Source organism: Jeotgalibacillus terrae, from assembly GCF_016908195.1.
GTDB classification, from domain to species: Bacteria; Bacillota; Bacilli; order Bacillales; family Jeotgalibacillaceae; genus Jeotgalibacillus; species Jeotgalibacillus terrae.
This window is the reverse complement of record NZ_JAFBDK010000001.1, coordinates 230686-288356: the sequence shown is the minus strand read 5'-3', so window position 1 is coordinate 288356 and position 57671 is coordinate 230686. Positions and strand designations below refer to the sequence as shown.

The following is a 57671-nucleotide window of genomic DNA, read 5'->3' as shown; positions in this document are numbered from 1 at the left end:
GTAAGATTGAATGAGAATATCTTGCTTAACAGCAGTCATTTAAAGCAGTCGAGGACATTTTCTAATGGTTTAAAGGAGATCGGTTATAAAGTGATCCTGATACCTTCTGGCGATATGCAGCAGTTTTATATCATAGACGTGGAGGTGTGACATGCTTCCGAAAATCACAGAGCTGGTATTCAATGAAACGATTACCCAAACTGAGCAACCTGTTGTTCCGGGAAAATCATTTCTTTTTGATTTTGAGACAGGAGAATTTGTATTTAGCAATGGAAAGATGATAGAGATCACTGGCAAGGAAGCACTTAAACAGTGGATTCACAAAACTATATTGACGGCCCGACAAAGATTTGTTGTCTATATGGATAATCCCGATCATGGTATTAGAGCTGAAGATTTGATCGGAACAAACTATCCTGCAGACTTTATAAACAAATCAATGGAGAACGAATTAAAAGGTGCGCTATTGGTGAATCAAGAGATTAACTCTTTAACCAATTTCAGTGCTGTTAAAAGTGAAGGTAAATTATCTGTATCATTCACTGTAAATTCAATTTACGACACGTTTCCGGAGGAGGTGACGATTAGTGGATAGACAAGAGATTCACGACAATATGCTGAGTGAGATCAGTGATCAGTATGACAAGCGTGTAGGTACCTTTACGTTCGATATGACAAAGCCCGTTTCAATAGAGCTTGAAAAAGCATATCAGGAGAATGAAGCTGTCTCTGAAAAACTGGATATTGAAAACTTGTCCGGTGAAGAGCTTGCTGCACGAATTAAAGAGCGCACAGGAGTTGAAAGACGAACTGCTACTTTTGCGATCGGTATAGTCGAAGCCACTGGCAACGGAACGATCAATGAAGGCGATCTCTTTGAAACGGATGCTGGCATTCAGTTTGAAGCGACTGAGACAGTTACAGTAGCCGGCACAGCTGATGTTCCAGTCAGAGCACTTGTAGCTGGTGAGAATGGAGTCGTGCCTGCGGATCAGATCACATCTATGCCGGTAACACTCGATAATATCAACAGCGTCACAAATCCGGAACCAACGTATGATGGTTTTGAAGCAGAGTCAGATGCTGATATCCTGCAACGTTATTATGACCGGATCAGAACACCTGCTACTTCCGGAAACAGGTACCATTACATGAACTGGGCCAAAGAAGTGCAGGGTGTGGGTGATGCAAGGGTGTTTCCCTTGTGGAATGGGGATAACACGGTGAAGGTAGTCATTATTGATAGCAACCGGGTACCTGCAAGTGTTGCGATTGTAGAAGATGTCCAAGAATACATTGATCCAGGCATTACTGGTTTAGGTGATGGTGCTGCCCCGATTGGAGCCTTTGCCACAGTCGTCAGCGCTACCGGTGTTGATATTGACCTATCCTTCACACTGACAACAAACGAAGGCTTTACAGAGCAGCAGGCACTGGATGAGATCACAGACAACGTGACAGCTCATTTGCGTGATATTGCTTTTCAACAGGACTTTGTTTCTTATGCTCAGATTGGGTCCATCATTATCAACTCAAACGCAGTGGCTGACTACACAGGGCTTACAGTGAACAGCGGCACAGTAAATATTGATGTTGCTGAAGATGAAGTCGCAGTGATGGGAGTGATTAGTCTTGTCTGACATGATTAAAACACTCCCTCTTTTCATGCGTAAAAGCCAGTATATCAATGAGGTGTTTGACGCTGAAGGAAATCAAATTGCAGCACTAAAAGCTGACCTTGATGATATCAGGTTACAGATGGACGTTGATACGGCGACATGGGGACTGGACATCTTTGAAAGAGAGTTGCAGATCCCGACGAATCACCAGAAGCCATATGAAGAACGACGCGGTGTGATTAAGTCGAAGATGCGCGGCTCAGGTAAGGTGGATGCGGTGCTGCTTAAAGTAGTCGCTGATTCATACACGAATGGTGATGTGGTCGTTGATTTTAACGGCACGATTGTTATTACCTTTACATCTCAGATCGGCAGACCGCCAAACCTTGATGCACTGAAGGAAGCGATTGAGAACACGAAGCCTGCTCATTTGCCCGTTACCTATGAATTCAGGTTCCTGACGATTGGTGAGGTTAGCTCTATGACAATCGGTGAAGTGAATGAGCTGCTGCTTGAAAATATGGGAGGAGGGGTCAACTGATGGTAAAAGAATATTCACCTGAATTGGATTTATATTTGCCGAATCCAGTTACTGAAGGAACTGACAACTTTAACCTGGATACGATCTTAAATGATAACTGGCAGAAGATTGATGCGTTTGCCCAGGCTCAAAAAACAATGAATGAAGATGTTGCTGAAGATATTACTCAGATTGGAAATAGCATTGGAAATCTTGCTACATTGACCACTGATGATAAGACAAATTTAGTCTTGGCCATGAATGAGGTACTGCAGAAGCTTACGACGCATTCGGCGGAAGGGACGACTGGTGCACATGTGATCGGAAATATCACTGGATTACAAAGTGCGCTTAACGGAAAAGAATCTACACTGAACCCAGATCAGAAGCGTAAGATCACGTTTGGCACAACAGAACCGACGGGCGGAAGCGACGGAGACGTCTACTTCCAGTATGAGTAGGTGTTTGCATGGCTAAAAAAACGTGGATTAATATATCCGGTACATGGACTGAAGTTAAGAATGTATGGCAGAACGTGGGAGGTGTATGGAAAGAAAAGGTGTTGCCGAAGGGTAATATCTCAGGTGTATGGAAAGAGTTCATGCAGTATCTTGTCCAAATCTATAAAGAAGGTATCGAATACATTCCCATGGTTCAAGCGCGACTAGGAGGTACAGGTTCTTTTGTAGAAAAAAGAGCTTCAGATATACGTATAAGAAGCGGGGGTCAATTTAATAATGAGAACACTTCGGTAGCAACTGACATACCTATTGATCTTACAAACCTATCAACACTCTATGTAGATTGGGCTGCGTCAGGACCAGGAGACTTTTCGGTTGCTATATCACCAGTTAAAAACAGTTACTTTCAAAGTTATACTGCCCGTATCAGGAACGGCTCTAATTTTTCAAGGAGAGTTCAGAGCTTAGATATTAGTAGCTTGAGTGGAGAATACTACATCATTGTACACTGTGTTTCAGGTAATCTAAATTTTGCGGACGTTTATCTATATGAGTTACGGATAGAATAGGAGGGTTTAAGTTGGTTTATTTAGAGTATGAAATCAATACAAAACAAGTAGTTGAAATCCACGAATCAGAACCTACTCTGTTAACTGGTTACGACTACGCTATCAGTGAGCAGTATGCACTTGGGGATGAATTTGAGAAAACAATCTGGATTAATAGTGTGGATGAAAATAAAAATCTTATATCAGATTCAGCGATCCGTAACAATCCACAAGCCAGACGATTACTTGAAGAAAACGAGCAGTTAAAAGCTAAGATACAAATGCAAGACGCAACAATGGAAGAACTAATGTTTATCATCATACCTGAACTAAATGGAGGAGGAATTTAATGATGGCAATGTATATCGCAACAAAAATTATGGACGGTAGTCAGCAGTATTCATACGTATTCAGCATCAGTCTTTACAAACGTTACCAGGCGGACGTAGACGCAATTTTAATCGGAGAAGGCAAGCAGGATCTAATCGTCACTGCTGAATGATCGGAATCTTATGCGTCGTAGAGAGCACCTGAATAAGGTGTATTTTTTCGTAGAAAATAAAGGAATAGCCTCATCACTTGTTGAATTATGGTATTAGTAAAAAACTCATAAAAAATTTAGAAATGATAATTATTAAAAGGAAAGGAGCTTTTATGTTAACTAATGAAGAAACAGCGACCTGGATTTATAAAATGCATAAGTATATTTTCGAAGAGCAGTCTATTTTGACTATAGTTTTAAAAGGACATTTGATAATGGAAAATCATCTTGAAAACTTACTAGATACAATTTTGGTAGATCCTTCAGTTTTAAACTATGAAAAAATGTACTTAATGCAAAAGATCAATTTACTTGCTGCTATGGGAGTCTTTACAAAGAAAGATATAAAAGCATATCAAAGGTTCAATAAGATTAGAAATAATTTTGCTCATGACATAGATTATGAAATAACTTCTTCAGATCTAGATGCGATCATAAACTCATTTACCCCTAAACTGGTGCTAATTAGAGAAGAAATGACCTCTTATGGTAGTGAATCAGTCAGTAAATTACAGAGTATTATTTTTTCGCTAATAGTGCTTTTGATTCTTCAGAACTCAGAGGATAAGGAAAGTGGGAAAAAGCCTCATCATTTAATAGAGGTTTCTGACATTGAAAGGTTAATCCAATATGGAAAAGATGCACAGCGATAATCTTAGAACTATGGATAAAAAAAGAGGTCTGGGATGAAAGCATTTAAACTGATCAAGGGTATAACAGATGACACGATCTTTGTTAAAAATTTTGATTTAAGTTTCGGTGTTCTCACAGGTTCTTACACCAAAACTGGTGAAGAAGTTATATTCAATTTACACGGAGAAGAAATAGAAAGATTCATAAATGGTATTACAAGTATGGCGAATAAATAAAGCACGGGAGCATCTCACTTGAGGTGCTCTTTTTATATTTCTTATTAGGGGGTCCATTTCATCACGAGAGGAAGAGGACAACATGACGAATAGCCAAATTAAGAGGAGGCCAATCATGCAGCATAGTACAGATACAGCATATTCATTCTTTTGGGGAGGGGGCTTTTCAGTCGTCTCTTATTTAATTGGAGGGTGGGATAACTTAATTGTTGCCCTATCCATTTTTATGATCGTGGACTACATCACGGGAATCATGATCGGCATCAATGACCGAAAACTTAACAGTAAAATCGCATTTAAGGGCATCATGAAAAAGGCAACTATGTTCCTGGCGATTATCGTTGCTGTTCAGTTGGATGCTATCACCGGTGATGGTGAAGGGTATTTCATCCGATACACATTAATCATGTTCTTAATCGGTATGGAGGGGATCTCTATTGTTGAAAATATGGGGCACCTCGGCATTAAGCTGCCAGCGATCATCAGTGAGCGGTTCTCTCAGCTTCGTGAAGATCGACCACAAGATCAGAACAGAAAGGACGATGCTTCTTGATCACCTTAGAACACGGTTCAAAAATCGGTAACGCAACAGTGATCGTGGATATAATTCAGAAAGGCAATCCTGAAGTACGTCCCGGAAATAAAATGGTTCCAAAATATACGACTGATCACGACACTGGAAACCCGGGCCGCAATGCAAATGCTGAAATGCACAACCGGCTCATTCATAACCTTTCAAGTTATCATCCGAAGGACACCAGTCATGTATCGTGGCACTTATCAGTAGACGAGCATTTCATCATTCAGCACATTCCGTTTGATGAGAATGCCTGGCATTGTGGAGATGGTACAGGTCCAGGGAACATGAGCTCCATTGGAGTAGAGAAATGTATGCACGCAGGGTGCGATCGTGAAGCGATTGAGTATAATGCAATTGCCCTTCATGCATATCTTATGCACGCTTTCAAACTGCCGATTGATCATGTACGCCCTCACCAAGCGTGGAGCGGCAAATACTGCCCTCAGTTGATTCTAAATAAGTATGGATCATTTAAACCGTTCAGAGACAAAATCGAAGCTGCTTATAAATCAGGAGTCAAGACGGCAGCAGCTGATAAACTTAAAATTGTGAAAGAGGTGGATTTAGTGAAAGGTATTGGGACAGCGCAAGTAAAAGTAGATGGATTGAGCCTTAGAGATCAACCGAATGTTAAAGGTAAACTGATTCGAAAATTGGATAAAGGATCTGCATTCACAGTGTATGCTGAAAAAGATGGTTGGCTTGCCCTGGGAGGCGGTGCGTGGGCTTCTAACGTAGATGGCAAGTATATGGACTATGAAAAGCACTCTAATTATGAGATGGAGCTTGCAGCGGCTGTGAAGTGGGCACAGGAGGAAAAGGTCAGTGATGGCACAAAGTTAGGTGAACCAATTACAAGAGCACAAGCAATTCTGATGCACTACAGAGCAAGTCAAAAGTAATAAAATGTGATTTTAAAGAGACTCTGTTTGTATAGGGTCGCTTTTTTATTTGTTTACAAAAAGAACGTTTGTTCGTATAATCAGACAAAAGGGAGGGAATAATGATGAAGGAAAAGCTATTGCAGTACCAACAACAGGGCTACACCTTGAAAATGATTTATATGGATAAGAACGATCAATGTTCGGAACGTAAAATCAAGATACGGAATATTAGTGAGACCTCATTCACTGCATTCTGTTTGAAGCGTGGAGCGGTACGTAATTTTCAATATAATAGCGTTCTTTCAATTGTTCCTATTATTAAGCGTGAAAGGATGGTGATCTGAGTGGATGATCAAAATAGAGACCGCGGTACAATCAAGTGGACCAGTATGATGTTGCCTGAACATGTAGGTCAGCTGCGTGACTTCTTTGAGTATGAGTACAATGCAGTAAAACAGCCGATCATGGATGATCAGATGATGGAGCTGATCTTTATGACGATTCAGGAATCAATGGAATTTGATCAGGTTGTAGAGATAAAGATTTTTAATGGTCACAAGAGAGAGTTATTGACTGGAAAAGTAAAATTGATCGAATATCAAAAGCGTTACATATTAATACAAGATGCTTCTGGTGAGATTAAAGTAAAGTTTGATGAAGTGGTAGGGGTAAATCATGCATAATAAAACCCCTGCTTTTGCCGGCAGGGGCTCTTTAAATTGTACTGCTATTCTAAATTACTTACAGCATATTCAGCTTCTTCAGCAGTAAATTTTTCACCGTATTCAGATGTTAATTGCTCACGGATTGCTTCAACTGACATAGCCATATCTGTTTGATAAGATTTTGCTTTTTGAAGTGCATTTTCATTCCAGTCAGCTTCAACATTATCAATTGCATATTGAGCTTCTTCAGGTAAGAACTTTTCACCTGCATCTGAAGTCAACTGATCATATACACCAGCTTTAGACATATACATGTCATTCGCATAAGAGTCAGCTTTTTTCAAAGCGTTCTCGTTCCAATCAGCTTCAACATTCTCCATTGCATACTGTGCAGCGTCTTCAGGGAACTGCTCACCATATTCAGCTGTTAATTGACCATACAAGCCTTCCTTTGAAAAGTACATAGTATCTGAGTACATTTGTGCTTTAGTTAATGCTGATTTAAACTCAGCTGGCACATCATCTTCAACAGCCTCTTCTTCTGCAGGTTCGTCCTCAACAGCTTCTTCAGTGGTATCTTCTGTAGCTTCAGCTTCAGTTTCAGATGCGGTAGCTTCTTCTGTAGCGGCAGTTTCAGTAGCGTCATCCGCAACCTCTTCAGTGCCACCCAGGTTTCCAATCACACCAATTACAACTATTACTGCAAGCGCGATAAACCACCAACGCTTATAAATTGGCTTCTTTACTTTTCTTTCTTTCGACATATCAAATCCCCCTATTTTGTATAATTTTGTTTCATTTTCAATTCTACATGAAGATTTTCAGATTAAAAGACTTTATTCCTAAAAAATTTCCATTATTTTATCGTAATTAAACTTCCTGCCCTCTGTCTTGTTGTTCGCGTTCTCTGAGGTCCTTCATTCTTTTGATAATAATTTTCATCATTCTTTCATCTTCTCCACCTTCTATATGACCTAGCAAGTAATATAGAAGAGCTGCTTCCTCGTTTGAATTCAATTTTTCCGTTAACGATAAAAATTCTTCTTTGATTTTTCCTTCCATTAGAAATCCCTCCATAAAATAAGTTTTCCACCGTAGTGCCACCGTTTTGATAAAATACACTGAGATAAACAAAAATATAATAAATGATGATAAGATACTAAATGAACAGATACACCCTTGATCTGTCTTGATTGCTAAATACAATAGAATACATTAAGATACACTCCGTACCAACATCACCATAAGAAGCCTTTATGGCTGTCCTTCAGATGGATGAAGGAGATAAATAATTTTACTGAAACAGAAAGGGAACGGGTTCTGCCATCAGCAGAATACGTCCCTTTTTCTGTGTGAAAGGAATGGATGAAATCATGACATCAGCTGCTTATATACACATTCCGTTTTGTCATCATATTTGTCACTATTGCGATTTTAATAAAGTATTTATGAAAAATCAGCCGGTCGATCGGTATATTGAGATGCTGATCAGAGAAATGGAGTCTGCTCATAAAGAATCAGAACCGATGAAAAGTATTTTTGTCGGCGGCGGAACACCGACTGCGCTGGATGCCGAGCAGCTAGCAAAGCTCTGTGAGGGTATCAGCCGTGTATTTAATATTAATGAATCTACTGAATACACTTTTGAAGCCAATCCGGGCGATTTAAGTAAAGAGAAAATAAACGTCTTAAAAGCTCACGGTGTGAACAGACTCAGCTTCGGCGTTCAATCCTTTAATGATAGACTGCTTGAAAAAATAGGCCGTAACCACCGGACAGAAGACGTATACCGCTCGATCAGGGAAGCGCGGGAAGAAGGATTCAGCAATATCAGTATCGATCTGATCTATGCATTGCCTGAGCAGACACTGGAAGATTTTGAAGATACAGTGGACCGTGCACTTGACCTTGACCTGCCGCACTATTCAGGATACTCACTGATCGTAGAGCCGAAAACGGTGTTTTATAATCTGATGAGAAAAGGACGTCTGCCATTGCCCGGAGAAGACACAGAAGCTGCAATGTACGATTTGCTGATGGAAAAAATGGCTTCTAAAGGCATCCATCAATATGAGATCAGTAACTTTTCAAAGCATGGCTACGAAAGCCTGCATAACCTGACTTACTGGAACAATGAATCCTATTACGGCTTTGGGGCCGGGGCACATGGTTATGTAAATGGTATCAGGTATTCAAATATCGGTCCGGTATCAAAATACATTCAGGCAGTTGAAGAAGGGAAGCGGCCTGTATTTCACGAGGCAGAAGTAACCCGCTTTGAAAGTATGGAAGAAGAGATGTTTCTTGGTCTCAGGAAAACTGAAGGTGTAGCTCTCCCAACTTTTAAAGAAAAATTTCACGAAGAACTTGATCATGTCTTTCGTGAGCCATTGAAGGATATGACTACAAGAGGGCTGCTGGAGCTTCATCATAACCGTGTAAGGTTAACGAAAGAAGGCAGATTTTTAGGAAATGAAGTGTTTCAATCTTTTCTTGGATTAAATTAATGCATTCCCGTTGACAGTAAAATCATCATTTGATAACTTATAAATTAGATTTAGCACTCGTGATTAGTGAGTGCTAACAGGGGTGATGAATGATGTTAACTGATCGGCAATTGCTTATTCTTCAAGTAATTATTGATGATTTTATTCGCTCTGCCCAGCCGGTAGGCTCGAGAAGCTTATCGAAGAAGGAAAACATTCCATTCAGTTCTGCAACGATCAGAAATGAGATGTACGACCTTGAAGAAATGGGGCTGTTAGAGAAGACCCATACTTCTTCCGGACGCGTTCCTTCAGAAAAAGGATACAGATTCTATGTAGACCATCTGCTCTCACCGCAGGCACTGAAGAAAAAAGATATGTCTCAGATCCAGTCCATTTTTGCGGACAGAATTTTAGAGATCGAAAACGTTGTTCAGCGTTCTGCTGAAATTCTTTCACAAATGACAAATTATACGTCTATAGTGCTTGGACCTGACCATCATGAAAATAAAGTGAAAAGCGTCCAGATTATTCCATTGAACCTCGAGAGTGCCATTGCAATCATTGTCACTGACACAGGACATGTGGAGAATAAACGTTTTACAATCCCGCCCGGCCTGAACCCGGAGGATATAGAACGTATGGTTAAGATCCTGAATGACAAACTGACGGGAACACCACTGGTTGAGCTTCAGGATAAAATGTACAAAGAAGTTGCACTATTTTTAAAGCGGCATATTGCTAACTATGATCTGATGATCGAAGCATTTGCGCAGATTATGAATATACCTGTTCATGATAAATTATTCTTTGGCGGCAAGATGAACATGATGAATCAACCGGAGTTTAATGATATTGATAAGCTTAGAATGCTGATGGATGTCATTGACAGTGAAGATTATCTGTACCCGCTGATAAAAGAAACGAGCGGATCAGGCATTCAGATCCGGATTGGTAAAGAAAATAATAATGAAGCATTAAAAGATGTATCACTGATTACTGCATCTTTTCCGGTGATTGGCGGTCAGAGTGGATCACTTGCTATATTAGGGCCGACCAGAATGGAATACTCACGGGTTATCAGCCTTTTGAATGTGATCAGCATGGATTTATCAAAAGCGCTCTCGACCTTCTATGACCGGGATGATAAATAAAATACCTGCATGGTCAATCATGCCGTGCAGTGTATTTTACTGTCATCAGACATGATAAATGATCTGTCAATACAGCGTTTATCAGTTTTTAAATAGGGTAATCATTTCAAGGAGGTGAAAGATCGTGTCAGAAAAAGAAGTACAGCAGGAAACAACTGAAGAACTAAAGCAGGATGCGGCTGTTGAGTCAGAGGAAACGGCTGAAACAGAAGAAATAGCAGCTGAAGAAAACTGGCAGCAAAAAGCAGAAGAAGCTGAAGATAAATACTTGAGGCTTCGTGCTGAGTTCGATAACTATAGACGCCGTATTCAAAAAGAGAACGAAACATTGCAGAAGTATCGTGCTCAAAATGTTGTGACAGGTATTTTACCTGCTCTTGACAATTTTGAACGTGCGCTAAATATAGAAACGACAAATGATGAATCTGCTTCACTGTTAAAAGGGATGCAAATGGTTCATTCAAGCCTTCTTGAAGCATTGAAAGCTGAAGGTGTCGAAGTAATTGAATCAGTGGGTCAGCAGTTTGACCCGAACCTTCATCAGGCGGTTATGCAGGTATCTGAAGAAGGTACTGAATCAAATACAGTCATTGAAGAATTACAAAAAGGCTATAAGCTGAAGGACCGCGTAATCCGTCCTTCAATGGTAAAAGTAAACGAATAATTGTATTTGGGAGGATGATGTTAAGATGAGTAAAATTATTGGAATTGACTTAGGTACCACAAATTCATGTGTCGCTGTACTTGAAGGCGGAGAAGCAAAAGTAATTGCTAATCCTGAAGGTAACCGCACATCACCATCAGTTGTATCTTTTAAAAATGGTGAAAAGCAGGTTGGGGAAGTAGCAAAGCGTCAGGCTATTACAAACCCTAATACCATCATGTCTGTTAAAAGACATATGGGTACAGATCACAAAGTAGAAGCTGAAGGAAAAGAATATTCTCCTCAGGAAATTTCTGCTATGATTCTTCAATACTTAAAAGGATACGCTGAAAGCTATCTTGGCGAAGAAGTAACAAAAGCTGTTGTTACTGTCCCTGCATACTTTAACGATGCTGAACGTCAGGCTACTAAAGACGCAGGTAAGATTGCTGGTCTTGAAGTAGAGCGTATTATTAACGAGCCGACTGCAGCAGCACTTGCATATGGTCTTGATAAAATGGAAGAAGATCAGACAATCCTTGTCTATGACCTTGGCGGCGGTACATTCGACGTATCCATTCTTGAACTTGGCGATGGCGTCTTTGAAGTACGTTCAACAGCTGGTGATAACCGTCTTGGCGGTGACGACTTTGACCAGGTAATCATTGACCACTTAGTATCAGAATTCAAAAAAGAAAATGGCATTGACCTGTCAAAAGATAAAATGGCACTTCAGCGCCTGAAGGATGCAGCGGAAAAAGCGAAGAAAGACCTTTCAGGTGTGACTTCAACTCAAATTTCACTGCCATTCATCACTGCAGGAGAAGCTGGCCCGCTTCACCTTGAAATGAACCTATCACGTGCAAAGTTTGAAGATCTTGCATCTTCTCTGATCGAACGCACAATGGGACCAACGCGCCAGGCAATTAAAGATGCAGGTATGTCTGCTTCTGAAATTGATAAAGTCATTCTTGTTGGTGGTTCTACACGTATTCCGGCAGTACAGGAGGCGATTAAGAAAGAAACTGGTAAAGAGCCATCTCAGGGCGTTAACCCTGATGAAGTTGTTGCAATGGGTGCAGCAATCCAGGGTGGTGTACTGACAGGGGACGTGAAAGACGTCGTTCTTTTAGATGTAACACCACTATCACTTGGTATTGAAACAATGGGCGGCGTATCTACCGTTCTGATTGAACGTAATACAACGATCCCAACTTCAAAATCACAGACTTTCTCTACTGCAGCAGATAATCAGAATGCAGTTGATATCCATGTCCTTCAGGGTGAGCGTCCTATGGCAGCGGATAATAAAACACTCGGCCGTTTCCAGCTTGGTGATATCCCGCCGGCACCACGCGGCGTACCTCAGATCGAAGTGACATTCGATATCGATAAGAACGGTATTGTAAATGTAAGCGCGAAAGATCTTGGTACTGGGAAAGAGCAGAAGATTACAATCAAATCGACTACTTCTTTATCAGATGAAGATATCGACCGTATGGTAAAAGAAGCAGAAGAAAATGCAGAAGCGGATAAGAAGCGTAAAGAAGAAGCAGAAGTCCGTAACGAAGCAGACCAGCTTGTATTCCAGACAGATAAAACATTATCTGACCTTGGAGAGAACGCTGATGAAGAAGAAAAGAAAAAAGCTGAAGCAGCGCGTGACGAGCTGAAAGAAGCGATTGAGAAAAATGATCTTGAAGAAATCAAGACGAAGAAAGATGCCCTTCAGGAAATCCTTCAGGCACTTTCAATGAAGCTTTATGAAGAAGCTGCAAAGAAAGCTGAAGCGGAACAGCAGGCAGAAGGCGCTAAGCCTGAAGATGATGTGGTCGATGCAGACTTTGAAGAAGTAGACGACGACAAGAAATAATTTCAGATGCAGGGAAAAGTCAAAGTCACGGTGCTTTGGCTTTTTCTTTGCCGTTGCAAGCACAGTCCGAAAAGTGATAAAATAACCTTTATGCAAAAGGACCGGGGAGTGGAAATATGAGTAAACGGGATTACTATGAAGTGCTTGGACTTTCAGAAGGTGCTTCTAAAGAAGAAATTAAAAAAGCTTATCGTAAGCTGTCAAAAAAGTATCATCCTGATATTAATAAAGATGAGGATGCCGGTGACAAATTTAAGGAAGTAAAAGAAGCCTATGAAGTATTAAGTGACGATCAAAAGCGCGCTCACTACGATCAGTTCGGTCACACAGACCCTAATCAGGGCTTTGGCGGCGGAGCAGGTTTTGACGGCTTTGGCGGATTTGAAGATATTTTCAGTTCGTTCTTTGGCGGCGGGGGCAGAAGACGTGACCCGAATGCGCCAAGACAGGGAAATGATCTGCAGTACACGATGACAATTAAATTTGAAGAAGCTGTTTTTGGTAAAGAAACAGATATTGAAATTCCAAAAGAAGAGCAGTGTGAAACGTGTGGCGGTGACGGAGCTAAGCCAGGTACGAAACCTGAAACCTGTCACCATTGTAATGGTTCAGGCCAGCTGAATGTAGAGCAGCAGACGCCATTTGGACGTATCGTAAACCGCAGAGTCTGTCACCATTGTGAAGGGTCAGGCAAACTTGTAAAAGATAAGTGTACAACGTGCGGCGGAAACGGAAAAGTGAAGAAACGTAAGAAGATTCATGTGAAAATTCCGGCAGGCGTTGATGATGGTCAGCAGATGAGAGTAGCAGGCCAGGGTGAACCGGGAGCTAACGGAGGACCTCCGGGAGATCTGTATGTTGTATTCCGTGTCAGACCTCATGAAATCTTTGAGCGTGACGGGGATGATGTATTTCTTGATATGCCAATTACATTTGTTCAGGCAGCCCTTGGTGATGAGCTTGAAGTACCAACAGTTCACGGTAAAGTAAAGTGGAAGCTTCCTGCAGGAACACAGTCAGGGACTGCATTCCGTCTGAAAGGCAAGGGTGTTAAAAATGTGCACGGATACGGCCAGGGTGACCAGCATATCCGGGTGAAGGTAATTACACCGAAGAAGCTGACAGACAGACAGAAAACACTGCTGCGTGAATTCGCTGAAATCAGCGGTGAAGTCCCTGATGAGCAGCATGATAATTTCTTTGATAAGGTTAAGCGTGCGTTCAAAGGTGACTAATAAAAACTAAATTGTCAGGGCTCTGTGCCCTGACAACCTGAAGTGAAATGGAGCTGGTCTGATGAAGTGGTCAGAAATAAGTATTCATACAACAAACGAAGCAATTGAACCGATCTCCAATATCCTGCATGAAGCAGGTGCCAGTGGTGTTGTGATTGAAGATCCTGGAGAGCTGCTAAAAGATAGAGAAGACCAATTTGGAGAAATCTATGAACTGAACCCTGAAGATTATCCTGATACAGGCGTCATGGTGAAAGCCTATTTACCGGTCAACAGCTTTCTCGCTGAAACGGTAGACGGGATCAAACAGGAAGTCAGTAACCTAGTATCATTTAATATTGATATAGGTAAAAACAAAGTGGAAGTCAGTGAAGTAAATGAAGAAGACTGGGCCACTGCGTGGAAAAAATACTATAATCCGGTTAAAATTTCATCAACTTTCACAATTGTGCCAACATGGGAAGATTATGAAAGAGTATCAAGTGACGAGCTGATTATTGAACTTGATCCGGGAATGGCATTTGGAACAGGGACTCACCCGACGACAGTCATGTGTATTCAGGCATTAGAGCGCACAGTTGTCAAAGGGGATACGGTGATTGATGTAGGGACAGGTTCAGGTGTATTAAGTATTGCTGCGGCATTACTTGAAGCGGCATCAGTACATGCGCTTGATCTTGATGAAGTAGCCGTGAAATCGGCTGAGGAAAATATTCAGCTGAATCATGTTCAAAATATTGTAACTGTCTCAGAGGGAAATCTTTTAAGCGGGACATCAGAGCCTGCAGATGTGATCGTCGCTAACATTCTTGCAGAAGTCATTCTTACCTTTACAGATGATGCTTATTCACTGACAAAACCAGGCGGCACATTTATTACTTCAGGAATTATAAAACAGAAAAAAGATCTGGTTAAAGATGCACTAAGAGCTTCAGGGTTTGACATCGATGAAGTGATGACAATGGAAGACTGGGTAGCCATTATTGCTACAAGACCGGAAGAGTGATTTCATATGCAGCGATATTTTACAGAGCAGAAGCCGGATGAAAACGGCTGTTTTGATATCAGCGGAGATGACTATAAACATATTGTCCGTGTGATGAGAATGAATGAAGGCGACAGGATCATTACAGTAACAGGTCCTGAGCAGGTTTTTGAATCAGAAATTATCAGTATTGACGACTTATCTCTGCAGGTGAAAGTGCAAAAACAGCTGACTGAAACGTCTGAGCTTCCGGTACATGTCACTATTGCACATGGACTTCCTAAAGGTGATAAGCTTGAGTATGTCATTCAAAAGGCGACAGAGCTTGGTATGGTCAGTCTGAAACCCTTCAGTGCTGAACGGTCGATTGTTAAATGGGACCAGAAAAAAGGTAAAAAGAAGGCTGAGCGCTGGAATAAAATTGCAAAGGAAGCAGCTGAACAATCACACCGGTCTGTCATTCCAGTTATATCAGAACCAATATCCACAAAGCAGCTGGGGTCGTCTTTTCGTGAATATGATGCTATCATGATGGCATATGAAGAAGATGCCAAAACGGGTGAAACATCAAACTTTGCTGCATTTCTTAACGGGTTGACACCGGGCAGTAAGATCCTTGCTGTCATTGGCCCTGAAGGCGGATTTTCTCAACAGGAAGCAGGGCAGCTGCTTGAAGCAGGCGCAGTCAGCTGTGGACTTGGACCAAGAATTTTAAGAACTGAAACCGCACCATTATACATATTGGCTGCGATTTCCTATCATTTTGAATTAATGAGGTGAAAAAATGGGAACAGTCGCATTTCACACGTTGGGATGTAAAGTAAACCATTATGAAACAGAAGCAATCTGGCAGCTGTTTAAAGCAGGCGGATACGACAGAGTCGAATATGAACAGTCTTCTGACGTCTATGTGATCAATACATGTACAGTGACGAATACAGGAGACAAAAAAAGCAGACAGGTCATCAGACGGGCAATCCGTAAAAATCCTGATGCTGTGATTTGTGTAACAGGCTGTTATGCACAGACTTCTCCTGCAGAAATTATGGCGATTCCTGGTGTTGATATCGTTGTCGGTACACAGGACCGTACAAAAATGCTCGGCTATATTGAGCAGTACAGACAGGAAAGACAGCCGATCAATGGCGTAACAAATATTATGAAAAACCGTGTCTATGAGGAATTGGATGTTCCGGCATTCACAGACCGTACGAGAGCTTCACTGAAAATACAGGAAGGGTGCAATAATTTCTGCACGTTCTGTATTATTCCGTGGGCGCGTGGACTGATGCGTTCTAGAGATCCTGAGGAAGTGATCAGACAGGCTCAGCAGCTTGTTGAAGCAGGATACAAGGAAATCGTACTGACTGGTATTCATACGGGTGGATACGGTGAGGATATGAAAGATTATAACCTAGCGATGCTGCTGACAGACCTTGAAAGTAAAGTGAAGGGTCTGAAGCGGATCCGTATCTCATCAATTGAAGCAAGTCAGCTGACAGATGAAGTCATTGATGTCATTGACAGATCTAAAATGGTTGTCAATCACCTTCATATCCCGCTTCAGTCAGGATCAAATACTGTCCTGAAACGTATGAGAAGAAAATATACGATGGAATTCTTTGCAGAGAGACTTGAGAAGCTTAAAAAAGCACTCCCTGGTCTTGCTGTTACTTCAGATGTGATTGTAGGTTTCCCTGGTGAGACCGAAGAAGAATTCATGGAAACATACAATTTCATTCTTGATCAGAAGTTCTCTGAGCTTCATGTTTTCCCGTATTCAAAGCGTACTGGTACGCCTGCTGCAAGAATGGATGACCAGGTTGATGAAGAAGTGAAAAACGAACGCGTGCATAGACTGATCTCACTGTCTGATCAGCTCGCAAAAGAATATGCTTCCCGTCACCAGGATGAAGTGCTTGAAGTCATTCCTGAGGAACGTTTTAAAGAGGACGAAACCGGATCTTTATATGTCGGCTACACTGACAACTATCTGAAAGTCGTATTCCCGGCATCAGAAGAAATGGTTGGAAAACTTGTTAAAGTAAAAATCACAGAATCAGGTTACCCTTACAATAAAGGTGAATTTGTAAGAGTGCTTGAAGATGAAGAATTAACGGTCTAACTCTGCTTTTGCAGAGTTTTTCTTTATTTTATTAGGATATCCGGAGACTTAATGTTAAAATAGGTACGTACATCTAATCGAAAAGGAGAACTTATTATGACTTCTATTGCAAAAATGATCGATCATACACTATTAAAACCTGAAGCTACAAAAGACCAGGTCACAACACTTTGTGAGGAGGCAGCAGAACACGGCTTTATGTCAGTATGCGTGAATCCTTACTGGGTAAAACTTTCTGCAGAACTGTTAGATAAGACTGATGTAAAAGTCTGTACAGTGATCGGCTTCCCATTAGGAGCAAGTGCGACAGAAACGAAAGCATTTGAAACAAAGCAGGCGATTGAAGACGGGGCTACTGAAGTAGACATGGTCATCAATATCGGCGCGCTGAAAAGCGGCGATTATGATACAGTCAAGAGAGACATTCAGGCAGTCACTGCAGCTGCTAAAGGGAAAGCACTGACAAAAGTGATAATCGAAACGTCACTGCTGACTGATGAAGAAAAAGTAAAAGCCTGTGAGCTGTCAGTAGAAGCAGGTAGTGATTTTGTTAAGACTTCTACAGGTTTCTCAGGTGGTGGCGCAACACCGGAAGATATTGCACTTATGAGAAAAACTGTCGGACCGGATCTTGGTGTTAAAGCATCAGGCGGCGTACGTTCTGCTGAAGATGCACAGGCTATGATTGACGCCGGAGCGACACGCTTGGGTGCAAGTGCTGGAATTAAAATTATCCAGGGCGAAACTGCAGACAGCGATTATTAATCATATCTATCACATAGACTAGAAGTCTTTTCACCTTTTAATTCAAAGGTGAAAAGGCTTCTTATTCTTTCGAATACCTGTTGACCAGCGCAAATTGTTGGTTTATACTGTATAAGTACATGGGATTACCCATGAATGTCAGTAAGTATCCCTATCTTACTGCATGCAATGAAGAATACACATGCGTGATTCTCTTTGCTTGAATATGTAAGCGTAGTGTTCGGAGGGAGGGAATTAGAGATGTCAAAAACGGTCGTTCGTAAAAACGAATCACTCGAAGATGCTCTTCGCCGCTTTAAAAAGACTACATCAAAGGCTGGTACTCTTCAGGAGTTCAGAAAGCGTGAATTCTATGAAAAGCCAAGCGTTAAGCGTAAGAAAAAGTCTGAAGCTGCAAGAAAGCGCAAATTCTAATTAATATAGGAATAAGTAGGTGCATGAAGTGAGTATGTTGGATCGTCTGAATGAAGATATGAAAACAGCAATGAGAAATAAGGAAAAGGAACGTCTTTCTGTCATTCGCATGGTAAAGTCCTCATTGCAAAATGAAGGGTACAAACTTGGCCGTACTGAATTAACAGAAGATGAAGAATTGACCGTACTTTCGCGTGAATTGAAACAGCGTAAAGATTCTTATGCTGAATTTAAATCTGCTGGAAGAGACGATTTGTCAGATAAGCTTCTTGAGGAAATTGCCTTAATTGAAACCTATATGCCCCGTCAATTATCTGAAGAAGAGCTTGAAGTCATTGTGATCGAAACGATCAATGAAACCAATGCCTCCTCTAAAGCTGATATGGGCAAAGTGATGAGCAGCATTATGCCTAAAGTAAAAGGCAAAGCTGATGGAGCCCGTATTAATAAAATGGTTCTCCAACACTTATCATAAAAAAACTGAATTTGTTTCATCATGTTCAGATCAATCAAGCCGTGTTTGCAATGTGCAGCGCGGCTTGATTTTTTTATGTTGAACATTCAGAATAAAAGTGAAACCTTTTCATGATACATACGTATATAAAGTAAATCATTACTGCCTGAGTCACTGGTATATAGAAGGGGGGAGTAAAATGAAATTTACCGGAGTGAAACTCTTTGCTGTTATGGTCGTTTTACTGTCAGTGTTTTCACTTGTTCAGCCGTCATTTGCCGATGGACAAAAGATTTATGTGGCACCGGTAAAAAAAGAAGTTGAAAGAGGATTGGCAGCTTTTCTCGATCGTTCTATAGAAGAAGCCGAAGAAAATGGCGCTGAAAAACTGATTCTTGATATCAATACGCCTGGCGGAGCAGTGACTGCCGCTGAGGAAATAGCGGAGATTATGGCAGATGCTGAAGTTGATATCATTGCCTATATCAATCCCAATGCGCTCTCAGCAGGATCATTTATTGCCTTATACGCACAGGAGATATACATGTCACCATCTGGAAAAATGGGCGCTTCAGCTGTGATTACGAGTACAGGTGGAGACGCTGACAGAAAAGCGCAGAGTGCATGGCTTGCAGCAATGAAAAATGCAGCAGAATTTTCTGACAGGGATCCGCGCTATGCTGAAGCGATGGTTGATCAGACTATAGAAATAGAAGGTCTGGTGGATGAGGGTGAGCTACTAACTTTTACCCCGGCAGAAGCTGAAAAGTATGACTATTCAGAAGGAACCTATGAAAGTCTGGATGCATTAATCAGCGGACTCGGGTATGAAAATGCTGATCTCGTAAATATTGAACCGACCTTTACTGAGAATCTCGCACGGTTCGTTACCAACCCGATTGTTGTTCCTATTTTACTTTCAATGGCCAGTCTAGGTCTTGTGATTGAATTATATTCACCGGGATTTGGCATTGCAGGCTCATTAGGATTGGGGGCACTTCTTCTGTTTTTCTTCGGACATCTGATTGCCGGTCTTGCAGGCATGGAAGTTCTGATTTTATTTTTGATCGGCATTGGGCTGATCATAGCAGAAATCTTTGTGCCGGGAGGAATTTTGGGAATCGCAGGTCTTGTGGCGATTGCTGTCAGTATCCTGCTTGCCGGAGAAAGTGTTGCTTTTATGGGTATTGCATTATCTGTGGCTCTGTTAGTCGCAGTAATTGGGATGGTGATTATGGTGAAATTCCTTGGCAAAAACCTTCATTTGCTTAAAAAGATTATATTGAGTGATTCCACTAACACTGAAAGCGGATACGTATCCAATGTGAATCGTCATGAATTAATTGGAAAGACCGGGACAGCCAGAACGGCATTACGTCCTTCAGGAACCATCATTATTGACGATGAACGGATCGATGCAGTCAGTGAAGGCGGTTACGTGAATAAAGACCAGCAGGTAATCGTCGTAAAAGCAGAAGGATCTCGTATTGTAGTGAGAGAGATTGATTAAATTTAAGGAGTGAGTTGGATGGGGACAGAGGCAATTACGTTGATTATTATTGTAGTAGCTGCAGTCATTGCACTTGGTGTAGTGTTTACATTTGTACCGGTAGCACTGTGGATTTCAGCATTGGCAGCAGGGGTTAAAGTAAGTATTTTCACACTGGTAGGTATGAGACTGAGACGTGTTATACCAAGCCGCGTTATTAATCCGATGATTAAAGCACATAAAGCTGGTGTGGATGTAAGTATTAATCAGCTTGAGAGTCATTATCTTGCAGGTGGTAACGTTGACCGCGTTGTAAACGCACTGATCGCCGCTCAGCGTGCGAATATTGAACTGGCATTTGAGCGTTGTGCAGCCATTGACCTGGCTGGCCGTGACGTGCTTCAGGCCGTTCAGATGAGTGTAAACCCTAAGGTGATTGAAACACCGTTTATCGCCGGTGTTGCAATGGATGGTATTGAAGTAAAAGCGAAAGCAAGAATTACAGTGCGTGCGAATATTGACCGACTTGTCGGTGGTGCTGGTGAAGAAACGATAGTAGCACGTGTAGGTGAAGGGATCGTCAGTACAATCGGTTCAAGTGACAATCATAAAAAAGTACTGGAAAATCCTGATATGATTTCACAAACAGTACTTGGAAAAGGACTTGACTCAGGAACTGCATTTGAAATTCTCTCGATTGATATTGCTGATGTTGATATCGGCAAAAACATCGGTGCAGAACTTCAGACAGAGCAGGCTGAGGCAGATAAGAATATTGCCCAGGCAAAAGCTGAAGAACGCCGTGCAATGGCCGTAGCACAGGAACAGGAAATGAAAGCAAGAGTTGAAGAAATGCGCGCTAAAGTTGTGGAGGCAGAAGCAGAAGTACCGCTTGCAATGGCTGAAGCACTGCGTGAAGGGAATATCGGTGTCATGGATTACATGAACATTAAGAACATTGACGCTGATACTGATATGAGAGATTCAATTGGTAAAATTACAGGAAATAAAGATGAAAAAGGTGACAGCAGAAACTAAAGCTGGGAGGCTGACTCCGTGGAATTCATTATTATGGCAGTCGTAGCGGCTGTGTTCAGTCTTTTGAGCAAGAAGAAAAAGGAAGAAACATCTGAACAGAAGCCGCCGGTGCAAAAGCCGACAGTATCGAAGCCTAGAAATCTGAAAGAAACCTTTGATCAGCATGCAAAAAAACTTGCTGAAGAGTATGATAAACAAAGAAAATCTTTTGAAAGCAACTCAAAAACTCCTAGGCAGGAGAAAAAAGAAGCAGCACCTCAAAAGAAACAGCTTGAGCCTGTTAAAGAAATGGCAGTTGAAAGCAGAAAAACAAAAAAACCTGCTGATCCGATTAAGGAATCTGATATTACGATAAGCAGGGAATTGAAGCCGAGAGATGTCGTGAACGGCATTATTTTCTCTGAGGTGCTCGGGCCTCCAAGATCAAAGCGGAGACATCGGGAAAGATAATAAGTTATGCCCCCTCTATTTAAAACATACTTTAAATAGAGGGGGTTTTTTTATGGTTAAAAACACCTGGATCAGCCGGACTGCAGCCCGGCTTGACCTGCCTGAAGATTTAATCTCAGATTTGCCGAGAATTGAATGGATTGCGATGAAAACCTTAAAAATTGAAAACCATAAGGGATTAAATCATTTTTCAGACTCATGTATTGAACTTCATATTGCTTCAGGAATACTGATTATTCAGGGGGAAATTTTATCAGTCAGCACACTTACCCACGATGAAGTATCGATTCATGGTCACATTCACTCTATTTCTTTAAAGGGATGATCTGATGTTTAAACAGTGGATTCGAGTTAAGGTAAAGATTCGTGGTGAGTACACAATTCAAGTGATCAATCGTCTGCTTTTGAATCGCATAGAAATAACAGATCTCAAGCAGCTTTCTGATCGGGCGGAATTCGTTATCAGATACAGTAATCTCGGAGAATTAAGAAAAGCAGCACGCAAAACGGGCTGCAGCATTTCTCTGAGCCGCACGGGAAATCGGATTGATCTATTCTGCAGGTCTTATCTGCCGTCAGCTGCAGCGTGCCTGATTGCAGTTACAGCCTTTTTATATGCCTTTCAATACATATGGTCAGTAGAAATAAAAGGGGCTAATCCCGAAGTGCGTGCTGAGGCTGCTGAAATTCTAAAAGATCACGGTATAAAGCCGGGTGTGTTGAAATCTGAACTTCTCATTAATTTGCAGAGTACAGGAATTCTATACAAACATATTGAACAGCTGTCATGGGCAGAATTTGAGGAAAAAGGTTCGCGGCTGATAATTACATTAAGGGAGAAAACTGTTTCCAATCCGTCTGAAGAAGAAACGCTAATGCATCTGGTTGCTTCAAAAGCAGGTACTGTTCATACACTGTCTGTCAGTGCCGGTTCGCCTGCCGTTAAAAAGGATGATGTAGTCTCTAAAGGTGATATACTTGTATCAGGCTATATCGGCAGGGAAGACCATGAAAAACCTGTGATGGCAAAAGGCAGTGTACAGGCTGTTACATGGTATACAGCAAATGTAAGTATGCCACTTGATAGCAGAATCAATAAATATACGGGCAGTAACTATCATGCATATGCATTGAAAGCCGGATCTCTGAGTACGCCATATTTACCCGTGAAAAGACAGTCATTTGATCTTCAAACTAAACACAGACAAGAGAAACAGATAAAGATCTTCGGCTTTTCCACTCCGTTTTACCTGATAACTGAAACCTATAAAGAAGTAACAGAGGATAAACAAAAGATGAGTGCAGAAGAATACACCAGCCTGTTAAAATCAATTGCAGCTGAAAATATATTAAGTAAAGTTGAAGGAAAGGGTAAGATTTTAGAAGAGAAAATTTTGCATGAAGATATTGAGAATGGTACAGTTAAATTAACAATTTTCTATCAGGTTTTAGAAAATATTGCTGTACCAAAACCTTTTATCGAGGAGACACGTGAATGATTGAAGAACGCATTACAGTAGATATTCAATTAGAGGATCCAAATGAAGCAGTACAGCTTTTTGGGAATTCCGATACACATTTAAAAACGATTGAAGAAGATCTGGATATATCAATTATTTCCCGCGGCGAAGCGCTGCGTATTACTGGTAAGAGTGAAAACATTGAAAAGGCTAAAAGTGTGATCAGTCAGCTGCTTGAAGTTATCAGAAAAGGTGTTCAAATTAGTCAGAGAGATGTGATTTATGCCGTTCAGATGTCACACCGCGGAACAATTGAGTATTTTGATGAACTGTATGATGAGGAAATCACTAAAAATGCTAAAGGAAAACCGATTCGTGCTAAGACAATGGGTCAACGTCAATACATTAATGAGATCCGTAAAAAAGATCTTGTTTTCGGTATTGGACCTGCAGGGACAGGAAAAACGTACCTCGCAGTTGTACTTGCTGTACATGCATTAAAGAATAATAAAGTGAAAAAAATTATCCTGACAAGACCAGCTGTTGAGGCAGGAGAAAGTCTTGGTTTTTTACCGGGTGACTTAAAAGAAAAAGTAGACCCATATTTAAGACCGCTGTATGATGCGCTGCATGATGTCCTGGGAACCGAACAGACCCAGCGATTTATTGAAAGAGGTGTCATTGAAATTGCACCGCTTGCTTATATGCGCGGCCGAACACTTGATGATGCTTTTGTCATTCTTGATGAAGCGCAGAACACAACATATGCGCAAATGAAAATGTTTTTAACACGTCTTGGGTTCGGATCTAAGATGGTCATTACAGGTGACCAGAGTCAGGTTGACCTCCCAAACGGTATGGAATCAGGTCTGGTGGCTGCCCAGAAAATTCTTAAAGGTGTGCCAGGTATCGGATTTAACTACCTTGATCAGGCTGATGTAGTCAGACACCCGCTTGTTGGGAAAATTATCGGCGCGTATGAACAAAAAGGAAGTATGTAAAATATCTGAAAAGCAATCAAATCATATCGAAAAGCCTGGACAAATTTGTCCAGGCTTTTTGTTTTACAATGTTCAATATCTTAACTATACATTTTTTGCTATACTAGTACTCATAGTGATGCTATGGACTTATTTTTAAAACTTATGAATTTGTCAGCCAACTTAAGTTTCACCATTTGCTTACATACTGGTTTTCAGGAGAGGATTTTATGCAGAACTGGATTCATAAAATAAAGAATCTTTTGAACTATACATTTTTCAAGTGGCTGCTTCTGTCGGTAGTGGGGCTTGCTTCATTTCTGCTGCTTTTTTCACACGTAAGTCCGGACACATATAATACAAGACTGTTTTCTGTAGCTGATGAAACGATCAGATCTCCAAAGACAATTATAGATGAAAGACTTTCTGAAGCAGAAAGGGAAAGGGCTGCATCTGAGGTTGAGGAAGTCTATCAGTACAGGCCGGAAATCATGAATAACAGAACTTCATTAGTGAGTTCAATTTTTGAATTTGCACAGGAGTATAATGTGTCGGCTAAAGATGAGGAACCTCAGTCCGGTCAGCCTGTAACCGGTGAAATGCTCGAACAGCTGAAGAATGCCTTGTCTGAAGATGTATCAGAAGATGTAACCGGTTCAATTGATGATGAGACGTTCAATAAGCTGCTAGCTGCATCGGATCAGGGTCTTGAAGATGCAAAAGGGATAACAATTGATCAGATTGAAAGAGTCATGCAGGATCCTTTTAAGCAGGAAGAAGTAACTGTAAAACAGGAAGAAGCTGCTGAATATATCGCTCAATTTTCAATTAGTGATGACCTGAAAGAAGCTGCTATGGACCTTGGAAGATTTGCTGTTGTTGAAAACAATATTTTTGATCCTGAACAGACTGAAGCCAGAGTTGCCCAGGCGATTGAGTCGGTAGAACCGGTTCAGATTCTCGAAGGTCAGGTAATTGTTCAAAAGGGCTATTTAATAGACAGGGATGTATACAGACAGCTTGAAGCACTTGGACTGACAACAAGTGAAACAAGTTTAGAGCCATATATCGGACTGACTCTGTTTTCATTGTTAATTGTTCTGATTCTTTATTTTCATTTTTCTACATGGAAAATCAGTGAAGACACAAAAAGATTGTATCTGGTACTTGTCAGTATTATTTTTCTGCTATCACTCGGCTTAATGAAAGCGGCTGAATTAATCAGGGAACTTGAAGTGCTCCAGGTCGGTTATCTTTTTCCGGCAGCAATGGCACCTATGCTTTTAAAGAGTATGATTAATACAAGAGTAGCGCTGATTATCGCGATGCTGCAGGCGTTTTGTGCCAGTATTATATTTAATGATATGATGACAGGCTCCGTTAACGTGGACGTTTCACTTTACTTTCTATTCAGCGGTCTAGCAGGGATTTTGTTCCTGTCAGATCACAGGCGTCGTACACACCTTCTGAGAGCAGGACTGTTTGTCTCAGCTGCTAATATGATTTTTCTTTTTGCGGTGACACTTATAGAAAGCGGCAGCTTTTCAGCGATGGACTATACGCTGTTTGCTGTATTTGCAATCATTTCTGGCGTGCTGTCATCTATTTTAACAATTGGTCTTCTACCGTTGTTTGAATCAGGCTTCGGAATTTTATCAACCATGAAATTAGTGGAACTTTCGAATCCGAATCATCCTTTACTGAAAAAGATCCTGACAGAAGCTCCAGGTACCTATCATCATAGTGTGATGGTAGCAAACCTTGCTGAAGCCGGCTGTGAAGCGATCGGAGCAAACGGGCTTTTAGCCAGGGTCGGCTGTTATTATCATGATATCGGCAAAACGAAAAGGCCGCATTATTTTATTGAAAATCAGATATCAGGATATAACCCGCACGACCATTTGGATCCGCAGACTTCGCGTGATATTATAATTGCACATGCCAAAGATGGGGCTGACATGCTCAGAAAGCATAAAATGCCTGCAGAATTCATTGAAATTGCTGAACAGCATCACGGTACAACACTGTTGAAATTCTTCTATTTCAAGGCGAAAGAAAAAGGGCTTGAACCTGACGAAGAATCTTACAGGTATCCGGGTCCTAAACCCCGTACTAAAGAGTCAGCAGTCATATCGGTTGCTGACAGTGTAGAAGCAGCAGTGCGCTCAATGAAAGACCCGACCTCTGAAAAGATTAAGAAGCTGGTCGATTCAATTATTAAGGACAGGCTTCAGGATGGACAGTTCAATGAATGTGACATTACGTTAAAACAACTTGAAACCCTGAAAAAAGTATTTTGTGAAACATTAAACGGGATCTTTCATTCGCGAATAGAATACCCCGAATTTAAGAAAGAAGAGAGGAAGAAGGAAGCATGACAACACTCCATATTGATTTTATTGACGAAACATCTTTGCTGTCAGAGGATGATACTGCATTAATCAGCGACCTTCTTTCATTTGCTGCCAAAGAAGAAAACGTCGGTGAAGCTGAATGTTCTATTTCCTTTGTAACAAATGAAGAAATTCAGGAGATCAATAAACAATACCGCGGTAAGGATAAATCGACTGATGTCATCTCTTTTGCCCTTGAGGAAATGTCTGAAGAGGAAATTGAGATTATCAGTGATGCAGACATGCCGAGGATGCTTGGAGACATTATTATTTCAGTCGAGAAAGCGAGAGAGCAGGCTGAAGAATACAATCATACTTTTTCAAGAGAGCTTGGTTTTCTCGCATTACACGGGTTTTTGCATCTTCTTGGCTATGATCATATGAATGAAACGGAAGAAGCTGAAATGTTCGGCAGACAAAATCAGATATTGAAGGAATTTGGACTTTCGAGGTCCTGATGATGAATCCAAAGAAATTTGCTTTGTCTTTTAAATACGCCGCGCATGGTTTGAAAGATGTGTTCTACAGAGAGCAAAACTTTAAAATTCATACTGTTGCAGGGATTGTGATTATTGCAGCAGGGCTGTTTTTTCATATATCCAACCTCGAATGGCTGGTTATTATTATCACAATTGGCATCGTACTTGCGCTTGAACTGATGAATACTGCTGTGGAAAGAACGGTGGATTTGATCTCTCCTGAACAGCATCCGCTTGCAAAACAGGCAAAAGATGCCGGCGCTGCATCAGTTTTCATATTTTCATGTGCAGCGGCCATTGCGGGAGGAATTATTTTCATTCCTAAAATCCTTTCGCTTCTATAAGACAGTTTTTTATAAACTGCAGATGTATTTATAGTATAATGAATGTAAGGAGAAATACTTAACCGGCACGGTGAGTCTTCTCCTTTTTTTAACCCTCAAATCATAACGATATTTTTTATTAAAGGAGTTTACAAATGAATGTTAATCAGTTGATTACGGAAGCTAAAAAAGCACGTGAAAAAGCATATGTGCCATATTCAAAATTTAAAGTAGGTGCAGCGCTGCTGACAGAGGATGGGACAGTCCATCACGGGTGTAACATTGAAAATGCAGCGTACAGCATGTGTAACTGCGCAGAGCGTACAGCACTGTTTAAAGCGTATGCAGAAGGTGAACGTAAATTCACTGCGATCGCAGTGGTTGCAGATACAAAACGTCCGGTTCCTCCGTGTGGAGCGTGCAGACAGGTTATTGCAGAGCTTTGCCCGCAGGATATGACTGTATACTTAACAAATCTTTCAGGAGATATTCAGGAACTGACAGTGGCTGAATTATTGCCTGGTGCATTTATGCCGGAGGATCTAAATGGAGAATAAACATAAATCAGGATTTATCTCAATTGTCGGCAGGCCGAATGTAGGGAAATCTACTTTCCTGAACCGTGTGATTGGACAGAAGATCGCGATCATGAGTGATAAGCCGCAAACAACAAGAAATAAAATTCAAGGTGTGCTGACAACAAATGACAGTCAAATGATTTTTATTGATACACCGGGTATCCATAAGCCGAAGCATAAGCTTGGCGACTTTATGATTAAAATGGCAACAAATACATTTCGTGAAGTCGACCTGATTTTATTTATGGTCAATGTAGATGAAGGATTCGGCCGCGGGGATGAATATATTATGGAACTTCTTAGAGGTGTGAAAACACCTGTGTTTCTTGTGCTGAATAAAATTGATACGGTTCATCCGGATGAACTTCTGCCGGTGATTGACCAGTACCGTTCAAAGTTTGAATTTACTGAAACTGTGCCGATTTCTGCACTCGAAGGAAACAATGTTGAAGTGCTGCTTGATCAGATAAAAGGATATCTGCCTGAAGGTCCTCAATACTATCCCGCTGATCAGGTAACTGACCATCCGGAAAGATTCATCATTTCAGAACTGATCCGTGAAAAAGCACTTCATATGACACGTGAAGAGATTCCTCACTCAATAGCTGTCTCAATTGAACAGATTAAAAAAGAAAAAGGCCGTGAAGTGATCGATATCATGGCTACAATTGTTGTTGAAAGAGACTCACAAAAAGGAATTGTGATTGGTAAAAGAGGGGCAATGCTGAAGGAAATCGGTCAGCGTGCCAGAGAAGATATTGAAAACCTGCTTGGATCAAAAGTGTATCTGGAACTTTGGGTGAAAGTCCAAAAAGACTGGCGTAATAAAGCGAACAGCTTAAGAGATTTCGGATTTAACGATAAGGAATATTAAGCGGCACTAAAGGAGACCTGATGAATGCTTCATAAGTGTGAAGGGATTGTCATCCGGACAAGAGATTACGGTGAAACAAATAAAATTGTTATTCTTTTTACGAGAGAGCTCGGGAAAGTAGCTCTAATGGCCAGAGGGGCTAAAAAAACGAACAGCAGACTGTCTTCAGTATCCCAAATGTTTACTCATGGTATCTACATGTATCATGGAGGAAGCGGGATGGGATCACTGCAGCAGGGTGATATGATCAGTTCCTCAAGAACGATGAAAGAAGATCTTTATAAAGCAGCCTATGCATCTTATATGGCAGAACTGCTTGATAAAGCTGTTGAAGATAAAAAACCGGATCCTTTTTTGTTTGAATTACTGCAGCAGTCATTTGCACTGATTAATGAAGGCTATGATGAAGAAGTAATCTGCTACATTTTCGAGCTGAAGCTTCTTCCGCTGTTCGGCGTTCAGCCTGTATTGAATCAATGTGCAAACTGCGCTGCAGGTGACGGGGATTTTTCTTTTTCTTTCAGAATGAACGGCTTTTTGTGCCACCGCTGTAAGCATCTTGATGACTACCGTCTGCCACTCTCAGGGAAGGCAGTAAGGATTTTAAGATTGTTTTACTTTATTGATCTTCACCGCCTTGGAAAAGTCTCACTGCAGGAACAGACCAAGCAGGAGTTAAAAAAAGTAATCAGAACCTATTACGACGAATACGTCGGCGTCTACGCAAAGTCAAGATCATTTCTTGATCAGATGGAGCGCATGAAACGTACAATGGAAGGCCCTGAGAACAAGTAAAGAGTATAATTTTAGTATGAAGACTATAAACTAAGACAACAAATTATCATATGACATTAAGATTCAGTTCTGAGTTACTATTTTATTATAAAAAAAGATGACGCTTGTTTATTCAGCGTCATCTTTTTTGATTCTAAACATTCTCTTAAGTGCTTAGGTTCATTGAAGCGGAAGGCGTGGACTCCGGGACGATTAGCGGGATAGCTGAGACCCCGCAACCGAAGGTGAGGAGGCTCAGCGACCGCCGTCCGGAAAGCCTACGCCTGAAGCGTAAATGAACCGGTCTTTGTTAACTGACTTTTTCAAAGGCGGATATTTAATCAGCACGCTTTTTTATTTTGATCAGAATTTAATTTTATTTTCAATGAACGACTGGACTTCAGCAATCGGCATACGGATCTGCTCCATCGTGTCACGGTTACGGACAGTCACCTGCTGATCTTCTAAAGAATCAAAGTCAAACGTAATACAGTAAGGCGTACCGATCTCATCTTGTCTTCTGTAACGCTTACCAATAGACTGAGACTCATCGTAATCAACCATAAAGTGCTGGGAAAGCTGTTCAAACACTTTTATTGCTTCTGATCCAAGCTTTTTGGATAAAGGCAGTACTGCCGCTTTATAAGGTGCTAAAGCTGGATGGAAGCGCAGTACAGTTCTCTTATCGTTCTCAAGCTCTTCCTCTTCATATGCGTCACACAGGAATGCAAGTGTAACACGATCCGCACCAAGTGAAGGCTCGATGCAGTAAGAAACGTACTTTTCATTCGTCTGCTGGTCAAGATAAGTAAAATCTTCATTTGAATGTTCCATATGCTGCTTCAGGTCAAAGTCTGTACGGTCTGCAATGCCCCAAAGTTCTCCCCAGCCAAATGGGAATTTAAATTCAATATCAGTTGTAGCATTACTGTAGTGTGAAAGTTCATCTTCATCATGATCACGCAAACGCATGCTGTCTTCTTTCATACCAAGATTTAACAGCCAGTTTTTACAGAATTCTCTCCAGTAGCCAAACCATTCAAGGTCCTCGCCCGGCTTACAGAAGAATTCAAGCTCCATCTGTTCAAATTCACGCGTACGGAAAGTAAAGTTACCAGGTGTGATTTCGTTTCTGAAACTTTTACCAATCTGTCCAATACCAAACGGCACACGCTTTCTCATTGTACGCTGAACGTTTTTAAAGTTAACAAAGATCCCCTGAGCTGTCTCCGGACGAAGGAAGATTTCGTTTGTTGAGCCTTCCGTTACACCCTGATGCGTTTTGAACATCAGATTGAATTGTCTGATGTCAGTAAAGTCTTTTGCTCCGCAGGTAGGGCAGGCAACATCATACTCTTCAATGAGTTCTGACATTTTGCTGAATGGGAGGCCATCAACAATGATTTCTTCACCTTTTTCTTCAATTGCCGCTTCAATCAGCTTATCTGCACGGTGTCTTGATTTACAGCTTTTACAGTCAATCATCGGATCATTAAAGTTGCCAATGTGACCTGAAGCTTCCCATGTTTTAGGGTTCATCAGGATTGAAGCATCAAGCCCTACATTATGTGGAGACTCCTGAATAAATTTCTTCCACCAGGCTTTTTTGATATTATTCTTTAATTCAATACCAAGCGGGCCGTAATCCCATGTGTTTGCAAGGCCCCCGTAAATTTCAGAACCCGGGAATACAAATCCTCTGTGTTTTGCAATGTGTACAATATCGTCCATATTTTTAGTCATGCTTTACCACTCCTTTAAAGTGAATGTTTACTGTGCATAAAAAAGCACCGTCCCTGGACTAGATCATTCTAGTCCAGGGACGGTGCTTCTTGACCGCGGTTCCACCCTGGTTGATGCACTTAAGAGCACCCACCTTGATTCCTGCATTGCTCCGGAGTGCCGTTTCCCTTTATCCCGGGCTTTCACTATCCCCGGTCGCTCATACAAAGGTACTTATATCTCCTTCATTGCGCACATGATTTATCTTTATACAATCCTATCACTTCTCGAATGAATACTCAATAAAAATTTGTTTCAGGTTAAAATCATTTACTATGACTGACCTTTCATTTAGTATATAATATTGGGAAACAGTATAACACTATTGAATTTTCTGGGTGGTGAACAACATCGAACTTAATAAAAGACAATCCGAGATTTTAAAAATCGTAAAAGCGGATGGCCCAATCACCGGAGAACAGATTGCTGACAGACTGAATTTAACAAGAGCAACACTGAGACCGGATTTAGCGATTCTGACAATGGCCGGATTTTTAGATGCCCGTCCGAGAGTCGGATATTTTTATACAGGAAAATCAGGCACACAGCTGCTGACTGAAAATCTGAAAAAGCTTCACGTAAAAGAATATCAGTCTATGCCGGTAGCCGTTCAGGATCACGTATCAGTATATGATGCAATTTGCCATATGTTTCTTGAAGATGTGGGAACTTTATTTGTACTCGATCAAAAAGGGCTTCTTGCAGGAGTAGTATCAAGAAAAGACCTCCTAAGAGCAAGTATCGGCCAGCAGGACTTAACGAGTCTGCCTGTCAATGTTATTATGACAAGGATGCCGAATGTAACTTATTGCGAGCCTGAAGATTTACTCGTAACAGTGGCTTCAAAGTTAATCAGTAAACAGATTGACTCGCTGCCTGTTGTGAAAAAAACAGAAGCAGGATATGAAGTTTCCGGCAGAATTACTAAAACAAATATCACAAAAGCATTTGTCAGCCTTTCAAAGGATGAAGAATAGGATGGTGGAGTCATGAACGAAGTGCATGTATATGTCGTATCAGACTCAGTCGGTGAAACAGCTGAGCTGGTAGCAAAAGCCAGTGTCAGCCAGTTCCGGCAGTCAAGAAAAGCAATTACAATCAAACGATTTCCGTATATTGAAGACAAAGGTCATGTGGATGAAGTCATTACACTGGCAAAAGAGAATCAGGCAATCATTGTGTATACGCTTGTAAAACCTCATGTCCGTTCCTACATAGAGCAGGAAGTCAAAAAATATCAGCTCACTGCACATGACGTGATGGGACCGATTGTACAGTCCCTGCAGGAAATTTGTGAGGAGTCACCTATTAATGAGCCTGGCATGGTGCACGACCTTGATGAAGATTACTTCAGAAAAATTGAAGCAATTGAATTCGCCGTAAAGTATGATGACGGCAGAGACCCAAGGGGAATCCTGAAAGCTGATATCGTTTTAGTCGGTGTGTCGAGAACATCTAAAACACCATTATCACAGTATCTGGCACATAAAAGGCTGAAGGTCGCCAATGTTCCGCTCGTACCTGAGATCGAACCGCCCGAAGAGCTTTTTATGGTCGATCCCAAAAAATGCTACGGTCTTAAAATCAGTTCAGACAAATTAAATCATATAAGAAAAGAAAGATTAATTGCACTGGGCCTGAAAGATGATGCAACGTATGCAAAAATGGAAAGAATCGCAGAAGAGCTGAAGCACTTTGATCACGTGATCAGCCGTATGAAGTGTCCGGTGATAGATGTGACAAATAAAGCCGTTGAAGAAACAGCGAATGTTATTTTAAATGATCTGATGAATGTATAAAACAGATGTCGATACAGGCATCTGTTTTTACATGCTGAAGAATGACGTATTTTACAGTTAATAGAGATCATGCATTTCCGCTCTAATTAACAGTTGCGCTATAAAAACTGTTTTAAATAAAGGAGCTTACGATAGACAGAGAATATATTTGTGAAAAAGAATGGCGGCAGGCACGTAAATGTACTATAATAAAAAATTGTGATAAAAAGATACATTAATAAAGGATTTTTGCGGCATAACGCAGAATGGTACCACTATGGAAAATATAAATCATGTCTTTGTATATGTAGATGCTGATGCTTGTCCCGGAGCAGTAAAAGATGAAATCATCAGATATAAAGACCAGGTTCAGATCAGATTTGTTGCCACCTATAATCATTACAGTGCAGATGCTGATCAGTCATTATGGACTTTTATTGATGATGGGAGTGAAGCCTGCGACCTGTTTATTTTAAATAAAGCAAAACAGGGGGACCTGGTGATTACACAGGATATCGGCCTGGCATCCATGCTGCTGTCAAAAGGGGTTTATGTCATTTCGCCCAGGGGAAAAGAGTACAATCAAGACACGATCGAAACCAGCCTTTCTTTCAGATATCTATATCAACAGGAAAGAAAAAAAGGCAGGTTCCATGGAGGCCCTAAAAAAGTAACAGAAGAGGATCTGATGTCATTTTCAAATCTGCTTTCAAAGTTTTTGACTTAAAATGCAGGAAAATGAAGATCTTTGACGAAAAGTACAGTATCACAAAGTTAAGTTGGTGGTGAGTAAGTGCCAGAAAGAATACCTGAAGAAGTTGTAGATCAAGTCAGGTTAAATACTGATATTGTAGAAGTGATCAGTGAGTATGTACAACTGAAAAAACAGGGTCGGAATTATTTTGGCCTATGTCCATTCCATGGAGAGAACTCTCCTTCTTTTTCTGTGTCACCTGAAAAGCAGATTTTTCATTGCTTTGGCTGTGGGGCAGGAGGAAATGTTTTTACATTTTTAATGGATCATAACGGAATGCCATTTCAGGAGGCAGTCGCTGCTCTTGGCGAAAAATCAGATATACAATTTGATTTCAGTGATACCGGGGAAGCGGCTCCGGTTGAAACAAACCAGGAAGAAAAAACACAGCTTGAAGGGATCGGTCTCCTTGAAAAACTGTTTCATCATCTTCTGATGAATACAGAGGATGGTCAGGAAGCGCTGGAGTATATGCTTAACCGTGGATTCAGTGAAGCGCAACTGGCCCAATACAAAGTTGGCTGGGCATTACCGGGCTGGGAGACAGCAGCAACACTGCTTGAGAAAAAAGGTTTCAATCTTTCATTAATGGAAGATGCGGGTATTCTGATTAAGCGAGATAATGGATCGTATTTTGACCGCTTCAGAAATCGTGTCATGTTTCCAATTGAAGATTCAAAAGGGCGGACTGTAGGATTTTCCGGCAGAATTATTCATCCTGACAAAAATGAGCCGAAATATCTGAACAGCCCCGAATCACCGCTTTTTCAAAAGAATTCACTTCTTTTCAACCTGCACAGGGCAAGAGGAGCAATCCGTAAACAAAAATATGCGGTATTGTTTGAAGGATTTGCAGATGTGATTGCTGCTTCGGAAACCGTATCCAATGCAATCGCTACAATGGGTACATCCCTGACTAAACAGCACATCCAGCAGATCAAACGCCTGACTGATACCGTCATCATCTGCTACGATGGAGATAATGCCGGAACCGAAGCAGCTTATAAAGCTGCAAAAGAATTGGCTTCAAACGGGATGACTGTTAAAGTAAGCAGATTACCAGCTGACACAGATCCCGACGACTATATTCAGAAATTCGGGCCGGAAAAGTTTAAAACTGATATTATTCAAAATGCCTCATCATTAATGGCTTATAAAATGTGGTATTTACGATCAGGCAAAAACCTGCAGTCTGAAGATGGCAGATTGTCTTATATCAATGCTGTATTGCCTGAAATTTCATCGCTTCGCAGTGCAGTGGAAAAAGAGCTTTACTTAAAACAGCTGTCAGACGATACGGGTGTTTCTTTTTCGTCTTTAGATGAACAGCTGAAAACTTTTATGCCTATCAAAGAAACAGAGGTTCAGCCAGAACCACTTCCGCCGCCGAAAAAGCAGACAATTATGAAGGCACATCAAAGAGCGGAACGCTACCTCCTTGCTTATATGATGACCGGAAACGATACTGCTTATACAATTCAGGATCAACTAGGTGGACTTGCGTTTCAATCAGATGATTATCAGGCTATTTTCACCTATCTTCTTACTTATATTGAAGAAGGAAAATCGCTTGAACCTGGCGCATTTATCGAGTGTTTACCTGACAGGCATCTGCGGTCAAAAGCAACAGAGTTAACAATGCTGGAATTAAATGCTGAAGTAACAAAAGCAGAAATAGCAGATTATATAAATGAGATGAAAAAGTATACTCAGCTGACGGTAATCAGACAAAAAGAAGCTGAACTGAGACAAGCTGAACAAATGAATGATATGAAGTCAGCCACAGCATTGGGAATGGAAATTTTTCAACTGTGGAAAGCTCTAAAAGGGCAACATCGTTAGGAAGTTGGAAGGAGGGGGACAAATGGCTGAGAAGTCAACACGTTCCAAGCAGACAGAACCTGAAACAGCAACATTAGAACAAATTAAAGCACAATTACTGGAAGCAGCAAAAAAGAATGGTGAAATTACCTATGAGGATATAGCTGAAAAGCTTGCCGGATTTGAATTAGATACAGAACAAATCGAAGAGTTTTACGAGCAGATTGGTGAGCAGGGTGTCGAAGTACTGAAAGAAAACGCTGATGCCGACCCATCTGTTACAGAGCTTGGAAAAGAAGCGGAAGAGGAATTTGATCTGAATGACCTGAGTGTTCCTCCCGGCGTTAAAATTAATGACCCTGTGAGAATGTATCTGAAAGAAATTGGACGGGTGGATCTTCTTTCTGCACAGGAGGAAATTAACCTTGCAACCAGAATTGAAGAAGGCGATGAAGAAGCCAAAAGACGTCTGGCTGAAGCCAACCTGCGTCTGGTTGTCAGTATCGCTAAACGTTATGTCGGCCGAGGAATGCTGTTTCTTGACTTGATTCAGGAAGGAAATATGGGTCTGATTAAAGCAGTTGAAAAATTTGACCATAGAAAAGGGTTCAAGTTCAGTACGTATGCGACATGGTGGATCAGACAGGCCATTACACGCGCAATTGCTGACCAGGCCAGAACAATCCGTATTCCGGTTCATATGGTGGAAACCATTAATAAACTGATCCGTGTGCAGCGTCAGCTTCTTCAGGATCTTGGCCGCGAGCCTTCTCCGGAAGAAATTTCAGAAGAAATGGATCTGACTCCTGAAAAAGTAAGGGAAATTCTAAAAATTGCCCAGGAGCCTGTTTCCTTAGAAACACCGATTGGTGAAGAAGATGATTCACACCTGGGAGATTTTATTGAAGATTCAGAAGCGCAGTCACCGTCTGATCACGCTGCATATGAGCTGCTCAAAGAACAGCTCGAGGATGTGTTGGACACGCTGACTGACCGTGAAGAGAATGTTCTGAGACTCAGATTTGGTCTTGATGACGGCCGTACGCGCACGCTTGAAGAAGTTGGTAAAGTGTTCGGAGTGACAAGAGAGCGTATCCGTCAGATTGAAGCGAAAGCATTAAGAAAACTACGCCATCCAAGTAGAAGTAAACGCCTGAAAGATTTTCTTGAATAAAAAAAAGCTGGCTGCTGCCAGCTTTTTTTTTCTTTTTTTCCTGTGCTGCTTCGAGTATAGTCATACTTAACAGGCTATGGGGGGATCTGGATGGATAAGAAAAGGAAAGAGATCATTGTCAATGAAATTCAGTACTGGAAACAAAACAGACTGCTTCCTGAGTCTTATTGTGACTACTTAATTAATCTATACACAAGCGGTGAATATGAAGAAACGGGTGAAACCAAGGCGGTAGAAAAGCCTGATAGAAAAGCGAATATCTTTGTAGCCGGTTTTTCACTTGCAGGAAGTTTACTGACAGTCATTGCATTACTATTTGGAGATCTTGCGCTTGCACTGCAGGCAGTCATTTCGATACTGGTCAGTGCGGGCATCATGATCGTCAGTTTCAGGCCGGGAGCGTCACCTGCTGTGAGAGTTTTCAGCAGAATCGCAGCTGCCTTTATTATATTATTATTTTCAATAGAATTGTGGCGCTTCATGTATGATGGCAATACAAATATGCTTTATCTGATCATTGGTATTCAGTGTCTGATCTGGGCAGTGGCGGGGCTATTTTCAAAACAGCACTACTTTACAGTTTCCGGAGTTCTGGGTGTGATTGTCCTCATTATTTTATACATATAACAGATAGAAAAAAATAAAGACTGTGACTTTTCAGTCTTTTCTTTTATAATGACTATGTAAGCGCATTTAAACAAGGGGGATCAACATGAATTTTGATTTGACACAGGAACAGCAGATGATTCAACGGACAATCAGGGAGTTTTCACAGGACAGAGTTGCGCCGGGAGCACTCGATCGGGATCGCAACAAAGCATTTCCAAAAGATATTTTTAAGGAGCTTTCCTCATTAGGGATGATGGGACTGCCTTTTCCGGAAGAATTCGGAGGAGCAGGGGGAGATACGACAAGCTTCGCAATTGTGACAGAAGAATTAAGCAGAGCGTGCGGCTCGACAGGCATCACATATTCTGCCCATATATCACTCGGCGGAGCACCAATTAATATGTTCGGCACGCAGGAGCAGAAGGAGAAATACTTAACAAAAATCTGTTCGGGAGAATCTTTTGGTTCATTCGGCCTGACAGAACCTAATGCAGGATCAGATGCAGGCGGCACTCAGACAACAGCAAAAGAATCAAACGGAACATATACAATTAGTGGAAACAAAAGTTATATAACGAACGCAAGTTATGCTAAATTCCTTGCATTGACAGCAGTAACAGGAAACCACGATGGTAAAAAAGAAATCAGTGCAATCATCGTTCCGACAGATGCTGACGGTTTCACAGTTGTAGACAACTATGAAAAAATGGGGCTGCATTCTTCCAATACGACTGAGCTGGTACTCGACGAAGTGAATGTTCCAACAGAAAACCTGCTTGGGAAGAAGGGTGAGGGCTTCAGACAGTTTCTGATGACGCTCGATGGCGGCAGAATCGGTATTGCTGCAATGGCAGTAGGTATTGCTCAGGCTGCTTACGAGCGAGCGCTCAGTTACTCTAAAGAACGTAAACAGTTTGGCAAAAGCATCTCATCGTTTCAGGCAACTCAATTTAAACTGGCTGATATGGCAATGAAAATTGAACTGGCAAGAAATATGACGTATAAAGCAGCATGGCTGAAAGACCAGGGAAGAAAATTCACGAAAGAAGCTTCTATGGCAAAATTGTATGCTTCAGAGATCTGTATGGAAGTATGTGATGAAGCGATTCAGATCCACGGAGGCTATGGATATATGAAGGAATATCACGTCGAAAGATATTTGCGTGACGCGAAATTGCTCGAAATTGGCGAAGGAACGTCTGAAATTCAAAGAATGGTGATATCAAGAGAAATAGGTGCTTTTTAAAAAATTTTTATTGTTTGTGTCTAAAATGCGACAAAAGGGGAAAAGTTGAGTATTGGGTCTTTCCGATTCCCATAAAGTAAAGTAAAATATGTAGTGTTCATACCTGCTATTATAGGTTGATAATTACATAGTTTTTCTTAAAAGGGAGGGTTATACATGAATAAGAATCCGATTATTCCATTTTTACTGATTATGGTACTTGGCTTCGGTGTTGTTTTCTTTATGTCTGTTCAGGGTCTCAGCGATTCTGAAGAAATGGCGGAAGAAGGAGAAGGCGGCGAAGGTGGCTCAGGTGAAGGCGGCGGTCAAGGTACCGAAGACTTCGATCCTGAAGCAACTTATCAGAATGCCTGCATCAGCTGTCATGGTGAAAACTATGAAGGCGGCAGTGGATTCCCATCGCTTGTAGGTGTAGGTGAAAGACTATCAGTTGATGAAATCGCTGATATCGTTGTCAATGGCCGTGGTTCAATGCCTTCAGGTCTTGTTGAAGAAAGCAACGCTCAGGCAATGGCTGAATGGGTAGCGCAAATTGGAACTGATGGCGGCGGAGAAGCTCCAGAGGAAGGTTCTGAAGAAGGCGCAGAAGAAGGATCTGAGGAAGGTTCAGAAGAAGGTTCTTCTGGTGAAGGATCTGAAGAAGGCGGAGACGCTGAAGAAGGCTCAGGAGAAGAATCTTCTGAAGAAGACGCGGCATAATCTGCATATATCATTACAGTAAAAGGAGCGGCCGTTAACGGACCGCTCTTTTTTCAAGTTGTATATGAATAAGAACGATCAGTCTAAAGGATGTGTTCAAATGAATAGCAGTCAATTATCACAGAGGCTTCAAGCAGTGGCGGACTATGTCGGCCGGGATGAAATTGTAGCTGATATCGGTTCAGATCACGCTTATTTGCCGTGTTATCTTGTGAAAAAAAATAGAATTAAAAAAGCAATTGCAGGTGAAGTTGTTGAAGGTCCTTATCAGTCTGCAGTCAATCAGGTAAAACAGGATCAACTGGGTGATTATATTGATGTCAGAAAGGGAAATGGTCTAACAGTGATCGAGCCGGGAGAAGTAACAACTGTTGCGATTGCCGGTATGGGAGGCCCGTTGATCAGTGAAATACTTGAAAACGGTAAAGACCGACTCGAAGGTGTAAAAAAACTCATCCTTCAACCTAATATCAGTGCGATTTCAATCAGAAGCTGGCTTCAGGTTAATGGATGGCATATCAGTGATGAAAGAATTCTTGAAGAAGATCAGAAAATTTATGAAGTCTTATTGGCTGAGCGTGCTGAAGGACAGATAGACCTGTCACCATCTGAATTACTTCTTGGTCCGGTACTGATTAAAAATCAGACTGCCATTTTCAAATTAAAATGGGAACAGGAATTGAATCAATATAAAAAAATTCTGCAGCAGATGGAAATGGCCGGGCAGCAATCTTCACTGAATAAAAAAAAGCAGGAAATTGAACAGAAAATCACGATGATAGAGGAGGCGATCCAATGAAACAGCCAAACGGTCATCAAATAGTCGGGCTGTTAGAGCAGTTTTCCCCTAAATCTCTGGCAATGGAGGGTGACCCGATTGGTCTGCAAAGCGGCGCTTTAAACCGGAAAGTATCCAAAGTGCTGACTACACTCGACGTGACACATGAGGTAGTAGATGAAGCGATAGAAAAAGGTGCGAATTTTATTATTGCACATCATCCTATGCTGTTCAGACCTTTAAAATCAATCAACCTTGAAACAAATGCAGGAAAACTGCTCGAAAAGTGTATTAAAAATGATATCACTGTCTATGCTGCTCACACGAATCTTGATGTGGCAAAAGGCGGGGTCAATGATATGCTGGCTGAAGCGCTTGATCTTAAGGAGACCGAAGTGCTTGTTAAAACATATGAAGATGAATATAAAAAGCTGATCGTTTTTGTGCCGGAGAGTCATGCTGAAGAAGTCCGCACAGCAATTACAGCTGCAGGAGCAGGACGGATTGGGGATTACTCAGACTGCACATTTACTTCAAATGGTACCGGAAGATTCACACCTGGCGCGGAATCCAATCCGTTTTTAGGTGAGCAGGGGAAGCCTGAAATGGCAGCTGAAGTCAAAATTGAAAGTATTTTTCTCAGTTCAATAGAAAGAGAAGTTATAAGAGCAATGAGGTCCGCACACCCATATGAAGAGCCGGCTTATGATATGTTTACTGAATCATTACCGGGTGAAAAATATGGGCTTGGACGCGTTGGAAAGCTGTCTGCTCCGATGACACTGCGCAACTTCGGTGAAGTTGTTAAGCGTCAGCTTGGGGTGCCGGCGCTCAGAATGACCGGAGATCCTGAAAAGATTATCAAGAAAGCTGCTGTTCTCGGCGGAATGGGAAGTAAATACTATCAGACAGCAAAGTTTGCAGGAGCTGATGTGTATGTAACCGGTGACGTTGATTTTCATACTGCCCAGGATGCAGAGGCAGCCGGTATTTCTATTATTGACCCGGGCCATCATGTTGAAGAAATTATGAAAACAGGATTAGCATCTGAACTTAATGTGAGGGCAGAAAAGGATGGGCTTGAAGTAAAGTTTATTGCATCAGACCTTTCTACTGAGCCGTTTAAGTTCATATAAAAAAGAGCTGCCGGAGCAGCTCTTTTTTATTTTGAATATGGCATAATTGTTTCAGGTTTAGTAGGTGTTTTGATTTTTGGCAGTATTTTTGCGAGCGGTACATTTTTTTCTCCAAGCCATGTCTCCGGGTTTTCCGGATCAAACTGTCCAATATAATTCATGACTTCTTTCACAATTGGGGTAGGTGTTGAAGCCCCAGCAGTGACTGCCACCGTCTCACAGCCGAGCAGCCATTCGTGTTTAATTTCAGATACATCGGCAACTCTGTGTGCAGGTGTTCCGGCGATCTCTTCAGAAACCTGCGCAAGTCTGTTTGAGTTGTTACTCATCGGATCACCTACAACAATCAGCAGATCTGCTGCACCTGCCTGTTCGGCTACAGCTTCCTGTCGAACCTGGGTAGCCATACAGATTTCTTTGTGCTCTTCAGTCTGTGGGTATTTTTCTTTTACTTTAACCATGACATCTGCAACATCCCACTGACTCATTGTCGTCTGATTCGTGACAATAATTTTATCGTTATCAATCGTCAGGTGTTCCACATCCTCAGGTTTTTCCACAAGATGTACAACGTCAGGTGCAACGCCTACAGCACCTTCAGGCTCAGGATGTCCCTTTTTACCGATATAGACGATATGATACCCCTCAGCTTTCTTCTGACGAATCAGATCGTGCGTTCTTGTTACATCAGGACACGTTGCATCGATTGAAATTAACCCTTTCTGACGGGCAATTTCACGAACCTCCGGTGATACCCCGTGCGCAGTGAAAATAACCGTACCCTCAGTTACTTTTTCGAGAATATCTTTTCTATTCTCTCCATCGAGGGTAATAATCCCTTCTTCTTCAAATGCGTCTGTCACATGTTTATTATGAACGATCATGCCCAGAATATAGATAGGACGGGGCAGGGATTTATCCATTGCTGCATTTCTTGCGATCACCATTGCATCTACTACACCATAGCAATATCCGCGCGGTGTTATTTTTAATGTCTTCATCAGAATCCTCCTGCACGTAAGACTTTATACCATCAGTATAAAGCAGTTGGACTCATGGAACAATTAAAAGCTATAAGTAAAGCTTTGGAATGGATTCATACGTTTTAACAGGTTCCGCTATCGGCTCTGCCTGGGCATGGGCAACCTGATCATCATTCACCTCTTTTTCAGCCACTGCCTCAGTTTCACTAAAGGCTTTGTAAAGTTTCCACATCATTGGAAAGTTTTTGACAAGCGGTCCATACTGCTGAACATACGGTAAAAAGGAATTGGCCGTTTTAATAAACTGCTGTGCTGTTCCGGTCCATTTTTGGATTGAAGCTAACGATAGTGCGGATGAAGTTTTTGGCACTGACTGGGTAAACATCATTGGATAATAAGGTCTGTAACCATACATGAAAAACACCTCCTGTACACTCATATCATATGCTCAGATTGATAGATACGGGATACATGAAAAGCGGCTGTTCAGATTTACATAGCTTTTTAATGAAAAAAAGACTATAATAAAGTTTTGATGCGAATAAAAGGAGTGACGGTTATGTCATCATTTAAACAATATAATTTCAAACCATTCATTATGGAAGCAATTGAAAGACTGGGATTCCATGCACCTACTGCGATTCAGGAAAAGATGATTCCAATGATCAACAGAGGTCAAAGTGCGATCGGGCAGTCTCAGACAGGTACAGGAAAAACACATTCCTATCTGCTCCCGCTGATCAACCAGGTTGATGAAGAACGTCAGCAGGTTCAGGTTGTGATTACTGCCCCGACAAGAGAGCTTGCAAAGCAATTACAACATGAAGTTAAAGTCATCACTGAAAAAACGTCAATCACAAGTAAAGTGTTTGTAGGCGGGACTGATAAGCAAAGAGCGATTGAGAAGCTGAAACAGCAGCCTCATATCGTAGTAGGTACACCTGGAAGAATCAATGATCTTGTGAATGAACAGGCATTGCAGGTATATACTGCTCAGGCGATTGTTATTGATGAAGCAGACCTGATGCTTGAGATGGGCTTTATTGAAGATGTGGATCAGATTGCATCCCGTATGAAGGAGGACCTTCAGATCTATGTATTTTCAGCGACTATTCCTGAGAAACTGAAGCCTTTCCTTAAAAAGTATATGGAAAATCCGCAATATGCTCATATTGAACCTAAGCAGATTCAGGCTGAAAATATTGAATTTATTTTAGTTCCACAAAAGAGCCGCTCCCGTGAGATCGTTCTTTTCGATACGCTGAATGCAATTAACCCGTATCTGGCGATTGTATTCACAAATACAAAATCAAAAGCGGATGAAGTAGCAGATTACCTGTTGAATAAAGGACTGAAAACAGGCCGCGTGCACGGTGGATTAACACCTCGTGAACGTAACAAGATGATGAAGCAGATCAGAGACCTTGAATATCAGTATATTGTTGCAACTGATCTGGCTGCCAGAGGAATTGATATTCCAGGAGTCAGCCATGTCATTAACTTTGAACTGCCAAAGGATCTTGATTTCTTTATCCACCGCGTAGGCAGAACAGCGCGTGCAGGACACTCAGGAACAGCGATTACAATCTATGAACCGTCAGATGAAGATGCACTTGCTCAAATTGAGAAAAAGGGCATTACATTCAGCCATCAGGAAGTAAAGGCCGGCGAATGGGTGGAACTGAATGATCGTCATAAGCGATCAAGCCGTCCGAAGGGTGAGAATGAGATTGATAAGAAAGCAAAATCTCTGATCCGTAAACCTAAAAAAGTGAAGCCTGGCTACAAGAAGAAAATGAATTATAAAATGGAACAGATTAAAAAGAAAGAACGCAGAAAGAACAGAAGAAACAATCATTAACATGGGGGATATCAATATGCTGAAGATCGGATCACACGTATCAATGGGTGGTAAGAAGATGCTGCTTGGTGCCAGTGAAGAGGCATTATCATATGGTTCATCCACATTTATGATCTATACAGGAGCACCTCAGAATACAAGAAGAAAACCGATTGAAGAACTTAATATTGAAGCGGGCCTTGCTCATATGAAAGAACATGGTATGAAGGACATTGTTGTCCATGCGCCATATATTATTAATATCGCAAATACAACAAAACCTGAAACCTTCGAGCTTGGCGTTAACTTTCTCCGCTCTGAAACTGAGCGCACAGCAGCCCTTGGTGCTAAACAGATCGTACTGCACCCTGGTGCTCACGTTGGTGCCGGTGCTGACAGAGGGATCGAAAGAATTATTGAAGGGTTAAATGAAGTGCTGACACAGGATCAGACTGTTCAGGTAGCGCTTGAGACAATGGCTGGTAAAGGATCAGAATGCGGTCGTTCTTTTGATGAACTCGCTAAGATTATTGATGGTGTTACTCATAACGAGAAGCTTTCAGTCTGCTTTGATACATGCCACGTTCATGATGCAGGATATGATATTGTGCAGGACTTTGAAGGCGTACTAGAAGAGTTTGATAGAATTGTTGGACTTGACCGCATTAAAGTGGTTCATGTGAATGACAGTAAAAACCCAAGAGGTGCTTCAAAAGACAGGCACGAAAATATCGGGTTCGGTCACATTGGTTATGAAGCGATTGACCGGATTGTCCATCATGATGTGTTTAAGGACATTCCGAAGATCCTGGAGACGCCATATGTTGGAGAAGATAAAAAGAATAAAAAACCACCTTACAAACATGAAATCAAGATGCTTCAAAACAGAACGTTTAACGAAAAGTTAATTGAAGAGATTGAAAAAGGTTGATGAAAACAGACTGTCTGCGGACAGTCTGTTTTTATTTTCAAAGAAATAATGAAGATTTATTGAGTAGTTCTTTCATTTTCTTTTTACCTAGGACCTGCTCGGTTTCTTTGTACAAAAGTGGAAGAGATTGCAGCGTACCTTTATGCAGTTTAGCGACCTGCTGGAGCTGTGAACATTCCTGAACGGATAGAGAGACCCCTGATGCTAACAGAAACAGCTGAAGCCTGGCTGGTGACAGCGTGAGGAGAGATTCAAGGTTAAAAGAGTGATTTTTCATTTTACCTCCTGGTTTATCAGTATTCATTAAAGCTGAGAATCACTTTTCAGGCTGAATCCATTTACATATGATCCCTTCAGGTGTATACTAATGAATTGTTAAATCGTAAGGATTCTAATTTGGAAGAGGTGACAAGATGAGTCATCATGTAATTGAACTGATTAATGTAAATTACCGTTATGATAAAGAACAGGTACTGACTGATATTAACCTTGCTGTACCTGAGGGAGCTTTTCTTGCCGTGGTAGGGCCAAACGGGTCCGGTAAATCGACCATGCTCAAGCTGATTCTCGGTCTGCTTAAGTCAAAAGGCGGCGAAGTGAAACTGTTTGGAAAGCCGATTAGTAAATTCAGGGAATGGGAGAAAATCGGTTACGTTTCGCAAAAAGCGAATGCATTTAATACCGGATTTCCTGCAACGGTTTATGAAGTGGTAGCCAGCGGTCTGACGAAAAAAGCAGGGTTGTTCAAAAGGGTTGAAAGAAAATATAAAAGTGAAATCATAGATGCGATACAAGCAGTCGGTATGCAGGACTTCTCAAACAGAAATATCGGTGAACTTTCAGGAGGCCAACAGCAGCGGGTCTTTATCGCCAGAGCAATTGTCAGCCGTCCACAGGTGCTGATTTTAGACGAACCGACTGTTGGAGTTGATGCCAAAAATGTTCAGACATTCTATGATATGCTTGAACGTCTGAATGTTGAACTGGGGATTACGTTAGTGCTTGTTACACACGACACCGGTACGGTTTCAAATAAAATAACGCATGTGGCCTGCCTGAATAACACACTTCATTTCCATGGAAGTGCAGAAGATTTTGAGCAGGTAAAAGATCAGGACCTGTCCGCATTTTACGGCCATGACATTCAGACAATTCATCATGATCACAGTCACGGGGTGCATTAAATGTTAGAAGCAATTTTCACATATGAATTTCTGCAAAACGCTTTTGCAGCAGGAATATTAATCGGACTGATTGCACCATTGCTGGGTGCATTTATTGTAGTCAGAAGACTGTCGCTCATTGCTGATGCACTGAGTCATGTTACACTCTCAGGAATCGCAGCCAGTCTGTTTTTGAGTAAAACGTTTGTGATGTTCAACGGCCTGAATCCACTGTGGCTCGGAATGGGCTTTTCAGTAGCAGGATCTCTGCTGATTGAGAGACTCAGAGCTGTGTATAAACACTATCAGGAACTGGCTATACCAATTCTGTTATCAGGCGGAATCGGTGTCGGTGTCATCTTTATTTCACTGGCTGACGGCTTTAATACTGACCTGTTCAGTTATTTATTCGGAAGTGTCAGTGCGGTAGGAAGAAGTGATCTGTATCTGATCACAGGAATCGCAGTGATCGTGTTGCTGGTTGTCTTTCTTTTATATAAGGAATTATTTCTGTTATCATTTGATGAAGAGTTTGGAAAAGCATCCGGATTATCGACGAAAGCATTGCACTTGATTTTTATGGTGATGACAGCACTGGTGATTGCAGCTTCAATGCGAATAGTAGGTATATTATTAGTGTCATCATTGATGACGTTACCTGTTGCTGCTGCCATGAGACTTGCAAAGGGATTCAAACAGACAATCGGATTATCCGTTCTGTTTGGCGAGATTGCAGTCATTGTTGGTTTAATCAGTGCATTTTATTTGGATCTGGCACCTGGTGGCACAATTGTCGTATCATCAATTATTATTTTACTCGCTGCAATCGGTTATCGAAATTGGTTCGCTGTAAAGAAATCATAATGGGGTGAAAGATGTGAACCTTGAAGAAGCAATCGGATTATTAAAAACTGAAGGATACAAACAAACCGGTAAAAGAAAAATGATGCTTGAGCTGTTTGACAGACATGACAGGTATATGACTGCCAAAGAAGTGCTCGAGGAAATGAGCCGGGAATTTAAAGGTCTCAGCTTTGATACAATATACAGAAACCTCTCAACATTCGTGTCATTAAATATCCTGGAAGAAACAGAGCTGTCCGGAGAAAAACATTTCCGATTCGTCTGTGACAGCGGGCATCATCATCATCACTTTATCTGTCTTGACTGTGGGAAAACCAGACAGATCCATACGTGTCCAATGTCTGCTCTGAATGAAAATCTGAGTGGTTATGATATATCAGGTCACAAGTTCGAAATTTACGGGACCTGTCCTGAATGCCAATAAAAAACTCAGTTCGCTTATCTTTGCGAACTGAGTTTTTTTTCGATCTGATTAACATGCCATCTTGCTTCTTCCCATGAAAATATCCGGATGACTCCTTCCGGGTGAGGCTTACGGTTATAGGGCGTATCAAACAGCAGGACTGGAATATCCGCCGTTTCATGGATATCCACTGCATTGTCGTGTTTATCTTCAATGAATAATTCAATTCTGTGTTCTTTCACTGCTTCAAGCTTATCATGAGAACCTGTGAGTATAATCCGGTCAAAATGGATCTGATGATGATTAAACCATTCCTTCGTCAGATGATGGTGTTCAGTACCACGTGCACTGATATAAAAAAGTTCGTGCATGTGCTGAAGATGATTTAAAACAATATCAGCTTTTTCGCTTAAAGGTGACTGTGAATAAATGTCGGCTTCTGCTGATTCGAACCATTTTGCAAAATCCCCAGGTTCAATGTCAGGCAGTGCTTTTGTTAAGTCATATTCTTTTATATCATCAAGCTTGAGTTCTGTATTAAAAGCCTGGTTAATGTGTGGAATGAGTGAAGATGGGCAGGTAACTGTACCGTCAATATCAATTCCTAAACGCATGTGCTAATGACCCCTTTTCGTTTCTTTAACAATACAATAACACATTCATACATTTTTCCATACATACATTTAGGCGTACTGCTAAAGCTATAGACAGAAAGCGAGGGAGGCAAAATGTATGATGAGAAAAATGAAGAAAAAAGTAAAGAAGTTCCTGAAACGGAGCAATATAATGAAGAGATAGGTAATGAGCTTTCTCAGTTCAGTCCTTCATGGTATACAGATACCGAACGGAAGAGAGACGGCGTTATAGAAAATTCGAATAAAGGAATCTGGCTTGCTTATGCATCGATCATTCTCGGGATTATTGCTTTCTTTACAGCTCCGGTGATTTTTGGTGCTGCAGCAATTATATTAGGTGTTTTGGCAAGAAAGTCTAAAGAAGCCAAAGCAGGAGGAATTGGAATTGCAATCGGACTGATTGCCATGCTGCTTGGAATTTTAATTTATCCGTTATTATAAAAAATCCCGGCCAGGTGGCCGGGATTTATATTATTTCTGCAGTGCTGCTTCTTCAGCCTGCTTTTTGTAGTGCTCCTCAGCGAGTTTATCAATCTCTACTTTAAGCTCTTCAACCATTGTTTCTTCAGGTACTTTCCGGACGGTCTTGCCTTTCATGAAGAGAAGACCTTCCCCGCGGGCACCTGCGATACCGATATCAGCTTCACGGGCTTCACCGGGACCATTTACAGCACAGCCGAGAACTGCAACTTTTAATGGCGCTTTAATGGTCGAGATATATTCTTCGACTTCATTTGCAATTGAAATAAGGTCGATTTCAATTCTTCCACAGGTAGGGCATGAGATCAGTGTTGCTGCATTTGATGCGAGACCAAATGATTTCAGCAGTTCTCTTGCCACTTTTACTTCCTCAACTGGATCAGCACTTAACGAAATTCTCAGAGTGTTTCCGATTCCTTTACTCAATATCGCACCAAGCCCGGCAGCACTCTTTACCGTGCCGGCAAATAACGTACCTGATTCAGTAATACCAAGATGAAGCGGGTAATCAAAAGCTTTTGCAGCTTTTTCATACGCTTCAATTGCAAGATTCACATCAGAGGCTTTCATGGATACGATAATATCGTGAAAGTCCAGATCTTCGAGAATTTTAATATGGTGAAGCGCACTTTCAACCATACCGTCAGCTGTCGGATAGCCGTATTTTTCAAGAATTTTTCTCTCCAGACTGCCGGCATTTACACCGATCCGGATTGGGATGTTTTTCTCTTTGGCAGCTTTAACGACTGCTTCCACTTTTTCACGGCGGCCGATGTTACCAGGGTTAATTCTGATTTTATCAGCACCGCCTTCAATTGCTTTTAAAGCAAGCTTATAGTCAAAGTGAATATCAACTACTAAGGGTATATTAATTCTTTTCTTAATTTCAGGAATAGCATCAGCAGCTCTTTCATCAGGACATGCAACACGGACAATCTGACATCCTGCTTCTTCAAGACGCATAATTTCTGCAACAGTTGCTTCAACATCATGTGTTTTAGTCGTTGTCATACTTTGAATGACAAGTTCATTATTTCCACCTATAGTTAAATCCCCGACTTTTACAGGGCGCGTATTCGAACGATGTGTAATGTCTCCCACCAGTCATTCGCTCCTTTATCATTTACTCAAATTGTATTCCTTCTTATTCTAACAGTGTTGAAATCACATTTACAACTAAATGACCGGCGAAAACGCAGTTAGTGTGCCGTTTACATAAACTTAACAGGATTGCGCGATTATATTAATAATAATAAGTGACAATAGACCTATAAATCATAGGGGGATATGAAACATGTCACGGATTAAAAAAGTTTATACACAATCTGCAACAGTATTTAAAAATCTCATTAGTAAAATAAGTTTAGGTATGCGGATCAGTTTATTTGTCTTAACCGTATTAATTTTAGCAACATCTTACATAGGGTTTATCGGATATCAGACTGCTAAAGAATCAGCTGAAGAGCTGATGGAGGACCGGCTGATCAGAGAAACTGCTATCACAAATGAACTGGTCAAAAACGCTAAAATGACTTATCCCGGTAATGAAGAGAAGTTTAATGATCTTGTAACAGGGATCGTGAATCAGCAATCAGCAGCACTAAGTCAGGCCGGACTAAATGGCAGCTTTTTCAGGATTAATGAAGAGGAGGTTGTACCTTTCACAGGTTCTCAGGATTTAGAATTGACAAATGAAATGCTAGCGGAAATCAATAAGACAGGAAAAGGAGTACTGCGCCATACGATAGAAGGTGAATCTTACCTGTTCTCTTTTTTTAACATACAGGAACTAGGTAGTACATATCTTATTGCGATTCCCGAATCAGACTATCTGAAGGCACAATCACAGCTTGGGAAAATGATATTACGGACCTTACTCATTGTCATCGTCATTGCATCCATACTGATATTAATTCTGACGAGATCAATCAGCAGGCCGCTTAATCTATTAAGAGATGATATGAGAACAGTGAGAGAAGGACGGCAGGCGGAAGAACATCAACAGATCAAGACAACAATACCAGAGATCGTTTCGCTGAATAAAAGCTATCATTATATGACACATACGATCAATAATTTGCTTGAGGAAATTAAAATGACCGGCGAAAATCTTAATGTTACCGGTGAAAAGCTGCTAACCCGCTCTAATAAAATGTATGAAACACTGATCCCGGTAAAAGAAAAATCACAGCTGATCAGTCATCGAACAAAGGAAACATCTGTATCTTCAGAAAATAGTCTTGAGAAAACACTGCTTATGTCGCATGATCTCGAGAAAATGATTCAGACTTTATATGAGATCAATCAGTCGAATGAAAGTTTAATCGGTAAAAGAGATGAGGGGATTAACGGTGTATATCTGATGAAGGATTCTTTGCAGCAGACAGATCAGAAGCTGCAGGCGCTTAGTCAGGAAATCAGAGGGTTGAAGCGCCAGTCTGAAGAGGCTAAGCGTGCAGCAGGATTAATCAGGGAAATCGCAGACCATACAAGGCTTCTATCATTAAATGCTTCAATTGAAGCTGCAAGGGCAGGAGAGCATGGGAGAGGCTTCGCAGTTGTAGCAAAAGAGGTTGGAAACCTGGCTGAGCAGTCTGCAAACTACCTGTCAGAAATTGATCAGTCAATGAATCTGATGGCAGATGTCAGCGACACAGTCGAGTCAAAGTTTAACCATATAGCTGATGATTCAGCAAAAAAATTGAAGCAGTCTGTCAGCGGTCTGAAATTTTTTGAGGAATTGATAAAGCAAGTGGATGAGTCCTCATCCAAAGTCGGTTCAGTTTATCAGAGAACAATAGCGTTTGAAAAAATCCTTCCATCTGTCAGGGAAGCGGGTGAGAGAGTCACTCACGCTGCAACTGAAACAACATCAGGATTTGAAGAAATGAGTCAAACGCTCGAAAGTCAGGAAGCGATGATAACAGAAGTAAAAGAAATTGCAGATGAGCTTTACCGGATATCAACTCAACTTAATCAGCAGTTTGAAAAGCAGAACTTACAGTAGAAAAACGCACTTCTATTTATATAGTAGAAGTGCGTTTTAAAACAATTCAATTTAACCCCGCTTTTTAGGCTTTGGTATCTCTTTAATAGAGAGATACAGCATCAGTCCCGTGACAAACCAGCTGATCAGTGTAGGGAACGGAATAAGTGACCCGGCAAGGTCTGTAATAAGAAAAAATACCGCCGGAAGAGCCGAACTGTATGCCGCTATTCTGAAGCTGTGACGGAATGTCAGCTTTCTTTCAAGTGTTGCTGCAAACTTTGTTCCAATCCAGCCAAACACAGTCGCTTTAATGAACAGCATGCCTGCAAGAAGAATAAAAATAAATGCCAGTATAAAGAAGTAAATAATAAACTTGGCACCTTCTAGAGAGCTTAACAGTGAAGCAATCCCTTCGCTGCTTATATTGACTCCTTCAAACGTCGAATACTCATATTCCTGCACGCCGCCTCCTGTTGATACAGCGATCCTGTCAGATAGAAATGCTACAGCAGCCTCGTCATCTAATAAATCCTCAGTTGTCAGACTATCAGATCCATCCACATAAAAAGTAATACCGCTACTGTCAGCTGACTCAGTGACATCTGATTCAGACTGCAGCTCCCCATCTACCACTTCAAATGAAGGAAGTTCATTCAACAGCAGCTCTTCTCCATCTGAAAAAAGACTTTCACCAATTGAGGCTACCTGCACCACAGCAGGGATCATGGAAAGAAAAGCCAGCAGAAACACAAACAAAATTGTTTTTCCAATACCCTGAAACCGGAACTTCGCAATATCCCGGGGAGAGTATAAACTTTTAATCAGTTGTTTAAAAATATTCAAGACGCCAAACCTCCGATTTTATATAACTACTAACATATTGTACTTTCACCTGATACATAAGAGCAAATGAACGAATAGTGAAAAAGTAAGCGTTTGTTTTTGTAACACAAATGTAATAATTAACGGCTATTATTAACCGATTGTAAAGATTACCGTTAACCCCTTTACTTATATGCGATAAAGAATTAATAATTGTAGAGGGTTTTCAAGAAGTATGTCTAAATTTGTTTACAGGGGTTGAAAACATGGAAGTGAATTGGCAGGAAGTCTTCTTTACATTTATCGGGGGACTTGGGATATTTCTATTTGGTTTAAAGTATATGGGAGACGGTCTCCAAAAATCAGCTGGTGACAGACTGAGAGCGATTTTAGACCGCTTTACAACGAATCCGTTTATGGGGGTCCTTGCGGGTATTGTTGTAACAATTCTTATTCAGTCCAGCTCCGGTACAACAGTTATTGTAATTGGACTTGTCAGTGCAGGGTTCATGACGCTCCGTCAGGCAATAGGTGTCATTATGGGAGCGAATATTGGTACAACTGTCACTGCATTTATCATCGGTATTGATATAGGAGCATATGCGCTGCCGATTATAGCAGTTGGTGCTTTCTTGTTGTTCTTTGTAAAAAGACCGCAGATTAATAATCTCGGTATGGTCATTTTTGGATTTGGTGGACTGTTTTACGGTCTAGAGTTAATGGGGGAAGGAATGAAGCCACTCCGTGAGCTTCAGGCATTTATTGATCTGACTCAGAGTATGAGTGAAATTCCGGTTCTTGGTGTTGTGGTAGGTACCATTTTCACGGTAATCGTTCAAAGTTCGAGTGCAACAATCGGTATTCTGCAGGGACTTTATTCAGAAGATCTGATTACACTGCAGGCAGCTTTACCAGTTCTTTTTGGTGATAATATTGGTACAACGATTACGGCAGTTCTTGCATCAATTGGAGCATCTGTTGCTGCAAAAAGAGCTGCAATGGTACACGTTATGTTTAACGTGATCGGTTCAGTATTGTTCTTGATCCTACTCATTCCATTCACTGCTTTTATTGTATGGATCGATCAATTTATGAACTTGAATCCTGAAATGCAGATCGCATTTGCGCATGGTACGTTCAATATTACAAATACAATGATTCAATTCCCGTTTATCGCTGCTCTAGCATGGGTGGTAACGAGAGTGGTTCCAGGAAACGATGTAGTCGTAGAATTCAAACCTAAACATCTTGACCCTAACTTTATAGAACAGTCACCATCAATTGCGCTTGGGCAGGCAAAAGAAGAAGTACTGCGTATGGGTCAGTTTGCAGTCCAGGGACTTAACGAATCTTATGAGTATTTAAAGACTAAAAATAAAAAGAACGCTGAACTTGGCTATCAGGTGGAAGATGCGATTAATAACCTTGATACTAAAATCACTGATTATTTGATTAAGCTCTCAGGCAGTTCGCTTTCCACACAGGAATCTGAACGTCATTCAGTACTAATGGACACAGTACGTGATATTGAGCGGATTGGTGACCATTTTGAAAACGTGATTGAGCTTGTGGATTATCAGCAGGCGAATAAAGTCAAAATGACAGATGAAGCAATGGAAGATCTGAATGAAATGTTTACACTGACAATCGAAGCTGTATCTCAGTCAATTGAATCTCTTGATACAAATGACCATGATAAAGCACGCAGTGTTGCTGAAAAAGAAGATCTTATTGATAAAATGGAACGCAAATTCCGTAAGAAGCATATTTTACGCCTCAATGAAGGAGCCTGCAGCGGACAGGCCGGAATTGTGTTTGTAGATATTATTTCTAACCTTGAACGTATTGGTGATCACTCAGTGAATATCGCAGAAGCTGTTCTTGGTATCCGTAAGTAAACCGTAAAGCCGGCTGAACATTCAGCCGGCTTTTTTTGATATACTTAACAGACATGTATCTATAAGAAGAAAGGGTGAGGGTCATAGATTTCGTATTCTGGACGTTTATTATTTTAAGTTTTGTAATCGCATTTGCAGGATTAATTTATCCAATCATTCCTAGTGTGCTGTTTATATTACTGGGATTCATACTGTACGGACTGTTTTTCACTTTTGCTGATTTCAGCTGGCTATTCTGGACCATTCAAATCTTATTTATTCTATTATTATTTGGTGCTGACTATGCGGCTAATCTTTTTGGTGTAAAAAAGTTTGGCGGTTCAAAAGCAGGAATTTGGGGAAGTACGATCGGATTATTAGTTGGACCGTTTATCATACCGGTTATCGGAATTTTAATTGGACCGCTTGCCGGCGCTGTGATCGGTGAACTGCTTATTAACCGCACACCATTTAAGCAGGCACTGAAAATTGGGTTTGGTTCACTGGTTGGTTTTATTACATCAGTTATTACTAAAGGTACGATACAGGCAGTCATGATTATCATATTCTTTCTTTATGTGTGATTTCGGTCTTTAGACTGAAATAAGCGTTTGCAAAGCGTATTAATTGAATAGATTTATCTATTCTGATAATCTGAAAACAGTTGATTCCGCATCAAGCGGAAAATCACACTACATACAAGGAGGAATTCAATCATGGCTTACACTTTACCAGAACTACCTTACTCTTATGATGCACTTGAACCGCATTTTGACAAGGAAACAATGAATATCCACCACACAAAGCACCACAACACTTATGTAACAAAATTAAATGACGCACTTGAAGGTCACGATGATCTTCAGGCGAAATCAATTGATGAGCTTGTAGCTGATCTGAACAGCGTACCGGAATCAATCCGTACAGCTGTCCGCAATAACGGCGGGGGACACGCTAACCACTCATTCTTCTGGAAGATTCTATCTCCAAACGGTGGCGGAGAGCCTTCAGGCGATCTTGCTTCAGCTATTAACAGCAAGTTCGGCAGCTTTGACAAGTTCAAAGAAGAATTCGCAGCAGCAGGCGCAGGCCGATTCGGATCAGGCTGGGCATGGCTAGTTGTAAATAACGGAGAACTTGAGATCACAAGCACTCCAAATCAGGACTCACCACTTACTGACGGTAAAACACCAGTACTTGGTCTGGATGTATGGGAGCATGCATACTACCTGAAGTATCAAAATAAGCGTCCTGACTACATTAACGCTTTCTGGAGCGTTGTTGACTGGAATGCTGTTGAAAAGCTATATACTTCAGCAAAATAATTTAACGTACAAAACCCGGCTGACGTCTTTTATGGACGTCAGCTTTTTTATATTAAAGACTAATTGTGTTGTTTAAGCACAGCTGAAATCACCAGCCAAGTTTATCAGAGCTTGAATGATAATGGGAAGATTTGACCTTTTATTGAAAAAGAGTGTCATCCTCTAGTAATAATTGAAAAAAACCTTTAAGATTGTTTAATAGAACTATGTATAGAAAGGGAGACTTTTGTTGAAAAAAAATCAGTCTCGCACGAAAAAGGATAAAATTAAAAAAAATTTTCTTGCGGCACGAATGAATATACTGTTTTTTGCAGTATTTCTGCTGTTTTCAGCGTTAATTTTAAGACTGGGCGTCCTGCAAATTGTAAATGGTGAGGATTTCACCAGGCAGCTCGAACGAACTGAAGAAGTAGTTGTAAATGCGAGTGTACCGCGTGGAAAAATATTTGACCGGAACGGAAAGGTAATCGTAGACAATAAACCTGTAAATGCGATTACTTATACAAAAACACAGCAGACTTCCCAGAAAGAAATGATGGAAGTTGCATCGAAGCTCTCGTCTATGATTGAATTATCTGCTGATAAAGTAACTGAACGGGATATTCAGGATTACTGGATCAGGGAAAATAAAAAACGGGCAGATGAGAAAATTTCAGACGAAGAACGTGCGCTTTATGATGAAGGTGAACTGTCACAGTCTGATTACGATAAACTGATCCGTGACAGAATAACAAAAGAAGAGCTTGCAGAAATTACAGAGCAGGAGATGGAGATCCTTGCCATTTACAGGCAGATGCAAACCGGATACAACCTGTCTCCTCAGATCATAAAAAATGAAAATGTGACTGATGAGGAATTCGCTGCAGTTAGTGAACAGCTCAGTTCGTTACCGGGTGTCAACACCACAGTTGACTGGAAGCGCGAATACCCTTACGGAGAGGTGCTCAGATCTGTACTTGGCAGTGTTAGGTCTATACCTGAAAATAAGATTGAATATTATCTTGCGCGTGACTACTCCCGTAATGATCGTGTGGGAACAAGCTATCTGGAACTTCAATACGAAGAAGTACTTCAGGGACAAAAATCAAAAGTCCGCACCATTACTGACAAAGCAGGTAATGTGATTGATTCCCAGCTGATTCAGCAGGGTGAACGCGGCAAAGATCTTGTGCTGTCAATTGACATTGAACTGCAGAAGGCGCTTGAGCAGGTTGTAGAAGATGAGCTTAGACGTCTGAAACAGGACTATGGCCGTAACCTGATGGATCGTTTATTCCTCGTCATGATGGATCCAAATACCGGCGAACTGCTTGCAATGGCAGGAAAGCAGTATATCGAAACAGATGATGGTCCGGAAATTCAGGATTATAATATTGGAACGTTTACAAGTGCGTATGAAGCCGGATCTTCTATTAAAGGAGCAACTGTGTTGTCAGGGTATCAGGATGGTGTGATTCAGCCGGGGTCTTATTTATGGGATGAAGTGATCAGTATCGCTGGATCTCCTGATAAAGCTTCATGGTATTTGGGTGACTTGCCTATTTCAATCAATGATCACTATGCTCTTGAGCGATCATCTAATGGATATATGTTTAAAATAGCGATCAAAATGGCTGGAGCCACGTATGTAAGAGATGAGCCAATTAATATCGGAGTTAATGCATTCACTAAAATGCGTAACTACTTCGGCCAGTTTGGTCTCGGCAGCGAGACAGGAATTGACCTGCCGGGTGAAAGCGTCGGCTACCAGACCAATAATCCAGCAGATCTGAATCCTGGTAAACTGCTCGATTTATCGATTGGCCAGTTTGATACGTATACACCATTGCAGATGGTTCAGTATGTATCAACTGTCATTAATGGAGGCAATCGTGTAGCACCGACAATTGTGAAAGAAATCCGTGAGCCAAGTGCAAATAATGA

At 41.2% G+C, this 57671-nt stretch carries 67 protein-coding genes (2 of these 67 only partly in view); 58 read left to right on the top strand and 9 right to left on the bottom strand.

Annotated elements, in window-relative coordinates; genetic code table 11:
- The 14 genes from JOD21_RS01600 to JOD21_RS01535 all read left to right on the top strand — a co-directional run.
- A protein-coding gene (locus tag JOD21_RS01600) for a hypothetical protein (protein ID WP_204727894.1) crosses the window boundary here: on the top strand, nt 1–150 show its 3' portion. The gene continues 102 nt to the left of window position 1, outside the view; only the last 150 of its 252 coding nucleotides appear in the window; its start codon lies beyond the left edge, outside the window; it ends in the stop codon at nt 148–150.
- A gap of 1 nt (nt 151) precedes the next feature.
- The gene (locus JOD21_RS01595; protein ID WP_204727893.1) at nt 152–595 is read left to right on the top strand and encodes a DUF2634 domain-containing protein; all 444 of its coding nucleotides are present in this window, start codon (nt 152–154) and stop codon (nt 593–595) included.
- The gene (locus tag JOD21_RS01590) at nt 588–1640 is read left to right on the top strand and encodes a baseplate J/gp47 family protein (RefSeq protein WP_204727892.1); all 1053 of its coding nucleotides are present in this window, start codon (nt 588–590) and stop codon (nt 1638–1640) included. Before JOD21_RS01595 ends, JOD21_RS01590 begins: the two co-directional genes overlap by 8 nt.
- 1 nt (nt 1641) lies before the next feature.
- Nucleotides 1642–2160, top strand: a complete 519-nt coding sequence (locus JOD21_RS01585) for a putative phage tail protein (protein WP_204727980.1) — start codon at nt 1642–1644, stop codon at nt 2158–2160.
- Nucleotides 2160–2600: a hypothetical protein gene (locus JOD21_RS01580; RefSeq protein WP_204727891.1), complete on the top strand. Its 441-nt coding sequence runs from the start codon at nt 2160–2162 to the stop codon at nt 2598–2600. The genes JOD21_RS01585 and JOD21_RS01580 overlap by 1 nt, the downstream gene beginning before the upstream one ends.
- Before the next feature lie 8 nt (nt 2601–2608).
- The gene (locus JOD21_RS01575; RefSeq protein ID WP_204727890.1) at nt 2609–3169 is read left to right on the top strand and encodes a hypothetical protein; all 561 of its coding nucleotides are present in this window, start codon (nt 2609–2611) and stop codon (nt 3167–3169) included.
- An 11-nt stretch (nt 3170–3180) separates the two neighbouring features.
- Complete coding sequence (locus JOD21_RS01570; protein ID WP_204727889.1) at nt 3181–3498, top strand: hypothetical protein; 318 nt, start codon at nt 3181–3183, stop codon at nt 3496–3498.
- A complete protein-coding gene (locus tag JOD21_RS01565; protein WP_204727888.1) occupies nt 3498–3650 on the top strand; it encodes a hypothetical protein in 153 nt (50 codons plus the stop codon). The genes JOD21_RS01570 and JOD21_RS01565 overlap by 1 nt, the downstream gene beginning before the upstream one ends.
- Before the next feature lie 152 nt (nt 3651–3802).
- Nucleotides 3803–4342 carry a hypothetical protein gene (locus tag JOD21_RS01560; protein WP_204727887.1) on the top strand — a complete coding sequence of 180 codons (540 nt, stop codon included), beginning with the start codon at nt 3803–3805 and terminating at the stop codon, nt 4340–4342.
- A gap of 33 nt (nt 4343–4375) precedes the next feature.
- Nucleotides 4376–4558 carry a hypothetical protein gene (locus JOD21_RS01555; RefSeq protein ID WP_204727886.1) on the top strand — a complete coding sequence of 61 codons (183 nt, stop codon included), beginning with the start codon at nt 4376–4378 and terminating at the stop codon, nt 4556–4558.
- A gap of 115 nt (nt 4559–4673) precedes the next feature.
- Entirely contained in the window at nt 4674–5111 is a 438-nt protein-coding gene (locus JOD21_RS01550) for a phage holin family protein (RefSeq protein WP_204727885.1), read from the top strand.
- On the top strand, nt 5108–6040 hold the full coding sequence (locus tag JOD21_RS01545) for an N-acetylmuramoyl-L-alanine amidase (protein ID WP_204727884.1): 933 nt from the start codon (nt 5108–5110) through the stop codon (nt 6038–6040). Before JOD21_RS01550 ends, JOD21_RS01545 begins: the two co-directional genes overlap by 4 nt.
- A 104-nt stretch (nt 6041–6144) precedes the next feature.
- Nucleotides 6145–6366, top strand: a complete 222-nt coding sequence (locus tag JOD21_RS01540; protein WP_204727883.1) for a transcriptional regulator — start codon at nt 6145–6147, stop codon at nt 6364–6366.
- Entirely contained in the window at nt 6367–6705 is a 339-nt protein-coding gene (locus JOD21_RS01535) for a YolD-like family protein (RefSeq protein ID WP_204727882.1), read from the top strand.
- A gap of 44 nt (nt 6706–6749) precedes the next feature.
- Here JOD21_RS01535 and JOD21_RS01530 read toward each other — a convergent pair whose 3' ends face one another.
- Both JOD21_RS01530 and JOD21_RS01525 read right to left on the bottom strand, forming a co-directional pair.
- A complete protein-coding gene (locus tag JOD21_RS01530) occupies nt 6750–7451 on the bottom strand; it encodes an Ltp family lipoprotein (protein ID WP_204727881.1) in 702 nt (233 codons plus the stop codon).
- 106 nt (nt 7452–7557) lie between these two features.
- The gene (locus JOD21_RS01525; RefSeq protein ID WP_204727880.1) at nt 7558–7749 is read right to left on the bottom strand and encodes a hypothetical protein; all 192 of its coding nucleotides are present in this window, start codon (nt 7747–7749) and stop codon (nt 7558–7560) included.
- 311 nt (nt 7750–8060) lie between these two features.
- Here JOD21_RS01525 and hemW point away from each other — a divergent pair, with 311 nt between their 5' ends.
- The 23 genes from hemW to recO all read left to right on the top strand — a co-directional run bounded on the left by hemW (nt 8061) and on the right by recO (nt 29680).
- Nucleotides 8061–9194 (top strand): radical SAM family heme chaperone HemW, encoded by a 1134-nt coding sequence (gene hemW / locus JOD21_RS01520; RefSeq protein WP_204727979.1) that lies wholly within the window; start codon nt 8061–8063, stop codon nt 9192–9194.
- Between the two features lie 92 nt (nt 9195–9286).
- Entirely contained in the window at nt 9287–10327 is a 1041-nt protein-coding gene (gene hrcA, locus JOD21_RS01515) for a heat-inducible transcriptional repressor HrcA (RefSeq protein ID WP_204727879.1), read from the top strand.
- A 121-nt stretch (nt 10328–10448) separates the two neighbouring features.
- Nucleotides 10449–10991 (top strand): nucleotide exchange factor GrpE, encoded by a 543-nt coding sequence (gene grpE / locus JOD21_RS01510; RefSeq protein ID WP_204727977.1) that lies wholly within the window; start codon nt 10449–10451, stop codon nt 10989–10991.
- A gap of 25 nt (nt 10992–11016) precedes the next feature.
- Nucleotides 11017–12843, top strand: coding sequence for a molecular chaperone DnaK (gene dnaK / locus JOD21_RS01505; protein WP_204727878.1), 1827 nt, complete (start codon nt 11017–11019; stop codon nt 12841–12843).
- A 116-nt stretch (nt 12844–12959) separates the two neighbouring features.
- Entirely contained in the window at nt 12960–14078 is a 1119-nt protein-coding gene (dnaJ, locus tag JOD21_RS01500) for a molecular chaperone DnaJ (RefSeq protein WP_204727877.1), read from the top strand.
- 61 nt (nt 14079–14139) lie between these two features.
- Nucleotides 14140–15084: a 50S ribosomal protein L11 methyltransferase gene (prmA, locus tag JOD21_RS01495; protein WP_204727876.1), complete on the top strand. Its 945-nt coding sequence runs from the start codon at nt 14140–14142 to the stop codon at nt 15082–15084.
- Between the two features lie 6 nt (nt 15085–15090).
- Complete coding sequence (locus JOD21_RS01490) at nt 15091–15843, top strand: 16S rRNA (uracil(1498)-N(3))-methyltransferase (RefSeq protein WP_204727875.1); 753 nt, start codon at nt 15091–15093, stop codon at nt 15841–15843.
- A 4-nt stretch (nt 15844–15847) separates the two neighbouring features.
- Complete coding sequence (gene mtaB / locus JOD21_RS01485) at nt 15848–17188, top strand: tRNA (N(6)-L-threonylcarbamoyladenosine(37)-C(2))-methylthiotransferase MtaB (RefSeq protein WP_204727874.1); 1341 nt, start codon at nt 15848–15850, stop codon at nt 17186–17188.
- A 93-nt stretch (nt 17189–17281) separates the two neighbouring features.
- Entirely contained in the window at nt 17282–17953 is a 672-nt protein-coding gene (deoC, locus tag JOD21_RS01480) for a deoxyribose-phosphate aldolase (protein ID WP_204727975.1), read from the top strand.
- A gap of 240 nt (nt 17954–18193) precedes the next feature.
- Nucleotides 18194–18367, top strand: a complete 174-nt coding sequence (rpsU, locus tag JOD21_RS01475) for a 30S ribosomal protein S21 (RefSeq protein ID WP_039809800.1) — start codon at nt 18194–18196, stop codon at nt 18365–18367.
- A 28-nt stretch (nt 18368–18395) separates the two neighbouring features.
- Nucleotides 18396–18842, top strand: coding sequence for a GatB/YqeY domain-containing protein (locus JOD21_RS01470; RefSeq protein ID WP_204727873.1), 447 nt, complete (start codon nt 18396–18398; stop codon nt 18840–18842).
- A gap of 178 nt (nt 18843–19020) precedes the next feature.
- Nucleotides 19021–20331, top strand: a complete 1311-nt coding sequence (locus tag JOD21_RS01465) for an NfeD family protein (protein WP_204727872.1) — start codon at nt 19021–19023, stop codon at nt 20329–20331.
- Between the two features lie 18 nt (nt 20332–20349).
- The gene (gene floA / locus JOD21_RS01460) at nt 20350–21348 is read left to right on the top strand and encodes a flotillin-like protein FloA (protein ID WP_204727871.1); all 999 of its coding nucleotides are present in this window, start codon (nt 20350–20352) and stop codon (nt 21346–21348) included.
- Between the two features lie 18 nt (nt 21349–21366).
- Entirely contained in the window at nt 21367–21798 is a 432-nt protein-coding gene (locus tag JOD21_RS01455; protein WP_204727870.1) for a hypothetical protein, read from the top strand.
- Between the two features lie 52 nt (nt 21799–21850).
- Nucleotides 21851–22123: a YabP/YqfC family sporulation protein gene (locus tag JOD21_RS01450; protein WP_204727869.1), complete on the top strand. Its 273-nt coding sequence runs from the start codon at nt 21851–21853 to the stop codon at nt 22121–22123.
- Nucleotides 22124–22127: 4 nt separating this feature from the next.
- Nucleotides 22128–23297 carry a sporulation protein YqfD gene (gene yqfD, locus JOD21_RS01445; RefSeq protein ID WP_204727868.1) on the top strand — a complete coding sequence of 390 codons (1170 nt, stop codon included), beginning with the start codon at nt 22128–22130 and terminating at the stop codon, nt 23295–23297.
- Nucleotides 23294–24259: a PhoH family protein gene (locus JOD21_RS01440; RefSeq protein ID WP_041121084.1), complete on the top strand. Its 966-nt coding sequence runs from the start codon at nt 23294–23296 to the stop codon at nt 24257–24259. Before yqfD ends, JOD21_RS01440 begins: the two co-directional genes overlap by 4 nt.
- A gap of 209 nt (nt 24260–24468) precedes the next feature.
- A complete protein-coding gene (locus tag JOD21_RS01435) occupies nt 24469–26616 on the top strand; it encodes an HD family phosphohydrolase (RefSeq protein WP_204727867.1) in 2148 nt (715 codons plus the stop codon).
- Nucleotides 26613–27089, top strand: a complete 477-nt coding sequence (gene ybeY / locus JOD21_RS01430) for an rRNA maturation RNase YbeY (RefSeq protein WP_204727866.1) — start codon at nt 26613–26615, stop codon at nt 27087–27089. The genes JOD21_RS01435 and ybeY overlap by 4 nt, the downstream gene beginning before the upstream one ends.
- A 2-nt stretch (nt 27090–27091) precedes the next feature.
- Nucleotides 27092–27454 (top strand): diacylglycerol kinase family protein, encoded by a 363-nt coding sequence (locus JOD21_RS01425; RefSeq protein ID WP_239581246.1) that lies wholly within the window; start codon nt 27092–27094, stop codon nt 27452–27454.
- A gap of 134 nt (nt 27455–27588) precedes the next feature.
- A complete protein-coding gene (locus JOD21_RS01420; protein WP_204727864.1) occupies nt 27589–27990 on the top strand; it encodes a cytidine deaminase in 402 nt (133 codons plus the stop codon).
- Nucleotides 27980–28885: a GTPase Era gene (gene era / locus JOD21_RS01415; protein WP_204727863.1), complete on the top strand. Its 906-nt coding sequence runs from the start codon at nt 27980–27982 to the stop codon at nt 28883–28885. The genes JOD21_RS01420 and era overlap by 11 nt, the downstream gene beginning before the upstream one ends.
- Nucleotides 28886–28909: 24 nt before the next feature.
- On the top strand, nt 28910–29680 hold the full coding sequence (recO, locus tag JOD21_RS01410; protein WP_204727862.1) for a DNA repair protein RecO: 771 nt from the start codon (nt 28910–28912) through the stop codon (nt 29678–29680).
- Between the two features lie 342 nt (nt 29681–30022).
- On the opposite strand, the gene JOD21_RS01405 is transcribed toward recO, so the two are convergent.
- The gene (locus JOD21_RS01405) at nt 30023–31390 is read right to left on the bottom strand and encodes a glycine--tRNA ligase (RefSeq protein ID WP_380269860.1); all 1368 of its coding nucleotides are present in this window, start codon (nt 31388–31390) and stop codon (nt 30023–30025) included.
- 389 nt (nt 31391–31779) lie between these two features.
- Here JOD21_RS01405 and ccpN point away from each other — a divergent pair, with 389 nt between their 5' ends.
- The 10 genes from ccpN to JOD21_RS01355 all read left to right on the top strand — a co-directional run bounded on the left by ccpN (nt 31780) and on the right by JOD21_RS01355 (nt 41436).
- Nucleotides 31780–32418, top strand: a complete 639-nt coding sequence (gene ccpN, locus JOD21_RS01400) for a transcriptional regulator CcpN (RefSeq protein ID WP_338032845.1) — start codon at nt 31780–31782, stop codon at nt 32416–32418.
- Nucleotides 32419–32430: 12 nt separating this feature from the next.
- Entirely contained in the window at nt 32431–33240 is an 810-nt protein-coding gene (locus JOD21_RS01395) for a pyruvate, water dikinase regulatory protein (RefSeq protein ID WP_204727859.1), read from the top strand.
- A gap of 256 nt (nt 33241–33496) precedes the next feature.
- A complete protein-coding gene (locus JOD21_RS01390; protein ID WP_204727858.1) occupies nt 33497–33946 on the top strand; it encodes a YaiI/YqxD family protein in 450 nt (149 codons plus the stop codon).
- A gap of 66 nt (nt 33947–34012) precedes the next feature.
- Nucleotides 34013–35815, top strand: coding sequence for a DNA primase (gene dnaG, locus JOD21_RS19250; RefSeq protein WP_204727857.1), 1803 nt, complete (start codon nt 34013–34015; stop codon nt 35813–35815).
- A gap of 22 nt (nt 35816–35837) precedes the next feature.
- A complete protein-coding gene (gene rpoD / locus JOD21_RS01380) occupies nt 35838–36968 on the top strand; it encodes an RNA polymerase sigma factor RpoD (protein WP_204727856.1) in 1131 nt (376 codons plus the stop codon).
- Nucleotides 36969–37058: 90 nt separating this feature from the next.
- Entirely contained in the window at nt 37059–37595 is a 537-nt protein-coding gene (locus JOD21_RS01375; protein ID WP_204727855.1) for a hypothetical protein, read from the top strand.
- 85 nt (nt 37596–37680) lie between these two features.
- Entirely contained in the window at nt 37681–38823 is a 1143-nt protein-coding gene (locus JOD21_RS01370) for an acyl-CoA dehydrogenase family protein (RefSeq protein WP_204727854.1), read from the top strand.
- A gap of 156 nt (nt 38824–38979) precedes the next feature.
- Nucleotides 38980–39522, top strand: coding sequence for a cytochrome c550 (gene cccA, locus JOD21_RS01365; protein ID WP_204727853.1), 543 nt, complete (start codon nt 38980–38982; stop codon nt 39520–39522).
- Between the two features lie 100 nt (nt 39523–39622).
- Entirely contained in the window at nt 39623–40321 is a 699-nt protein-coding gene (locus JOD21_RS01360; RefSeq protein WP_204727852.1) for a tRNA (adenine(22)-N(1))-methyltransferase, read from the top strand.
- On the top strand, nt 40318–41436 hold the full coding sequence (locus JOD21_RS01355) for a Nif3-like dinuclear metal center hexameric protein (RefSeq protein WP_204727851.1): 1119 nt from the start codon (nt 40318–40320) through the stop codon (nt 41434–41436). The genes JOD21_RS01360 and JOD21_RS01355 overlap by 4 nt, the downstream gene beginning before the upstream one ends.
- Nucleotides 41437–41462: 26 nt before the next feature.
- Here JOD21_RS01355 and JOD21_RS01350 read toward each other — a convergent pair whose 3' ends face one another.
- Nucleotides 41463–42437: a 4-hydroxy-3-methylbut-2-enyl diphosphate reductase gene (locus JOD21_RS01350; RefSeq protein ID WP_041122897.1), complete on the bottom strand. Its 975-nt coding sequence runs from the start codon at nt 42435–42437 to the stop codon at nt 41463–41465.
- Nucleotides 42438–42507: 70 nt separating this feature from the next.
- A complete protein-coding gene (locus tag JOD21_RS01345) occupies nt 42508–42834 on the bottom strand; it encodes a YqfQ family protein (protein WP_239581244.1) in 327 nt (108 codons plus the stop codon).
- A gap of 144 nt (nt 42835–42978) precedes the next feature.
- Between JOD21_RS01345 and JOD21_RS01340 the strand changes: the two genes are divergently transcribed.
- Nucleotides 42979–44280 (top strand): DEAD/DEAH box helicase, encoded by a 1302-nt coding sequence (locus JOD21_RS01340; RefSeq protein ID WP_204727849.1) that lies wholly within the window; start codon nt 42979–42981, stop codon nt 44278–44280.
- Nucleotides 44281–44296: 16 nt separating this feature from the next.
- Nucleotides 44297–45190, top strand: a complete 894-nt coding sequence (locus JOD21_RS01335) for a deoxyribonuclease IV (RefSeq protein WP_204727848.1) — start codon at nt 44297–44299, stop codon at nt 45188–45190.
- Between the two features lie 37 nt (nt 45191–45227).
- On the opposite strand, the gene JOD21_RS01330 is transcribed toward JOD21_RS01335, so the two are convergent.
- Entirely contained in the window at nt 45228–45467 is a 240-nt protein-coding gene (locus JOD21_RS01330; protein WP_204727847.1) for a hypothetical protein, read from the bottom strand.
- 136 nt (nt 45468–45603) lie between these two features.
- Between JOD21_RS01330 and JOD21_RS01325 the strand changes: the two genes are divergently transcribed.
- From JOD21_RS01325 to JOD21_RS01315, 3 genes are read left to right on the top strand one after another with little or no spacing between them, the layout of a single operon-like run.
- Nucleotides 45604–46374, top strand: coding sequence for a metal ABC transporter ATP-binding protein (locus tag JOD21_RS01325; protein WP_204727846.1), 771 nt, complete (start codon nt 45604–45606; stop codon nt 46372–46374).
- Nucleotides 46375–47217 (top strand): metal ABC transporter permease, encoded by an 843-nt coding sequence (locus JOD21_RS01320; RefSeq protein WP_204727845.1) that lies wholly within the window; start codon nt 46375–46377, stop codon nt 47215–47217.
- A gap of 13 nt (nt 47218–47230) precedes the next feature.
- Entirely contained in the window at nt 47231–47641 is a 411-nt protein-coding gene (locus JOD21_RS01315) for a transcriptional repressor (protein ID WP_204727844.1), read from the top strand.
- Nucleotides 47642–47655: 14 nt separating this feature from the next.
- Here JOD21_RS01315 and JOD21_RS01310 read toward each other — a convergent pair whose 3' ends face one another.
- On the bottom strand, nt 47656–48234 hold the full coding sequence (locus JOD21_RS01310) for a hypothetical protein (protein WP_204727843.1): 579 nt from the start codon (nt 48232–48234) through the stop codon (nt 47656–47658).
- A gap of 114 nt (nt 48235–48348) precedes the next feature.
- On the opposite strand from JOD21_RS01310, the gene JOD21_RS01305 reads away from it, so the two are divergent.
- Nucleotides 48349–48696, top strand: coding sequence for a DUF4190 domain-containing protein (locus JOD21_RS01305; RefSeq protein WP_204727842.1), 348 nt, complete (start codon nt 48349–48351; stop codon nt 48694–48696).
- A gap of 30 nt (nt 48697–48726) precedes the next feature.
- Here JOD21_RS01305 and ispG read toward each other — a convergent pair whose 3' ends face one another.
- Entirely contained in the window at nt 48727–49836 is a 1110-nt protein-coding gene (gene ispG / locus JOD21_RS01300) for a flavodoxin-dependent (E)-4-hydroxy-3-methylbut-2-enyl-diphosphate synthase (RefSeq protein ID WP_204727841.1), read from the bottom strand.
- A gap of 193 nt (nt 49837–50029) precedes the next feature.
- On the opposite strand from ispG, the gene JOD21_RS01295 reads away from it, so the two are divergent.
- Nucleotides 50030–51742: a methyl-accepting chemotaxis protein gene (locus JOD21_RS01295; protein WP_204727840.1), complete on the top strand. Its 1713-nt coding sequence runs from the start codon at nt 50030–50032 to the stop codon at nt 51740–51742.
- Between the two features lie 51 nt (nt 51743–51793).
- Here the strand turns inward: JOD21_RS01295 and JOD21_RS01290 are convergent, their stop codons facing one another.
- Nucleotides 51794–52567 (bottom strand): DUF1189 domain-containing protein, encoded by a 774-nt coding sequence (locus JOD21_RS01290; protein WP_204727839.1) that lies wholly within the window; start codon nt 52565–52567, stop codon nt 51794–51796.
- Nucleotides 52568–52812: 245 nt separating this feature from the next.
- Between JOD21_RS01290 and JOD21_RS01285 the strand changes: the two genes are divergently transcribed.
- The 4 genes from JOD21_RS01285 to JOD21_RS01270 form a co-directional block, all read left to right on the top strand.
- Complete coding sequence (locus tag JOD21_RS01285) at nt 52813–54444, top strand: Na/Pi cotransporter family protein (RefSeq protein WP_204727838.1); 1632 nt, start codon at nt 52813–52815, stop codon at nt 54442–54444.
- An 83-nt stretch (nt 54445–54527) separates the two neighbouring features.
- Nucleotides 54528–55007, top strand: a complete 480-nt coding sequence (locus JOD21_RS01280) for a DUF456 family protein (RefSeq protein ID WP_204727973.1) — start codon at nt 54528–54530, stop codon at nt 55005–55007.
- Between the two features lie 132 nt (nt 55008–55139).
- Nucleotides 55140–55748, top strand: a complete 609-nt coding sequence (locus JOD21_RS01275; protein WP_039809712.1) for a superoxide dismutase — start codon at nt 55140–55142, stop codon at nt 55746–55748.
- 229 nt (nt 55749–55977) lie between these two features.
- Nucleotides 55978–57671: the 5' portion of a peptidoglycan D,D-transpeptidase FtsI family protein gene (locus JOD21_RS01270; RefSeq protein WP_239581242.1), read on the top strand. Its footprint extends 490 nt past the window's final position; 1694 of the gene's 2184 nt are visible here — the first part of the coding sequence; the start codon lies at nt 55978–55980; its stop codon lies off the right edge, out of view.

Excerpts from the sequence above, each read along its gene's own strand:
- JOD21_RS01595 (WP_204727893.1), top strand. The coding sequence starts at position 152 with ATGCTTCCGAAAATCACAGAGCTGGTATTCAATGAAACGATTACCCAA.
- JOD21_RS01585 (WP_204727980.1), top strand. The coding sequence starts at position 1,642 with ATGATTAAAACACTCCCTCTTTTCATGCGTAAAAGCCAGTATATCAAT.
- JOD21_RS01580 (WP_204727891.1), top strand. The coding sequence starts at position 2,160 with ATGGTAAAAGAATATTCACCTGAATTGGATTTATATTTGCCGAATCCA.
- JOD21_RS01575 (WP_204727890.1), top strand. The coding sequence starts at position 2,609 with ATGGCTAAAAAAACGTGGATTAATATATCCGGTACATGGACTGAAGTT.
- JOD21_RS01565 (WP_204727888.1), top strand. The coding sequence starts at position 3,498 with ATGATGGCAATGTATATCGCAACAAAAATTATGGACGGTAGTCAGCAG.
- JOD21_RS01560 (WP_204727887.1), top strand. The coding sequence starts at position 3,803 with ATGTTAACTAATGAAGAAACAGCGACCTGGATTTATAAAATGCATAAG.
- JOD21_RS01555 (WP_204727886.1), top strand. The coding sequence starts at position 4,376 with ATGAAAGCATTTAAACTGATCAAGGGTATAACAGATGACACGATCTTT.
- JOD21_RS01550 (WP_204727885.1), top strand. The coding sequence starts at position 4,674 with ATGCAGCATAGTACAGATACAGCATATTCATTCTTTTGGGGAGGGGGC.
- JOD21_RS01540 (WP_204727883.1), top strand. The coding sequence starts at position 6,145 with ATGAAGGAAAAGCTATTGCAGTACCAACAACAGGGCTACACCTTGAAA.
- JOD21_RS01530 (WP_204727881.1), bottom strand. The coding sequence starts at position 7,451 with ATGTCGAAAGAAAGAAAAGTAAAGAAGCCAATTTATAAGCGTTGGTGG.
- JOD21_RS01525 (WP_204727880.1), bottom strand. The coding sequence starts at position 7,749 with ATGGAAGGAAAAATCAAAGAAGAATTTTTATCGTTAACGGAAAAATTG.
- hemW (WP_204727979.1), top strand. The coding sequence starts at position 8,061 with ATGACATCAGCTGCTTATATACACATTCCGTTTTGTCATCATATTTGT.
- hrcA (WP_204727879.1), top strand. The coding sequence starts at position 9,287 with ATGTTAACTGATCGGCAATTGCTTATTCTTCAAGTAATTATTGATGAT.
- dnaK (WP_204727878.1), top strand. The coding sequence starts at position 11,017 with ATGAGTAAAATTATTGGAATTGACTTAGGTACCACAAATTCATGTGTC.
- dnaJ (WP_204727877.1), top strand. The coding sequence starts at position 12,960 with ATGAGTAAACGGGATTACTATGAAGTGCTTGGACTTTCAGAAGGTGCT.
- prmA (WP_204727876.1), top strand. The coding sequence starts at position 14,140 with ATGAAGTGGTCAGAAATAAGTATTCATACAACAAACGAAGCAATTGAA.
- JOD21_RS01490 (WP_204727875.1), top strand. The coding sequence starts at position 15,091 with ATGCAGCGATATTTTACAGAGCAGAAGCCGGATGAAAACGGCTGTTTT.
- mtaB (WP_204727874.1), top strand. The coding sequence starts at position 15,848 with ATGGGAACAGTCGCATTTCACACGTTGGGATGTAAAGTAAACCATTAT.
- rpsU (WP_039809800.1), top strand. The coding sequence starts at position 18,194 with ATGTCAAAAACGGTCGTTCGTAAAAACGAATCACTCGAAGATGCTCTT.
- JOD21_RS01465 (WP_204727872.1), top strand. The coding sequence starts at position 19,021 with ATGAAATTTACCGGAGTGAAACTCTTTGCTGTTATGGTCGTTTTACTG.
- floA (WP_204727871.1), top strand. The coding sequence starts at position 20,350 with ATGGGGACAGAGGCAATTACGTTGATTATTATTGTAGTAGCTGCAGTC.
- JOD21_RS01450 (WP_204727869.1), top strand. The coding sequence starts at position 21,851 with ATGGTTAAAAACACCTGGATCAGCCGGACTGCAGCCCGGCTTGACCTG.
- yqfD (WP_204727868.1), top strand. The coding sequence starts at position 22,128 with ATGTTTAAACAGTGGATTCGAGTTAAGGTAAAGATTCGTGGTGAGTAC.
- JOD21_RS01440 (WP_041121084.1), top strand. The coding sequence starts at position 23,294 with ATGATTGAAGAACGCATTACAGTAGATATTCAATTAGAGGATCCAAAT.
- JOD21_RS01435 (WP_204727867.1), top strand. The coding sequence starts at position 24,469 with ATGCAGAACTGGATTCATAAAATAAAGAATCTTTTGAACTATACATTT.
- ybeY (WP_204727866.1), top strand. The coding sequence starts at position 26,613 with ATGACAACACTCCATATTGATTTTATTGACGAAACATCTTTGCTGTCA.
- JOD21_RS01425 (WP_239581246.1), top strand. The coding sequence starts at position 27,092 with ATGAATCCAAAGAAATTTGCTTTGTCTTTTAAATACGCCGCGCATGGT.
- JOD21_RS01420 (WP_204727864.1), top strand. The coding sequence starts at position 27,589 with ATGAATGTTAATCAGTTGATTACGGAAGCTAAAAAAGCACGTGAAAAA.
- era (WP_204727863.1), top strand. The coding sequence starts at position 27,980 with ATGGAGAATAAACATAAATCAGGATTTATCTCAATTGTCGGCAGGCCG.
- recO (WP_204727862.1), top strand. The coding sequence starts at position 28,910 with ATGCTTCATAAGTGTGAAGGGATTGTCATCCGGACAAGAGATTACGGT.
- JOD21_RS01405 (WP_380269860.1), bottom strand. The coding sequence starts at position 31,390 with ATGGACGATATTGTACACATTGCAAAACACAGAGGATTTGTATTCCCG.
- JOD21_RS01395 (WP_204727859.1), top strand. The coding sequence starts at position 32,431 with ATGAACGAAGTGCATGTATATGTCGTATCAGACTCAGTCGGTGAAACA.
- JOD21_RS01390 (WP_204727858.1), top strand. The coding sequence starts at position 33,497 with ATGGAAAATATAAATCATGTCTTTGTATATGTAGATGCTGATGCTTGT.
- rpoD (WP_204727856.1), top strand. The coding sequence starts at position 35,838 with ATGGCTGAGAAGTCAACACGTTCCAAGCAGACAGAACCTGAAACAGCA.
- JOD21_RS01375 (WP_204727855.1), top strand. The coding sequence starts at position 37,059 with ATGGATAAGAAAAGGAAAGAGATCATTGTCAATGAAATTCAGTACTGG.
- JOD21_RS01370 (WP_204727854.1), top strand. The coding sequence starts at position 37,681 with ATGAATTTTGATTTGACACAGGAACAGCAGATGATTCAACGGACAATC.
- cccA (WP_204727853.1), top strand. The coding sequence starts at position 38,980 with ATGAATAAGAATCCGATTATTCCATTTTTACTGATTATGGTACTTGGC.
- JOD21_RS01360 (WP_204727852.1), top strand. The coding sequence starts at position 39,623 with ATGAATAGCAGTCAATTATCACAGAGGCTTCAAGCAGTGGCGGACTAT.
- JOD21_RS01355 (WP_204727851.1), top strand. The coding sequence starts at position 40,318 with ATGAAACAGCCAAACGGTCATCAAATAGTCGGGCTGTTAGAGCAGTTT.
- JOD21_RS01350 (WP_041122897.1), bottom strand. The coding sequence starts at position 42,437 with ATGAAGACATTAAAAATAACACCGCGCGGATATTGCTATGGTGTAGTA.
- JOD21_RS01345 (WP_239581244.1), bottom strand. The coding sequence starts at position 42,834 with ATGTATGGTTACAGACCTTATTATCCAATGATGTTTACCCAGTCAGTG.
- JOD21_RS01340 (WP_204727849.1), top strand. The coding sequence starts at position 42,979 with ATGTCATCATTTAAACAATATAATTTCAAACCATTCATTATGGAAGCA.
- JOD21_RS01335 (WP_204727848.1), top strand. The coding sequence starts at position 44,297 with ATGCTGAAGATCGGATCACACGTATCAATGGGTGGTAAGAAGATGCTG.
- JOD21_RS01330 (WP_204727847.1), bottom strand. The coding sequence starts at position 45,467 with ATGAAAAATCACTCTTTTAACCTTGAATCTCTCCTCACGCTGTCACCA.
- JOD21_RS01325 (WP_204727846.1), top strand. The coding sequence starts at position 45,604 with ATGAGTCATCATGTAATTGAACTGATTAATGTAAATTACCGTTATGAT.
- JOD21_RS01320 (WP_204727845.1), top strand. The coding sequence starts at position 46,375 with ATGTTAGAAGCAATTTTCACATATGAATTTCTGCAAAACGCTTTTGCA.
- JOD21_RS01310 (WP_204727843.1), bottom strand. The coding sequence starts at position 48,234 with ATGCGTTTAGGAATTGATATTGACGGTACAGTTACCTGCCCATCTTCA.
- JOD21_RS01305 (WP_204727842.1), top strand. The coding sequence starts at position 48,349 with ATGTATGATGAGAAAAATGAAGAAAAAAGTAAAGAAGTTCCTGAAACG.
- JOD21_RS01295 (WP_204727840.1), top strand. The coding sequence starts at position 50,030 with ATGTCACGGATTAAAAAAGTTTATACACAATCTGCAACAGTATTTAAA.
- JOD21_RS01285 (WP_204727838.1), top strand. The coding sequence starts at position 52,813 with ATGGAAGTGAATTGGCAGGAAGTCTTCTTTACATTTATCGGGGGACTT.
- JOD21_RS01275 (WP_039809712.1), top strand. The coding sequence starts at position 55,140 with ATGGCTTACACTTTACCAGAACTACCTTACTCTTATGATGCACTTGAA.